Annotated in this window: 38 protein-coding genes (1 of these 38 running past the window's edge); 11 read left to right on the top strand and 27 right to left on the bottom strand. The window is 66.9% G+C overall.

The genetic code is table 11. The features are described 5' to 3' along the window. Positions 1-249 (top strand): DUF1344 domain-containing protein (locus ABIE08_RS16890; RefSeq protein ID WP_354552777.1); only part of this gene is annotated, 249 nt, incomplete at its 5' end. 156 nt (positions 250-405) lie between these two features. Next, positions 406-672, top strand: coding sequence for a hypothetical protein (locus ABIE08_RS16885; protein WP_354552775.1), 267 nt, complete (start codon positions 406-408; stop codon positions 670-672). Between the two features lie 251 nt (positions 673-923). Here ABIE08_RS16885 and ABIE08_RS16880 read toward each other — a convergent pair whose 3' ends face one another. Further along, the gene (locus ABIE08_RS16880) at positions 924-1,502 is read right to left on the bottom strand and encodes a histidine phosphatase family protein (protein ID WP_354552774.1); all 579 of its coding nucleotides are present in this window, start codon (positions 1,500-1,502) and stop codon (positions 924-926) included. 118 nt (positions 1,503-1,620) lie between these two features. Further along, positions 1,621-2,439: an enoyl-ACP reductase FabI gene (gene fabI, locus ABIE08_RS16875; protein WP_354552772.1), complete on the bottom strand. Its 819-nt coding sequence runs from the start codon at positions 2,437-2,439 to the stop codon at positions 1,621-1,623. A gap of 304 nt (positions 2,440-2,743) precedes the next feature. On the opposite strand from fabI, the gene ABIE08_RS16870 reads away from it, so the two are divergent. Together ABIE08_RS16870 and ABIE08_RS16865 are read left to right on the top strand one after the other, a co-directional pair. Beyond that, positions 2,744-4,483, top strand: a complete 1,740-nt coding sequence (locus ABIE08_RS16870) for a DUF3300 domain-containing protein (RefSeq protein ID WP_354552771.1) — start codon at positions 2,744-2,746, stop codon at positions 4,481-4,483. Between the two features lie 174 nt (positions 4,484-4,657). Further along, a complete protein-coding gene (locus ABIE08_RS16865) occupies positions 4,658-6,085 on the top strand; it encodes an FAD-binding oxidoreductase (RefSeq protein WP_354552769.1) in 1,428 nt (475 codons plus the stop codon). Between the two features lie 267 nt (positions 6,086-6,352). Here ABIE08_RS16865 and lpxK read toward each other — a convergent pair whose 3' ends face one another. From lpxK to ABIE08_RS16835, 6 genes are all read right to left on the bottom strand, one after another. Further along, positions 6,353-7,369, bottom strand: a complete 1,017-nt coding sequence (gene lpxK, locus ABIE08_RS16860; RefSeq protein ID WP_354552767.1) for a tetraacyldisaccharide 4'-kinase — start codon at positions 7,367-7,369, stop codon at positions 6,353-6,355. Continuing rightward, the gene (locus ABIE08_RS16855) at positions 7,366-8,685 is read right to left on the bottom strand and encodes a 3-deoxy-D-manno-octulosonic acid transferase (protein ID WP_354552765.1); all 1,320 of its coding nucleotides are present in this window, start codon (positions 8,683-8,685) and stop codon (positions 7,366-7,368) included. Before ABIE08_RS16855 ends, lpxK begins: the two co-directional genes overlap by 4 nt. Continuing rightward, entirely contained in the window at positions 8,678-9,418 is a 741-nt protein-coding gene (locus tag ABIE08_RS16850; protein WP_354552763.1) for a lysophospholipid acyltransferase family protein, read from the bottom strand. The genes ABIE08_RS16855 and ABIE08_RS16850 overlap by 8 nt, the downstream gene beginning before the upstream one ends. A gap of 82 nt (positions 9,419-9,500) precedes the next feature. After that, the gene (locus tag ABIE08_RS16845; RefSeq protein WP_266332886.1) at positions 9,501-9,737 is read right to left on the bottom strand and encodes a DUF4170 domain-containing protein; all 237 of its coding nucleotides are present in this window, start codon (positions 9,735-9,737) and stop codon (positions 9,501-9,503) included. Positions 9,738-9,775: 38 nt separating this feature from the next. Next, positions 9,776-10,609 carry a 3'(2'),5'-bisphosphate nucleotidase CysQ gene (locus ABIE08_RS16840; protein WP_354552761.1) on the bottom strand — a complete coding sequence of 278 codons (834 nt, stop codon included), beginning with the start codon at positions 10,607-10,609 and terminating at the stop codon, positions 9,776-9,778. Beyond that, positions 10,596-11,939 carry a TldD/PmbA family protein gene (locus ABIE08_RS16835; RefSeq protein WP_354552760.1) on the bottom strand — a complete coding sequence of 448 codons (1,344 nt, stop codon included), beginning with the start codon at positions 11,937-11,939 and terminating at the stop codon, positions 10,596-10,598. Before ABIE08_RS16835 ends, ABIE08_RS16840 begins: the two co-directional genes overlap by 14 nt. 257 nt (positions 11,940-12,196) lie before the next feature. Between ABIE08_RS16835 and ABIE08_RS16830 the strand changes: the two genes are divergently transcribed. Then, positions 12,197-14,026 carry a monovalent cation:proton antiporter-2 (CPA2) family protein gene (locus ABIE08_RS16830; RefSeq protein WP_354552758.1) on the top strand — a complete coding sequence of 610 codons (1,830 nt, stop codon included), beginning with the start codon at positions 12,197-12,199 and terminating at the stop codon, positions 14,024-14,026. 112 nt (positions 14,027-14,138) lie between these two features. On the opposite strand, the gene ABIE08_RS16825 is transcribed toward ABIE08_RS16830, so the two are convergent. The 4 genes from ABIE08_RS16825 to ABIE08_RS16810 form a co-directional block, all read right to left on the bottom strand. Further along, positions 14,139-15,446 carry a M16 family metallopeptidase gene (locus ABIE08_RS16825; protein WP_354552756.1) on the bottom strand — a complete coding sequence of 436 codons (1,308 nt, stop codon included), beginning with the start codon at positions 15,444-15,446 and terminating at the stop codon, positions 14,139-14,141. A gap of 19 nt (positions 15,447-15,465) precedes the next feature. Continuing rightward, the gene (locus tag ABIE08_RS16820) at positions 15,466-16,896 is read right to left on the bottom strand and encodes a M16 family metallopeptidase (RefSeq protein ID WP_354552754.1); all 1,431 of its coding nucleotides are present in this window, start codon (positions 16,894-16,896) and stop codon (positions 15,466-15,468) included. Positions 16,897-16,977: 81 nt separating this feature from the next. Then, positions 16,978-17,535, bottom strand: a complete 558-nt coding sequence (gene rsmD / locus ABIE08_RS16815) for a 16S rRNA (guanine(966)-N(2))-methyltransferase RsmD (RefSeq protein ID WP_354552841.1) — start codon at positions 17,533-17,535, stop codon at positions 16,978-16,980. Beyond that, a complete protein-coding gene (locus tag ABIE08_RS16810; protein WP_354552752.1) occupies positions 17,516-19,132 on the bottom strand; it encodes a pseudouridine synthase in 1,617 nt (538 codons plus the stop codon). Before ABIE08_RS16810 ends, rsmD begins: the two co-directional genes overlap by 20 nt. Before the next feature lie 104 nt (positions 19,133-19,236). Between ABIE08_RS16810 and ABIE08_RS16805 the strand changes: the two genes are divergently transcribed. Beyond that, complete coding sequence (locus tag ABIE08_RS16805; RefSeq protein WP_354552750.1) at positions 19,237-19,701, top strand: nucleoside deaminase; 465 nt, start codon at positions 19,237-19,239, stop codon at positions 19,699-19,701. 123 nt (positions 19,702-19,824) lie between these two features. Here the strand turns inward: ABIE08_RS16805 and ABIE08_RS16800 are convergent, their stop codons facing one another. Next, entirely contained in the window at positions 19,825-20,667 is an 843-nt protein-coding gene (locus ABIE08_RS16800; RefSeq protein WP_354552839.1) for an alpha/beta fold hydrolase, read from the bottom strand. 464 nt (positions 20,668-21,131) lie between these two features. Between ABIE08_RS16800 and ABIE08_RS16795 the strand changes: the two genes are divergently transcribed. Then, a complete protein-coding gene (locus ABIE08_RS16795) occupies positions 21,132-22,037 on the top strand; it encodes a hypothetical protein (protein WP_354552748.1) in 906 nt (301 codons plus the stop codon). A gap of 99 nt (positions 22,038-22,136) precedes the next feature. On the opposite strand, the gene groL is transcribed toward ABIE08_RS16795, so the two are convergent. The 9 genes from groL to ABIE08_RS16750 all read right to left on the bottom strand — a co-directional run bounded on the left by groL (position 22,137) and on the right by ABIE08_RS16750 (position 32,512). Further along, complete coding sequence (groL, locus tag ABIE08_RS16790) at positions 22,137-23,777, bottom strand: chaperonin GroEL (RefSeq protein WP_354552746.1); 1,641 nt, start codon at positions 23,775-23,777, stop codon at positions 22,137-22,139. Positions 23,778-23,843: 66 nt separating this feature from the next. Then, positions 23,844-24,152, bottom strand: a complete 309-nt coding sequence (gene groES, locus ABIE08_RS16785; protein ID WP_266333589.1) for a co-chaperone GroES — start codon at positions 24,150-24,152, stop codon at positions 23,844-23,846. 187 nt (positions 24,153-24,339) lie between these two features. Beyond that, positions 24,340-24,981: a lysophospholipid acyltransferase family protein gene (locus ABIE08_RS16780; RefSeq protein ID WP_354552744.1), complete on the bottom strand. Its 642-nt coding sequence runs from the start codon at positions 24,979-24,981 to the stop codon at positions 24,340-24,342. Between the two features lie 9 nt (positions 24,982-24,990). Beyond that, positions 24,991-25,968 (bottom strand): phosphatidate cytidylyltransferase, encoded by a 978-nt coding sequence (locus ABIE08_RS16775; protein ID WP_354552743.1) that lies wholly within the window; start codon positions 25,966-25,968, stop codon positions 24,991-24,993. Continuing rightward, on the bottom strand, positions 25,968-26,582 hold the full coding sequence (locus ABIE08_RS16770; RefSeq protein ID WP_354552741.1) for a CDP-alcohol phosphatidyltransferase family protein: 615 nt from the start codon (positions 26,580-26,582) through the stop codon (positions 25,968-25,970). The genes ABIE08_RS16775 and ABIE08_RS16770 overlap by 1 nt, the downstream gene beginning before the upstream one ends. Before the next feature lie 113 nt (positions 26,583-26,695). Beyond that, a complete protein-coding gene (locus ABIE08_RS16765; RefSeq protein ID WP_354552739.1) occupies positions 26,696-27,280 on the bottom strand; it encodes a hypothetical protein in 585 nt (194 codons plus the stop codon). A 123-nt stretch (positions 27,281-27,403) separates the two neighbouring features. Further along, positions 27,404-28,834, bottom strand: a complete 1,431-nt coding sequence (locus ABIE08_RS16760) for a sigma-54 dependent transcriptional regulator (protein ID WP_354552738.1) — start codon at positions 28,832-28,834, stop codon at positions 27,404-27,406. A 116-nt stretch (positions 28,835-28,950) separates the two neighbouring features. Continuing rightward, complete coding sequence (locus ABIE08_RS16755; RefSeq protein WP_354552736.1) at positions 28,951-30,717, bottom strand: tetratricopeptide repeat protein; 1,767 nt, start codon at positions 30,715-30,717, stop codon at positions 28,951-28,953. 10 nt (positions 30,718-30,727) lie between these two features. Next, positions 30,728-32,512: a hypothetical protein gene (locus ABIE08_RS16750; protein ID WP_354552734.1), complete on the bottom strand. Its 1,785-nt coding sequence runs from the start codon at positions 32,510-32,512 to the stop codon at positions 30,728-30,730. 478 nt (positions 32,513-32,990) lie between these two features. On the opposite strand from ABIE08_RS16750, the gene ABIE08_RS16745 reads away from it, so the two are divergent. The 3 genes from ABIE08_RS16745 (at position 32,991) to ABIE08_RS16735 (ending at position 35,747) form a co-directional block, all read left to right on the top strand. Continuing rightward, a complete protein-coding gene (locus tag ABIE08_RS16745; RefSeq protein ID WP_354552733.1) occupies positions 32,991-33,863 on the top strand; it encodes a TIGR01459 family HAD-type hydrolase in 873 nt (290 codons plus the stop codon). Positions 33,864-34,001: 138 nt separating this feature from the next. Beyond that, on the top strand, positions 34,002-35,039 hold the full coding sequence (locus ABIE08_RS16740; RefSeq protein ID WP_354552731.1) for a bifunctional riboflavin kinase/FAD synthetase: 1,038 nt from the start codon (positions 34,002-34,004) through the stop codon (positions 35,037-35,039). A gap of 105 nt (positions 35,040-35,144) precedes the next feature. Next, complete coding sequence (locus tag ABIE08_RS16735) at positions 35,145-35,747, top strand: hypothetical protein (protein ID WP_354552729.1); 603 nt, start codon at positions 35,145-35,147, stop codon at positions 35,745-35,747. A gap of 57 nt (positions 35,748-35,804) precedes the next feature. Here ABIE08_RS16735 and ABIE08_RS16730 read toward each other — a convergent pair whose 3' ends face one another. Then, positions 35,805-36,497, bottom strand: coding sequence for a L,D-transpeptidase (locus tag ABIE08_RS16730; RefSeq protein ID WP_354552728.1), 693 nt, complete (start codon positions 36,495-36,497; stop codon positions 35,805-35,807). Positions 36,498-36,753: 256 nt separating this feature from the next. On the opposite strand from ABIE08_RS16730, the gene ABIE08_RS16725 reads away from it, so the two are divergent. Continuing rightward, positions 36,754-37,404: a DNA-3-methyladenine glycosylase I gene (locus ABIE08_RS16725; RefSeq protein WP_354552726.1), complete on the top strand. Its 651-nt coding sequence runs from the start codon at positions 36,754-36,756 to the stop codon at positions 37,402-37,404. Here the strand turns inward: ABIE08_RS16725 and ABIE08_RS16720 are convergent. The 4 genes from ABIE08_RS16720 to hisS all read right to left on the bottom strand — a co-directional run. Next, a complete protein-coding gene (locus ABIE08_RS16720) occupies positions 37,401-37,559 on the bottom strand; it encodes a hypothetical protein (RefSeq protein WP_266333564.1) in 159 nt (52 codons plus the stop codon). The two genes, ABIE08_RS16725 and ABIE08_RS16720, sit on opposite strands and share 4 nt — an antisense overlap. 160 nt (positions 37,560-37,719) lie before the next feature. After that, the gene (hisG, locus tag ABIE08_RS16715) at positions 37,720-38,706 is read right to left on the bottom strand and encodes an ATP phosphoribosyltransferase (protein WP_354552725.1); all 987 of its coding nucleotides are present in this window, start codon (positions 38,704-38,706) and stop codon (positions 37,720-37,722) included. Continuing rightward, on the bottom strand, positions 38,703-39,815 hold the full coding sequence (locus tag ABIE08_RS16710) for an ATP phosphoribosyltransferase regulatory subunit (protein WP_354552723.1): 1,113 nt from the start codon (positions 39,813-39,815) through the stop codon (positions 38,703-38,705). The genes hisG and ABIE08_RS16710 overlap by 4 nt, the downstream gene beginning before the upstream one ends. Positions 39,816-39,820: 5 nt before the next feature. Continuing rightward, positions 39,821-41,135, bottom strand: the 3' portion of a protein-coding gene (hisS, locus tag ABIE08_RS16705; protein ID WP_354552721.1) for a histidine--tRNA ligase. The gene runs 176 nt beyond the window's last position; 1,315 of the gene's 1,491 nt are visible here — the last part of the coding sequence; its start codon lies off the right edge, out of view; the stop codon is at positions 39,821-39,823.

Here is a 41,135-nt window from a genome sequence, read left to right as displayed (position 1 = left end):
CTGATCCTCGCCGCTGCTTCCGTTGCCTTCCTCGCTTCGGGCGCCGCCGCCATGGCCGCCGAGCAGACCGAAGGCACGGTCACCAGCGTCAACGCTTCTGCCGGCACGCTCTCCCTGCAGAATGGCCAGACCTTCAACTTCGCCAATGGCACCCAGCTCTACGGCATCCTGCCCGGCCAGACCGTCGGCGTGACCCACGATGGCAGCCAGGGCCTCGGCGCCTTCAACCCGAAGCCCGCCAACGACTAATCGTCGGGTTCACGAGACCTGACGACCTCAAGATCAAACCGGCGTCCGGCACACCGGACACCGGTTTCTACTCCGCCTGCCCCCGGCAGGCGTCCGGGAATAGCCCTCCCCGAATGGGCTCGATTACGTCGAACACGGTTCGACCAGGATAACATCATGCGTAATTTCATCATGGCCGCTGCTTCCGTCGCGTTCCTCGCCTCGGGTGCAGCCGCGCTCGCTGCCGAACAGGCCGACGGCAGCATCTCCCAGGTCAACACGATCAAGAGCCCCCTGTCGTTGCAGACCGGCCAGCTGGCTCAGGACGGCAAGCCGTTGCTCCGCCTTCTTTCCGTCCAGCGGCTTGGCATCAGCGACAATGAAGCCGATGGCGTCGGCACTTACAATCCGACCCCCGTGCGCGATGAGAACGGCATTATCTGATCATCCCTGACCTTCATCGACCTGACTGACCTCCCAGAAACGACGTCCGGCACCCCTCCGGACGTCGTTTTCGTTTGTCGGAAGGCCGTACGCGCATAGGCGGCGCGACGGATGCGGCAACGCGCAGGCATGCCAAATCGCCTCGAGCCTGGACATCCAGAGCTCTGGTGCAATCGCCCGATGGCCGGGCGCTTGGATCGATGGATGGATATCGGGCCAGGATTGCCTGGCAGCCGGGACAGCCGCGGCGATCAGATCCAGCGGGTCTCGTGGCCGTCCCAGACGAGGACGCGATCCTGCGGGACGTCGAGATTGGGCGTCTGGTCGGTATCAAGGCCGAGCAGAAGGCCGCGCAGCACCCGGCAGACGCCGCCATGCGAGACGACGACCGTGTCTTTGGTGACGCTGGCGAGCCAGGTTCCGATCCGCACCGAAAGCATGGCATAGCTCTCGCCCTGCGGCGGCTGGAAACCCCATTTGTCGACGTCGCGCTCGGCCACCAGATCGGGCCAGCGCTGCATCAGTTCGGGGGCGGTATAGCCTTCCCAGCGGCCGAAGGTAATTTCCTTCAGGATCGGGTCGAGACGGTAGCCGGACGGGTCCAGCCCCATGGCGCTGCGGGCGATTTCCATGGTTTGGCGCGTGCGCTCCAGCGGGCTGGCGACGAAGTCGAAGCCCGCCGCTTCCGGCATTTGCTCGGCCAGTGCGCGGCCATTGCGCTGCGCCTGGCTGCGCCCGTGCGCATTCAGCGGAATGTCGCGCTGGCCCTGAAAGCGACCTTCGGCGTTCCAGTCGGTCTCGCCGTGCCGGATGAAAATAAGGGTCGGCACGGCGTGCTCCGAAACGCTCAGAAGTATTTTACCGTTTCAGCGAAATGGTAAAATACTTAACTCCTTGTTTGGCCGCGTTTTCTTCACGCGAACCGCGCACACTTCGCGCGAAAACGCTTTAGTCCTTGATGACGGAGATATCGGGCGCGTCGACGGCCTTCATGCCGACGACGTGGTAGCCCGAATCGACGTGGTGGACTTCGCCCGTGACGGCGCGCGAGAGATCCGACAGGAAATAGACGCCGGAATCACCGACCTCTTCCGTCGTCACCGTGCGGCGCAGCGGCGCGTTGTACTCGTTCCACTTCAGAATATAGCGGAAGTCGCCGATGCCGGAGGCGGCCAGCGTCTTGATCGGTCCGGCGGAAATCGCGTTGACGCGGATGTTCTTCGGTCCGAGGTCGACGGCCAGATACTGCACGCTCGCCTCGAGCGCGGCCTTGGCGACGCCCATGACGTTGTAATTCGGCATGACCTTCTCGGCGCCGTAATAGGTCAGCGTCAGGATCGAGCCGCCATCCGTCATCAGCTTCTCGGCGCGCTGGGTCACAGCGGTCAGCGAGTAGACCGAGATCAGCATGGTCTTGTTGAAATTGCCTTCGGTCGTGTCGACATAGCGACCGGTCAGCTCGTCCTTGTCGGAGAAGCCGATGGCGTGCACGAGGAAGTCGAGCTTGCCCCAGTGCTTTTCGACTTCCGCGAAGACCGCGTCGATCGAAGCGCTGTCGGTGACGTCGCAATGCCCGACGACGAGCGCGCCGAGTTCAGCCGCAAGCGGCTCCACGCGCTTCTTGAGCGCATCGCCCTGGTAGGTAAAAGCCAGCTCGGCACCGTGGTCGTGGGCGGCCTTGGCAATTCCCCAGGCGATCGACCGGTTGTTCGCGACGCCCAGCACGAGGCCGCGCTTACCCTTCATCAAACCGCCTGCTTCAATCATGCCTATTTTTCCCTCTTCGTACGTCTGGAGGCGTGCCTCCTATCGCACAGGGTCCCTTGCGCTTCAAGGCGAAGCAAGCCGTCCTGCATCACAGTCGATGTACACTTGTCGCGGAACGCGGGGAGGCGTTCGTTAGGAGCGGACAGAAACGGCGCAATCGCTGACCTGTAGGCTCCGGGTCCCACGGTCCGGCTCTCCATCCCAAACTTAGCCATCCAGCCGGCTAACCGGTCGTAAAGCTTCCGAAGAACGAGCTTCTGTGCCAGTTATTGAAGCGCATCCGACCGATAGGAGGGCCCCAGCAGTGGCGCCACGCTTGAAAGACAAGGTCTGGTTTGGAACGGGCAACTATTCCCGACTGGCAGTCGCCGCCGTATTCGGCTGGTCGACGACGATTTATCCGGTTCTCGCCGAGACGTTGACACCCCCCGTCAAGCTGGCGCAGAGCGACTCGACGCCGGCGCCGGCGGCTGAAAAGCCGGCCGCTCCCGAAGCACTGCAATCCGCCCCCGCCCTCCCCGACCAGGTGCCGGGCGCGGCGGAGGCCGCGGCGGCATCGACCGCCGACCAGGACGCCGATCTCTACACGGTGTCGGATCTGGAATTCCTGCTCGGCCCGATCGCGCTCTATCCCGATCCGCTGCTCGCGCTGGTACTTTCGGCCAGCACGCTGCCGGACCAGTTGCGCAAGGCCGACGATTGGCTGGCCGCCAATCCCAAGGCCGTCGCCGACGAGAACTATACCGAAGCCGAGAAGCTCGGCTTCGACGCGCCGGTCGTGGCGCTGATGCGCTTCCCCTCCGTGATCGAGATGCTGGTTGATCATGAAGACTGGACCGAGTCGCTCGGGTTCGCCTTCGACCGCCAGCCCCAGGACGTCGCCACCGTCATCCAGCTCCTGCGCGCGCAGGCGGAGAAGGTCGGCAATCTGAAGACGACGCCGCAGCAGGTCGTCACCGTCGAGCCGGCAACCTCGAGCGCGCCGCGCGTAATCTCGATCGCCCCGGCCCAGCCGGAGCGCATCTACGTCCCTGTCTACAATTCGGCCGATGTGTTCACCACCGCCGCTACCGGCGCGCTGGTCTTCGGCACGGCGATCCTGGTCGGCTCGGCCTGGAACAACCGCTGGGGCTGGAACAATCGCGGCTGGAACAATGTCTGGGTCACCCATCACTGGCATGGCACCCCCGGCTGGCGCCCCGGCCCGCCGCACCGGCCGCGCCCGCCCGGCGCCTGGCAGCCGGACCGGCCGAATCGCCCTGATCGGCCCAACCGTCCCGGTCGCCCCGACAATGGCCGCCCCGGCGATAACAACCGCCCCGGTCGTCCCGGCGACAACAACCGGCCCGGCCGTCCCGGCGACAACAATCGCCCCGGCCGTCCGGGTGACGACAATCGCCCCGGCCGTCCTGGAGACAACAATCGCCCCAACCGGCCCGGCGACAACAATCGTCCGAATCGGCCCGGTACCGAGAATGGCCGCCCGAATCGGCCCGGCACCGAGACCGGTCGCCCGAACCGTCCTGAGCGGCCCGGCACGGAAACGGGTCGTCCGAATCGGCCCAACGTTCGGCCGGAACGTCCCGGCGCCGAGACGGGACGGCCGAATCGGCCCGAGCGGCCTGCGAACTCGCGCCCGAATCGTCCCGAGACCGGACGCCCGGGTGCCGAGAACCGGCCCAACCGCCCGAACCGGCCCGAGGCGACCCGTCCGTCGCGTCCGGACAATGCCCGTCCGCAGCAGCGTCCGGGCCAGAATGCTCGTCCGCAGCAGCGGCCGAACCAGAACGCCCGTCCGCAGCAGCGGCCGAACCAGAACGCCCGTCCGCAACAGCGGCCAAACCAGAATGCCCGTCCGCAACAGCGGCCGAACCAGAACGCGCGTCCGCAGCAGCGGCCGAACCAGAATGCCCGGCCGCAGCAGCGGCCAAGGCAGAATGCAAGGCCGCAGCAGAATGCCCGGCCGAACAACCAGAACCGCAACCGGCAGCCGCAGAACCGCAACCGCAATTGCCGGCCCGGTCAGGACAACTGCCGCCGGTAGCCGCGCAGGATGAGGGTGGCGCGCGCAACCGCGCCACCCCCACGAAGGGTCAAGCCGTCCCCGCCGGCCTGCGACATGCAGGCCGGCGTTTTCTTTGGCCGAGCGCATGGCTTCCAACCGGCCCCGCGAGCCGGGTATCCTGCTTGTCGCCAAGCAAGGACCCAACCTGCCATCATGCTGAACCACCCGACGCCAGACCTTCTCGCCCGCTTCGCCGCCCTGGTCGGCCCGGGCGGCGCCCTCACCGACCCCGAAGCGACGCATCCCTACCGGATGGAATGGCGCGACAAATATCTGGGCGAGACGCCGCTGGTATTGCGCCCGCAGACGGTCGGCCAGGTTTCCGCCATCCTCGCGCTCGCCAACGAGACGCGCACCGCGATCGTGCCGCAGAGCGGCAATACCGGGCTGGTCGGCGGCCAGGTGCCCGATTCGAGCGGCACCGAGATCGTCCTCTCGCTCGACCGTATGACGCGGATCCGCGCCGTGGATGCCGAGGGCTATTCGCTGACGGCGGAAGCCGGCGCGATCCTCGCCGACGTGCAGAGCGCCGCCGAGGCGGCCGGGCGGCTGTTTCCGCTCTCGCTCGGCTCCGAGGGTTCGTGCCGGATCGGCGGCAACATCTCGACCAATGCCGGCGGCACCGCCGTGCTCGCCTATGGCAACATGCGCGACCTGGTGCTCGGCCTCGAAGTGGTGCTGGCGGATGGACGCATCTGGGAAGGGCTTGGCGCGCTGCGCAAGGACAATACCGGCTATGACCTGAAGCAGCTCTTCATCGGCGGCGAAGGCACGCTCGGCATCGTCACCGCCGCCGTGCTCAAGCTCTATCCGCGCCCCAAGGGCCAGGCCGTCGCCTTCGCGGCGCTTTCCGATCCCGCCGCGGCGCTGGCCCTGTTCAATCTGGCGCGAGACCGCGCCGGCCATGACCTGACCGGCTTCGAACTGATGCCGCGCATCGGCGTCGATTTCGTGCTGCGCCATATCCCCGGCTCGCGCGACCCGGTCGGCACGGTGGCCCCCTGGTATGCGCTGCTCGAGATCTCCTCCGGCCATTCGGACGAGGCGGCGCGCGGGGCGATCGAGGATATTCTCGGCACCGCCTTCGAGCAGGGCGTGGTCGCCGACGCGGCGATCGCCCAGTCGCTCGCCGACCGCGGCATGTTCTGGCGGATGCGGCATGGCATGTCGGAAGCGCAGAAGCCGGAGGGCGGCTCGATCAAGCATGACGTCTCGGTGCCGGTCGCCAGCGTCCCGGCCTTCCTGAGCGAGGCGATCGCTGCGATCGAGGCGTTCATTCCCGGCTGCCGGCCCGTGCCCTTCGGCCATCTCGGCGATGGCAACATCCACTTCAACATTTCCCAGCCGGTCGGCGCCGACAAGCGGGCGTTTCTCGATCGCTGGGACGAGGTCAACACGCTGATCCACGGCATCGTCGCGCGCTACCACGGCTCGATCTCGGCCGAACACGGCATCGGCCGCCTGAAGCGCGACCTGCTGCCGGCGGCCAAGGGCCCGGTGGCGATGGCGATGATGCACTCGATCAAGCAGGCGCTGGATCCGAACGGCATCCTCAACCCGGGCAAGATGCTGCGCAGCTAGCGCGGTTTGCCACTGACCGTCGCGCCGCCTCCCTTCTCAGCCTCTCGAGTCTCTAGTTCAGAACTGGACCATCATCCTGAGGTGCCCGGCAAAGCCGGGCCTCAAAGGAGGGTCCAGGAAGCGCCGGTTCGATCTCGAGGCCAGCAAGATGGAGGCCCGCTGGATCCTCCTTCGAGGCTTCGCTGGCGCGAAGCGCCTCAGGATGATGGCGGAGCGGGATTAAGAGAGAAGAAGCGGGCAGTCTGCGCGCCCGAGCGATGGCGTCTGCTACCGCGTAGCCACCCGGCGCACCGTCTCCGCGATCAGCGCCGCGATGCGGGCTTCGTTCTCGAAATGCATCCGCACCTGGAACACCCGCGTCCGTTCGCGCAGCCTGGCGAGGTCGCCTTCCTGGCGCGCGAGGCGGGCGTGATCCTTGCTCGTCGTGATCAGGTCGAGCGTCTCGGCATCGGCCCGGGCCAGCAGCTTGCGGGCGTCCTCGGCGGTATAGGCGTGATGATCGGGGAACGCCTTTACGTCGGCCAGCGGGACGCCGGCACGGTCCAGCGTGTTGAAGAACTTCTCCGGCCTGCCGATGCCGGCGAAGGCGAGGAAGGAGCGCGGTCCCCAGACCTGCATCGCGGCCGGTTCGAGCTTCGCCTTCAGGATGATCTTGCCGGCCCGCGCGGCGCGACGGACGATGCGATCGCCGGGCTTGCCGTCGCCGACGATCAGCACCGCATCGGTGCGGATCAGCTGCGTGCGCAGCGGCGCCCGCAACGGCCCGGCCGGAAACACGCGGCCATTGCCGATTCCCGTCGCGCCATCGACGACGATCAGAGACAGGTCCTTGCGCAGCGACGGGTTCTGGAAACCGTCATCCATGATGATCAGGTCGACGCCCGCCCGCTCGAGCAGCGGCAGCCCCGCCGGACGGTCCGGCGAGACGACGACCGGCCCGGCCTCAGCCAGCAGCAGCGCCTCGTCGCCGACGCGCGCCGCGTCATGCAGGTCCGGGTTGACCAGAAGCGGCTCGCGCGCCGAACCGCCATAGCCGCGCGTCAGGAAGCCGGGATTGAGACCCTGCGCCCGGGCAATGCGAGCCAGCGCCAGCGCCGTCGGCGTCTTGCCGGCGCCGCCGACGACATAATTGCCGACGCAGATGACGGGAACGGCGGCCGTCGCTTTCGGCTTGCGGCGCATCCGCCGGCCCGCCACCCAGCCATAGAGACCGGCCACGGGAGCCAGAAGCAGCGATGGCACCGACAGCCGCTGCAACGACCAGAAGCGCGGCGGGCGGATCATCGCGGCGAACCCTCGCGTTCTCGCAGCCGCGCGGTGATCGCCAGCGGCTCCAGATACGGCACGAGCGCCCGCATCGTCGCATCGAGCGCGCCGGTGAAGGGCGCCAGGGCCTCGGCCGCCTTGGTGGCGCGCCGCCGCATGGCGTTCGGGTCGGCGAAGAGGTCGTCGAGCACCCGGGCAAGCTGCTCGGAGCTCCGGATCACCTCGGCCCGACCGGTGCGGTCGAGGGCCGAATAGATCTCGGCAGCATTGTGCACATGCGGCCCGTGCAGGATGGCGACGTTGAGCTGCGCCGCCTCGATCGGGTTATGACCGCCGACCGGCACCAGCGTTCCACCGACAAAGGCGATCGGCGCCACGCGGTAGAATATGCCGAGTTCGCCCAGCGTATCGGCCAGGTAGATGTCGGTCTTGGGCGTGATCGGCTCGCCGGCGCTGCGCATCGCCACGTCGAGCCCCTTGGCGGCCAGCATGTCGCGGATCGCCGGGCCGCGCACCGGGTGGCGCGGCACGATGATGGTGAGGAGTTCCGCGCGGCGGTGGCGAAGCACGCGATGCGCCGCGGCGATTCCCTCCTCCTCGCCTTCATGCGTAGAAGCGGCGACAAAGACCGAGCGCCCCTCGACGGCGCGACGCACTTCCTCGACCAGCTCCGGAGCGGCATGCGGCGGCGGCACGTCGAACTTCAGATTGCCGGTGACGCGCACGTCCCGGACGCCGAGCGCCGCCAGCCGTTCGCCGTCCCCCTCGCTCTGGGCCAGCGCCATCGTCACCTTGTCGAACAGCCCGCCCTTGCCGGCCTCGATCTTGTGCCAGCGCTTGAAGGAGCGTTCGGACATGCGGGCATTGACGAAGATCTGCGGCACATTGCGGGCGACGAGCCGGGTCATCTTGGTCGGCCAGATCTCGGATTCGACCGAGATGGCGAGATCGGGCTTCCAGTGGTCGAGGAAGCGATTGACGATTGGCGTGATGTCGAGCGGCGAATATTGATGAAACGCGCCGCGCGGCAGGCGCTGCTCGGCGACCGCCGCGCTCGTCACGGTCACCGTGGTGAAGAGCACGTTCAGCCCTTCCTCAACGATGCGGCGGACCAGCGGCAGCACGGCATTGGTTTCGCCGACGCTGGCGGCGTGCACCCAGACCAGGGCGCCGGGCGGCCGTTTCAGCGTCGCGCGGCCATAGCGCTCCTGGCGGCGGGCCGGATCTTCCTTGCCTTTCGCCGTGCGATAGGCAAGCAGCAGCGGCACCAGCGGCAAAGCGGCATAACCAGCCAGTCGATAGGCGGTTAGGGCCACTCCGGCGCGCTCAGTCATTCTGCCTGCCGACGCGTTGGTAAGCCCGCTCCGTCACGCGGTTGAGCTCGTCCTCGAGCTCGACCCGCTTCTGCTCGACCAGCGCATCGTCCGCATCCGCCGGGACGTAGATCGGCACGCCGAAGACGCAGATGCCCTTGCTGAAGGGGAGATTGACCGTCGTGCGGTCCCAGTTCTTGATGACGAAATGCCGGCTGGTCGCCACCGCGACGGGCACGATCGGCCGTCCGGAGGCGCGCGCCAGTTTGATGATGCCGGGGCCGGCGCGGCGCGACCGCTGGTTGGAGAGATCGGCGGTCATCGCGACCGTCGCGCCCTGCGCCAGCGCCGCCTTCATTTCCAGGAAGCCGCGCAGGCCGCCCTTCTCGATGACGCGCGACGAGGAGCGCGCCGCCGAGGCGCGCACCGTGCCGAGGCCAAGGCTCTCGGCCGCGATCGCGTTGATCTCGCCGTCGCGGTGCTTCGAGATCATGACGCGGACGTCATGGCCCTCACGTCGAATGAACGGCACCATCAGGTGCTGGCCATGCCACATGGCGACGATGCCCGGCAGCAGGTGGCCGAAGAACTCGTAGGGCTCGCTCGGTTCGAATTCCAGCGTGCTGGTGCGTCGGACAAAGCGCAGATAGGCCGCCGCGCTCCGGCCGGCCAGTCGCGTGACCTGGTCCGACGTTCCAATCCTCTTGAGGAGGCTGGGGCGCTTGGCGCGCCTCTTGGCCTGAGAATCCGCCAAAATACGATCTGTCCCTTCCAGCCGCCGCAATCGCGGCGGTTTCATTTCCCGCCAGCAGCGCCGTGGGCGCAGAGGCGTCGGCTCAGCCCGCCGTTGCGTCGGGGTCGAGCAGCCTGTGCAGGTGCACGATGAAATAGCGCGTCTGGGCGCTGTCGACCGAACCCTGCGCCGCCTTCTTCCAGGCATCATAGGCGGTCTTGTAGTTGGGGTAGATGCCGACGATGTCGAGCTTCGACAGGTCGGAGAACTCCATCGTTCCGACCGAGCTCAACTCGCCGCCGAACACCAGATGCAGGAGTTGCTTGTCCGTTCCAGGCATAATGCCGCCGTCTCCTAGTCCTAACCGATAAGGCACGCTTAGAGCGCGCCGGGTCCCGAAGCCTCGTGCGCGGCCTCGGCTTCAGCGATGATGGCCATGGCCGCCGAAGCGAGCCCGGGCGTCGAGGCGATCAGGGCCGGATGACGCGGTATCACGTCATTGAAACGAAGCGGCGCGCCCTCGAGATCGCGCAGCGTTCCGCCTGCTTCCTGCACCAAAAGGTCCACTGCCGCAAGATCCCAATCATAGGCGCCGGGACGCGCCGTGGCGACGTCCACACGACCGCAGGCGACCAGCGCGAAGCGATAGGCGAGCGAGGGCGTGAAACGCCGCTCGCGCGGGTCCATGCCGTGCCCGGCCATGGCGCGCAAATGACGCGCCGGACCGGCGATCCGCGCGCCTTCCAGCGCCTGTCGGTCGCTGACGCGGATGGCCTCGCCATTGAGGCGAGCGCCGCCACCCGCCGTCGCCTCGAACAGTTCTTCGCGCGCCGGGACGAACAGCGCCGCCGCCACGGCCGCGCCCTCCTCGACCATCGCGACCGAGACGCACCAGTCGGGATTGCCGTCGATGAAGCCGCGCGTGCCGTCGATCGGGTCGACAACAAACAGGCGGCGCCGGTCGAGGCGGTCCGGCGTATCGGCGCTCTCCTCCGACAGCCAGCCATAGTCCGGCCGCGCCGTCGTCAGCGTCGCGTGCAGGGCATGGTTGGCGGCGAGATCGGCTTCGGTGACGGGCGAATTGGCGCCCTTGGTCCAGACCTTCGGGTCACGCTTGAAATAGCCGAGCGCAATCTGCCCGGCCTCGCGCGCCGCCGCGATCAGCAACGCCAGATCAGCGGCCCGGTCCGGCACGATGTCAGCGCCCGGCAATCATCATGCCCTCAATGGCGACGGTCGGCGAATTGAAGGCGTAGCGGTATTCGAGATCGTTGGCGACGATCAGGCGGCGGAACATGTCGCGCATGTTGCCGGCGATGGTGATCTCGCTGACCGCCTCGGCCAGCTGGCCGTTACGGATGCGGTAGCCGCCGGCGCCGCGGCTGTAATCGCCGGTGACGCCATTGGCGCCATGGCCGATCAGCTCGGTCACGTAAAGCCCCTCGCCGATGTCGGCGATCAACTCGGCCGGCGTCTTGTCGCCGGGCAGCAGCGTCAGGTTGGTGGCGCTCGGATGCGGGTTGCTGCCGCCGCCGACCGCGCGGCCATTGGTTTCGAGACCCAGTTCGCGCGCCGTGCCACTATCGAGGAACCAGCGCTGCAGCACGCCGTCGGTGACCAGATCGAACGCCTCGGCGGCGACGCCCTCGCCGTCGAACGGGCGCGAGGCAAGGCCGCGCACGCGCAGCGGGTCGTCGGTGATGCGGATGCCGGGCGCGAAGATCGCCTCGCCCAGCGCCTTCTGCAGGAAGCTGGTCTTGCGGGCGATGGCGCTGCCATTGACGGCGCCGGCGAGATGGCCGAGCAGGCTGACCGCGACGCGCGGATCATAGACGACCGTGGCGCTGCCGGTCGGCATCTGGGTCGGGTTCAGCCGGCGCACGGCGCGCTCGGCCGCGCGGCGGCCGATCTCGGCCGGATCCGGCAGATCGGAGGCATGGATCTTCGAAGCGCTGTCATAGTCGCGCTCCATGCCGGTGCCCTCGCCGGCGATGACAGTGGCGGAGACGCTGTGGCGCGAGCCCATATAGGCGCCGGTGAAGCCATGCGACGTCACCAGCACGGCGCCGGACAGCGACCAGCCGGCCGAGGTGCCGCCCGACTTGGCGATTCCGGGCACGGCGAGCGCAGCCTGTTCGGCCCGCGTCGCGCGATCGATCAGGTCCTCGACCGAAGGGGCGGAAGGATCGAGCAGATCGAGTTCGGGGAACGACTTTGCCAGGCGATCGGCCGGCGCGAGGCCCGCGAAGCGGTCTTCCGGCGCCACCTTCGCCATGGCGACGGCGCGAATCGCCAGCTCGTCGGCCGGCGAAAGGCCGTTGGTCGAAACGCTGGCGTGGCGGTTGCCGACGAACACGCGTAGCGCCAGTTCGTCGCCCTCCGAACGCCCCGTCTCCTCGACGGCGCCATTGCGGATATCGACGGAAAGGCCGATGCGCCGGAACGCGACGGCATCGGCGGCATCCGCGCCGGCCCGCTTCGCGGCCTCGACGAGCTTGGCGGCGGTTTCAACAAGGCGGGACTGGTCAGGCAGCGCGGTCATGGCTCTTCTCCGTTGCCCCTTTAGTAGGGATCGAAGGCGGTACCGACAACCCCGCCAGGATCGTGGCATCCATGCGGCGGACGGGCTCGCTTTTCGCAGGCGATTGCCCTAAGCCCCGTCACCATGGTTTCAAGAGGCGCGCGCTAGGCTGCAGCCTCCGGCGCCACACCTGCCCAATCGGTTCGCATGCCCGTCTCGCGCCTTGCGCGGATCGAACTCCCGTTCCATCGTGAAAGCCCCCAAAGCCGAGGCCCCTCATGTCGGTCGATACCCAAGGCACCGATCTCGTCCAGCTGGTGGCGCTGCTCGGCGCGGCCGTGATCGCGGTACCCATTTCCAAGCGGCTCGGCCTCGGCACGGTGCTCGGCTATCTCGCCGCCGGCCTGGTGATCGGCCCCTACGGGCTGAAACTGTTCACCGATCCGCAGTCGATCCTGCATGTCGCCGAGCTCGGCGTGGTGCTGTTCCTGTTCATCATCGGGCTGGAGATGCGGCCATCGCGGCTGTGGAGCCTGCGCGGCGAGATCTTCGGGCTCGGCCTGGCGCAGGTCGTCGCCTGCAGCGCGCTGCTCACGGGCCTCGGCATCGTCGCCGGCTTCCCGCCGGCCGTCGCCTTCATCGCCGGCATGGGCTTCGTGCTCTCCTCGACCGCCATCGTCATGCAGATCCTGGAAGAGCGCGGCGACACGGCGACGCCGGCCGGCCAGCGCGTCATCTCGATCCTGCTGCTGGAAGACCTCGCCATCGTGCCGATGCTGGCGATCGTCGCGCTGCTCGGCACGCATGGGTCGGACGGTGAGGCGCAGTCGCGCTGGATTTCCATCCTGATCGCCATTGCCTCGCTGGCGGCGCTGATCGCGGCCGGGCGCTGGCTGCTCAATCCGATGTTCCGCATCCTGGCCAATGTCCAGGCGCGCGAGGTGATGACGGCCGCGGCGCTGCTGGTCGTGCTGGGCGCGGCGCTCGCCATGCAGATCGGCGGCCTGTCGATGGCGATGGGCGCCTTCCTGGCCGGCGTGCTGCTGTCGGAATCGAGTTTCCGTCACCAGCTCGAGGCCGATATCGAGCCGTTCCGCGGCATTCTGCTCGGCCTGTTCTTCCTCAGCGTCGGCATGTCGCTCGATCTCGGCGTCATCGCCCGCCACTGGCAGATGATCGCGATCGGGGTCGTCGCCTACATGGCGCTGAAGGCCGTCGGCATCTATGTCGTGGCGCGCGTGCTCAAGGCCGACCATGCCGAGGCGATGGCGCGCGCCGCCATGCTGGCCCAGGGCGGCGAGTTCGCCTTCGTGCTCTATGCGGCAGCGACGGCCGGCGGCGTGTTCACCGGCGAGGTCAACGCCATGCTGACCGCCACCGTCATCATCTCGATGGCGCTGACGCCGCTGGCGGTGCTGTCGCTGAAATGGCTGCTGCCGCCGGCGACGCCAGAGCAGATCGAGGAGGATTTCGAGGGCGCGGGCGGGCGGGTGCTGATGATTGGCTTCGGACGCTTCGGCCAGATCTCGGCGCAGTTCCTGCTGGCCGAAGGCGTCGACGTGACGGCAATAGACTCGGACGCCGAGATGATCCGGGCGGCCTCGCGCTTCGGCTTCAAGGTCTATTTCGGCGACGGCACCCGCCTCGACGTGCTGCACGCCGCCGGCATCGAGCGGGCGCAGATCGTGGCGGTCTGCACGGACAAGCCGGAGGTGACGGACAAGATCGTCGAGCTGATCCAGTCGGAATTCCCCTTCGTGCAGCTCTATGTGCGCGCCTATGACCGCGGCCATACGCTGCGGCTGCTCAAGAAGGGCGTGACCTACCAGATGCGCGAGACGCTGGAATCGGCCTTCACCTTCGGCGCCTCGGCGCTGGAAGGCCTGGGCGTCGCGCCCGAGCGGATCGAATCGATCTCGGAAAGCCTGCGCAGCCGCGACGCCGCGCGCCTCGCGGCGCAGCAGGCCGGCGGCCTGCTCTCGGCCGGGCGCGACCTGTTCGTCACCAAGGCGTTCAAGCCGGAGCCCGAGCCGCTCACTGTGCCGAAGCGCGAGGCGAAGGCGCTCAACAAGGAAGCCGAATCGGCCACGGCCGAGCCGGTGGACTGAAGAGACCTCCGAAATGCAAAAAGGGCCGGGAATGTTTCCCGGCCCTTTTTTGTTTGTCGCGAATGGCGATTCACCTCTCCCTGAGGGAGAGGTGAAAAGTCCTGTCCTTCGCTCAGCTCTTGTCGTGCGGGCCGACGCGGACGATGAGGCTGGTGCCGTCGGTGAAGTACTTCTGCGAGGCCTGCTTGACCTCGTCGAGCGTCACCGCATCCACCATGTCGTTGCGCTTGTTGATGTAGTCGATCCCCAGATTGTCGAGCTGGATGGCCAGCAGCTGGCGGGCGATCTTGGACGAGGAGTCGAAGCGCAGCGCGTAGGAGCCGACCAGGAAGCTCTTCGCCTTGGCGAGTTCCTCCTCGGTCGGGCCGTCCTTGGCCATCCGGGCCATCTCGCTCTTGATCAGCCCCACCGTCTCGTCCACGCGGTCGGCGCGGGTGGCGGTGTTGCCGGAGATGGCGGCGGAGTGGCGGAACGGCAGCATCATGGTGCCGACAGAATAGGCCAGGCCACGGCGCTCGCGCACCTCTTCATACAGACGGGACGAGAAGGTGCCGCCGCCCAGAATGTGGTTGGCGACGAAGGCAGCCATGAAGTCCGGCGCGTCGCGACGCGGACCCGGGCCTCCAAAGGTGATCACCGTCTGCGGATTCGGCATGTCGACTTCCGCCGTGCCGCCCTTGGGGATCGTGTCGGGGATGTCGGTCAGCTTGCCCTTGGCCGGCAGCGGTCCGAACACCTTGTCCAGCATCGCGCCGACGCTCTTGGCGTCGATCGCGCCGACGACGGCGACGTTCAGATGATCGCGGGCGAAGATCCGCTCGCGGTAGTTCTTCAGATCGTCGGCCGAAATGGCGGCGATGCTCTCAACCGTCCCTTCCGGCGGCTGGGCATAGGGGTGGCCGGGATAGGCCGTGGCGCGGATCGTGGCGCTGGCGACCGATTCCGGATCCTTCTTGGACTCGTTGATGCTCACCTGGATCTGGGCGCGGATGCGCTCGATCGGCTCGGCATCGAAACGAGGCTTCTGCAGCGACAGGGCGAGCATAGAGAAGGCCTCGTCCTTGTTCTCCTCCAGCGTCTTCAACGTGCCGAAGAAGTCATCGCGGCCGGCGTCGAAGGAAAGCCCGATCGAGAGGTCGTTGAGCTTGGCCTGGAACGCCTTGCTGTCCAGGTCGCCGGCGCCCTCGTCGAGCAGGCCGGAGAGCATGTTGGCGAGGCCGGGCCGGTCGGCCGGGTCCTGCGAGGTGCCGCCGGAAAAGGCGAAGTTCACCGCGACGATCGGCACCGCATAGTCTTCCACGAGCCATGCCTCGATGCCGCCGGGGCTGACGACGCGCTGGATCTCGATCGCCTGGCTCGCCGGAGCCAGTATCACCAGCCCGATGAAAGCGAGGCCGAGCCGTGCCAGTAGGTTTGCCATCATATGTTTCCTCTGACGATCAGCTGCGGCCATCGGCCGGTGCTGGCAAAAGGGTGCCCGTGACCGAGCGGCGCTTGTCGAGATATTTCGCGGCGGCCTGCGAGACGTCGGAAAGCGTCACCGCGTCAATGCGACGGGCCCAATCCTGCACGTCCGAAAGCGACTGGCCTGACACCATGGCGGAGCCGAAGATCCGGGCGAGCGAGGACTGGCTGTCCTGGCTGTAGATCGTCGAGGCGCGGGTGCGCTTCTTGGCCAGCGCCAGCTCCTCGGCCGTGATGCCATGCTCGCGCACGTCGGCCAGCACCGCGTCGACCGCAGCGCTCAGCTTTTCGATCGAGACGTCGCCGCGCGGCGACGCATAGAAGCCGAGCCGGCCATAGTCGAGGCCATCGCCGGAGTAATAGGCGCCGGCGCCCGAGGCGATCGCCTGCTCGACCACCAGGCTGCGATAGAGCCGGCTGGTGGCGCCGCTGCCGATCACGTCGGCAAGGATGTCCAGCGCCTCGGCCTCGCCGGGCTTGCCCGAAACATAGGACGGGGCCAGGTAGACCTGGTTCCAGTAAGGCTGGCTCACCCGCTGGTCGCGCAGGACGAGCGAACGTTCGGTCAGGGGCTGGGGCTCGAGCGGGCGTTTGCGCGGCGCCGGCTCGGAACGACGCGGCAGCTTGCCATAGGTATCTTCGGCGAGCTTCTTCACTTCGTCGGCCGTCACGTCGCCGGCGACCACCAGGATCGCATTGTTCGGCGTGTAGTAGCGCTCATACTGGGCGACGGCGTCCTCGCGCGTCAGCCCCGCCATCTCATGCTCCCAGCCGATGATCGGGATGCCGTAGGGATGGTTCTGGAACAGCGCCGCGTTCATCGCCTCGCTAAGCTGGGCGGACGGGTTGTTATCCGTGCGCATGCGCCGCTCTTCCAGGATGACGTCGCGCTCGGGCAGCACGACCGGGTCGGTCAGCTGCAGGCCCTGCATGCGATCGGCCTCGAAGCCCATCACCATGCCGAGCTGTTCCTTGGCGACCGTCTGGAAATAGGCGGTCGAATCGGCCGTGGTGAAGGCGTTCTCGACGCCGCCCACCTCGGAGACCCGGGCCGAGAATTCGCCGGCGGGATGATTCTTGGTGCCCTTGAACATCAGATGTTCGAGGAAATGCGCAATGCCGGATTTCCCGGCCGGATCGTCGGCGGCGCCGATCTTGTACCAGACCATGTGGGTAACGATCGGGGCGCGGTGATCGGGGATCACCACGACTTCCATCCCATTGGCCAGCTTGAACGTGCTGGCATCCGGCGCGATGCGCGGGATCTGGCTCGTCTGGGATTGGGCCGGTGTCGCGGGCTTGTCTTCCGCGAGGGCTGGAGCTGCCATGCCGATCGTGACGGCGATGAACAGGGCGGCTGGTCCGCGCTTTAGCGCAGCCAGATTCGACTGGAGAATAGAGGCCATTGACCCTCGATTTGCTCGGCGTGCCACTTGAGGGTCAAGCTATGCGGCAGCTGTGGCTAGATTGCGACTTTAATGTCGCAATCAAACATTAAATTTCAGAAAGATAAGCTGACTGTCCCCAGCCTGGCGCGTCTCGATCCGTTCGAGGCCCGGAATCTCGGCGATCTGGGCCTTGGCTTCTTCTTCCAGCACGACGAGTGCGCCGGGGGCCAGCCAGCCGCCCTCGACAGCGGATTGCAGCGCCGCCTCGCCAAGGCCACGGCCATAGGGCGGGTCGGCGAAGACGAGCTGGAAGGGATCGACGGTGCCGGCCGGGCCGAGCTTGGTCGCGTCGCGACGCAGCAGCTTGGTCCGGCCCGTCAGGCCGAACGCCTCGATATTGTCGCGGATCAGGCCGCGCGCCTCGACGCCTTCCTCGACGAAGATGGCGTAGCGCGCGCCGCGCGAGATCGCCTCGAGCCCGAGCGCGCCGGTGCCGGCGAAGAGATCGAGCACGCGGGCATCGACCACGACGTCGTCATAGGCGTGCGCGAGCACGTTGAAGAGACTTTCGCGCAGTCTGTCGGCCGTCGGCCGGATCGTCTGCGTACGCGGGGCCGCAAGCGAGCGGCCCCGAAACTCACCGGCGACGATCCGCACGACCCGTACCACCCGACCTGCTGCCTGAACCACCCGAACCCGAAGGCTTGCCACCGCCGCCGCCAGAGGGCTTGCCGCCCCGGCCGCCGCGCGGCCTGTCGCCGTCCGGATTACGGCCCGTCACCGGGCGCTTGTCGAACGAGCGTCCCGGCTTGCCGCCGGCCTTCGCGCCGCCGCCCGTCTTGGGGGCGCCACCGGAACTGGGACGGCCACCGCTCTTGACCACGCCGCCGCGCGGACCGCGCGCCGGTCGGTCGCCATCGGGATTGCGGCCGGTGACCGGCCGCGCGTTGCGGAGGCTGCCCTCAAAACGGCGGCCATCCTGGAAATCGCGCTTGTCGCCACCCTCGGCGGCGGGCTCGCCACGGCCCCTGCCCCGGGCCGCACCGCGATGCGACGTCCGCTGCGGAGCCTCGCCCTCGGCACCGCGTTCGCCACGGCCACGCCGGCCCTCGCCACGCGGGGCACGGCCTTCGGCGGGACGCTCGTCCCGGCCACGGCGCGCTTCGCCACGCGCTGCACGACCCTCGGCGGGGCGCTCGTCGCGACCACGGCGGCCTTCGCCACGCGGGGCGCGGCCTTCGGCCGGGCGCTCGTCTCGGTTTCGGCGCGCTTCGGAGACGGGACGACCGCCACGACGCTCGCCGGTCTCGGCTTCCTCGACGCGGCGCGGATCGACGCGAACCGGGCGTTCGCTGGTCGGCTTGACCTGGGCGAGCGGCTTGATCGGGCCACGGCGGATGGTTCGGCCGCCGGACTTGCGATTGCTGCGGCGGGCGGCTTCCTCTTCCTCGCGCAGGGGCGCGTCGAAATCCGCGCCGGATTCCTGCGCCAGCTTTTCGCCAAGCTGGTCACGCAGGACGCGGCCCTTGATCTCGACGGCTTCGCCCTCCGGCAGGTCGCCGAGCTGGAACGGGCCGTAGGAGATGCGGATCAGGCGGTTCACGTCGAGGCCGATGCTCGAAAGCACCTTCTTCACTTCGCGGTTCTTGCCTTCGCGCAGACCGATCGTCGCCCAGATGTTGGAACCCTGGATGCGGTCGAGAATGCCCTCGATGGCGCCATACATCACGCCGTCGATCGACACGCCGTCCTTCAGCTTGTCGAGATCGGGCTGCAGGATGTCGCCCCAGGCGCGGACGCGGTAACGCCGCATCCAGCCGGTCGAGGGCAGTTCCAGCACGCGGGCGAGGCCACCATCATTGGTGAGGAGCAGCAGCCCCTCCGTGTTGATGTCGAGGCGGCCGATGGCGATGACGCGCGGCAGATGTTCCGGCAGCGCGTCGAACACGGTCGGGCGGCCCTCCGGATCATGCGCTGTCGTCACCAGGCCCTTCGGCTTGTGGTAGAGCCACAGCCGCGTGCGTTCCTTGGTGGGAAGCGGCTCGTCATCGACCGTGACGCGGTCGTGCGGGCCGACATTCACGGCCGGGCTGGTCAGGACGCGGCCATTGATGGCGACGCGTCCCTCTTCGATCAATCGTTCAGCGTCCCGGCGCGAGCAGAGTCCGGCGCGCGCCAATACCTTGGCGATGCGGTCGTGCTCGGCGTCGTCTTGCGCGGGGCTGTCCTTCGTGCGTTTCTGCGGCGGCTTCATCTATCCATCCTTGAAACGGTTCCTTAGAGCATTTTGCGGCCGGGTGGATACGGCTTCGTGCAAACAAAATGCGACAGGACGAAAATGGGTGGTCAATTCGAGCCATGCGAGCGGAAATGACGGGCGGCGCGCCCTCCTTCATGAGTCTGGCGCTGGCCGAGGCGCGCAAGGCGGCGGCGCGCGGCGAGGTGCCGATCGGCGCGGTGATCGTGCGCGACGGCGTGGTGCTGGCCGCCGACGGCAACCGCACGCTCGAGCTCAATGACCCGACCGCGCATGCCGAAACGCTGGCGATCCGCACCGCCTGCGCCACGCTGCAATCGCAGCGGCTGCCGGAGTGCGATCTCTATGTGACGCTGGAGCCCTGCCCGATGTGCGCGGCGGCGATCTCGTTCGCCCGCATCCGCCGGCTCTATTATGCCGCGCCCGATCCGAAGGGCGGCGCGGTCGAGAGCGGCGTGCGCTTCTACAGCCAGCCGACCTGCCACCACGCGCCGGACGTCTATGGCGGCATCGCCGAAAGCGAATCGGCCGATATGCTGCGGCAGTTCTTCAAGGACCGCCGCTAAGGGCAGCGCTGCACCCGGCCGGCATCGCGGACCCGAGTGCCGAGACGCCGGCCCTGGTCTCCACGGCAAGCAAAGAAAAGAAGGGCGAATCGCTCCGCCCTCCTCGATCGCGTCGGTTCCGGTTCAGGCCTTCACGAAGGCAAGCAGGTCCGGATTGATCACGTCGGCATGGGTGGTCAGCATGCCATGCGGGAAGCCCTTGTAGATCTTGAGCGTGGCGTTCTTCAGCAGCTTGGCCTGAAGCAGCGCGGCGTCCTCATAGGGCACGATCTGGTCGTCATCGCCCTGGGTGACCAGCGTCGGCACGGTGATCGCCTTCAGATCCTCGGTCTGGTCGGTCTCCGAGAAGGCCTTGATGCCTTCATACTGGGCGAGCGCGCCGCCCATCATGCCCTGGCGCCACCAATTGTCGATGATGCCCTGCGAAACCTTCGCGTCCGGACGGTTGAAGCCGTAGAACGGGCCCGAGGCGACGTCGCGGTAGAACTGGGCGCGATTGCCGGCCAACGCCTTGCGGAAGCCGTCGAACACTTCGATCGGCGTGCCGCGGGGGTTGCTGGCGGTCTTGAGCATCAGCGGGGGAACCGAACTCACCAGCACGGCCTTGGCGACGCGGCCCTGGGGCTGGCCGTAGCGGGCGACATAGCGCGCCACTTCGCCACCGCCGGTCGAGTGACCGATATGGACGGCATTGCGCAGATCGAGATGCTCGACCACGGCCGAGGCGTCGGCGGCGTACTGGTCCATCGTGTTGTTGGTATCGACCTGCGAGGAGCGGCCATGGCCCCGGCGGTCATGGGCGACGACGCGGTAGCCATTCGCCAGGAAGAACAGCATCTGGGCGTCCCAGTCATCGGCCGAGAGCGGCCAGCCGTGATGGAACACGATCGGCTGGGCGTCCTTGCTGCCCCAGTCCTTGAAATAGATTTCCGTGCCGTCCTTGGTCTTGATGAAGCCGCTGCTCATGGGAGTCTCTCCTTGGGAACCGGGGTTGAAGGCTGCAGTGCGGGCAAGCGCGCCCTTGGGAAGAATGGTCGCCGCGGCCAGGAAGGCCGTTCCGGCGAAAACCTCGCGCCGGGTGAGGCGAAGGTGCGGGTGATCGGCGGGCGGGGTCATCGGCATCCCCTCTCGGGAGCGGGCGACCGGCGGGTCGCTTCCTGTCGATGCGCCGGGGCGAAGGCCCGATGGCGTGGCGGGGATGTCGTCGTGCTCATGGCCCTTTGTCTCCGATGCGGTGAACTCGCATGGACAAGCTAGGCGATGGCCGGGTGACGCAGAATCCTACACTCGGTTCAGGGCGTCATACCTTGGTATGTGCGAGCCGGATCGAGCAGGGGCGGCATCCGGAGGCCAGGTGCAGCTTACGTTACGGATAGCGACCTCCCCTATTTCCTGACAGTACGGGAGGCATAGGGGGGCGAGCCGTCTAGATGCGGAGGGAAACCGTGCTCGCCAAGGAACTCAGCGTCCGCCTGACCAGCTGGATGCCCAACAACTATTCCGAAGCCAGGAACCATGATCACGAACTGGAGTGGTATCTCTGGTTCGAGGGTCGGGAAGCCTTTCGGCTGTTCGACAAGGGCCCCAGCGACCTCATCCCGGCCCATGGCTATTTCGGCGACCAGATCCAGCCGATGATCTACCCGCGCGTCGTCAACAACCGCTTCAAAGTGCGGCTGGTGGCGATCGAGCGCGACGGGCCGCAATGGCTGGACCCCGACGACCGCGCCAAGGACGATCTGTGGATCGACCTCGACCAGGTCGGCCCCTATTCGACCTGGACCATCGTCGCAAAGGGCTCCGATACCGACCTCAACGTCCAGGTCTCGTTCGACATCGTCTCGCTCGACTATGTCAACGCCCCGGAAATCCCCGCCCCGGGCAAGCCCAGCATCGAAGATACGACGAACTTTCCGTTCCCCTGGGGCGGCGAGATCAAGGTCTTCGAGCATGATCTGGGGCTGGGAAGGCAAGCGCGGCTCGATCTGGCCGACAGCCGGCGTGTGTCGCGGCGCGATCTCTGGACGATCGTTCCCGGCAATCCGGGCATGCTCAAGCAATCCACCCAGGACATCTATCGCTTCGGCGTCGCCGATATCGGCATTGCCAACGACACGATGAGCAGCCTGTATCTGCCGAAGCCGGCCAAGGGCCGCTATTCGATCACGGTCTACGACCATGATTTCAGCGACCCGCGCTTTGCCCAGGGCGCCAAGCGCACGCTCAGTTCGCCGGGGCTCTACAAGCTGTCCGATTTCGGTCTCGGCGACCGTGTCTCCTCGGTCGAGGTGGCCCACACCTACCCGAAGACCAATCCGCCCAGGTCGCCAAACTGAGGCTGGGACGACGAGACAAATTCACCCCCGAAAGGCCCCGAAACGAAAAAGGGCGCGGCCTGCGCCGCGCCCTTCCGTATTTCCGAGAGGTAGGACTTCTTAGAAGTCCATGCCGCCCATGCCGCCGCCCGGAGGCATTGCGGGCATGCCCGAGTCCTTCTTGGGCTTGTCGGCGATCAGCGCCTCGGTCGTGACGATCAGCGAGGACACGGAAGCCGCATCCTGCAGAGCGGTACGGACGACCTTGGTCGGATCGATGATGCCGGCAGCGACCAGATCGACATAGGTCTCGCTCTGGGCGTCGAAGCCGAACGAGTCGCCCTTGCCTTCGAGAACCTTCGACACGACGATCGAACCCTCGACGCCGGAATTCTCGGCGATCTGACGGATCGGAGCCTCAAGCGCGCGCAGCACGATCTTGATGCCTGCCATGATGTCCGGATTCTCGGACTTCAGCTTCTCGACAGCCTTCTTGGCGCGCAGCAGAGCCGTGCCGCCGCCCGGGACGATGCCTTCTTCGACAGCGGCGCGGGTTGCGTTCAGCGCGTCGTCGACGCGGTCCTTGCGCTCCTTGACTTCGACTTCCGTCGCGCCGCCGACGCGGATGACCGCGACGCCGCCTGCGAGCTTGGCGAGACGCTCCTGGAGCTTCTCCTTGTCGTAGTCCGAGGTCGTCTCTTCGATCTGAGCCTTGATCTGGTTGACGCGGGCTTCGATCTCTTTCTTCTTGCCGTTGCCGTCAACGATGGTCGTGTTCTCCTTGGAGATCGTGACCTTCTTGGCGCGGCCGAGCTGAGCGAGCGTGACGTTCTCGAGCTTGATGCCGAGATCTTCCGAGATCACCTGGCCAGCCGTCAGGACAGCGATGTCCTCGAGCATGGCCTTGCGGCGATCGCCGAAGCCCGGAGCCTTGACGGCTGCGACCTTGAGGCCGCCACGGAGCTTGTTGACGACGAGCGTGGCCAGGGCCTCGCCTTCGACGTCTTCCGAGATGATCAGCAGCGGCTTGCCCGACTGGACGACAGCTTCCAGTACCGGAAGGATCGCCTGCAGGTTGCCGAGCTTCTTCTCGTGCAGAAGGATGTAGGGGTCGTCGAGCTCAGCCACCATCTTCTCAGCGTTGGTGACGAAGTACGGCGACAGGTAGCCGCGGTCGAACTGCATGCCTTCGACGACTTCGAGCTCGGTCTCGGCGGTCTTGGCTTCCTCGACGGTGATGACACCCTCGTTGCCGACCTTCTGCATCGCCGAAGCGATCATCTGGCCGATTTCCTTCTCGCCATTGGCGGAGATGGTGCCGACCTGAGCGACTTCCTCGGACGTCTTGATCTTCTTCGAGCGGGCGACGAGATCCTTGACGGCTTCGGTCACGGCCATGTCGATGCCGCGCTTCAGATCCATCGGGTTCATGCCGGCGGCGACGAACTTGGCGCCTTCCTTGACGATCGCCTGAGCGAGAACCGTCGCGGTGGTGGTGCCGTCGCCGGCCTTGTCGTTGGTCTTGGAAGCGACTTCACGAACGAGCTGCGCACCGAGATTCTCGAAACGATCCTCGAGCTCGATCTCCTTGGCGACGGAAACGCCGTCCTTGGTGATGCGGGGAGCGCCGAACGACTTCTCGATGACGACGTTACGACCCTTGGGGCCGAGCGTGACCTTGACAGCGTTGGCGAGGATGTCGACGCCGCGCAGCATCTTTTCGCGCGCGTCGGCGGAGAACTTTACTTCTTTAGCAGCCATTGAATGAGCTCCTTGGAGGTTGTGGCAGACAAACGTAATTCGCGTCTGGGGCGGACCCCGCGCGGCTTACTTGCCCTTGCCGGCCTTGCCTTCGATAACGCCGAGGATGTCCGACTCCTTCATGATCAGGAGCTCTTCACCGTCGATCTTGACTTCCGTGCCCGACCACTTGCCGAACAGGATGCGGTCGCCGGCCTTGACGTCGAGAGCGACCAGCTTGCCAGCCTCGTCACGAGCGCCGGGGCCAACAGCGACGACTTCGCCTTCCTGCGGCTTTTCCTTGACGGTGTCGGGGATGATGATGCCGCCGGCAGTCTTCTCTTCCGACGCTACGCGGCGGACGACGACGCGGTCGTGCAGAGGACGGAATGCCATGTTTGTTCTCTCCTCGCGTGCAGGGCGATCCGGACCGGACCACCCGCTAATGTGGGTTGCTAGCACTCACCGATGGGGAGTGCTAGCAGGCAGCACGGATCTAGGCGGCGGGGGGCAGATTGTCAAGGAGACGGTCTCGAGGCCGGTCTCACTTTTTTGGGCGATGACCGATCGGACGATGCCGAACTCAGGCCCATTCGGAGCTGGGCGTCTCGCTGCCGAGCGTATCGACGGCCATCTCCAGGCGCTGGACGAAGCCCTCGCCGGCGCCCGTCATCGGATGGCCGATCACCACATCGCAGAAGAATGGGACAGGAAGATGAACGCCCTTCGGCAGCACCTTGCCGAAGCCGCGCAGGAACACCGGCAGCACCGGAACGTGAGGGCGACGGCGGGCAATGTGGGCGACGCCGCGCTTGAAGGCCTGGCGCATTTCCGGTTCGCCGCGCGATCCCTCGGGGAAGAAGATCAGGATATCGCCGGCGTCGAGCGCGGCCAGCGCATCGGCCAGCGGATCCGCGCCGCCCCGGCCGCTGCTGCGCTCGATCGGCAGGATTCCGATCAGGTCGACGGCGAACCATTTGAGCAGCCGGTTCTTCAAAAAATAATCCGCCGCCGCCACGGCCCGCACCCGGCGCAGCTTCCGGAGCGGGAAAAGCGACATCAGCGCCAGCGTGTCGAGATGGCTGTTGTGATTGGCCGCGATGATCACCGGCCCATCCTTGGGAAGCCGTTCGCGATGACGCACGGAAAGGCCGATCGCCACCAGAAGGAACGGCCGCACCAGAAGCGCGAAAAACAGCAGTCGCAGAATGTCGCGGGCGGTCATCGAGGATGCTCAAAAATAGAAGTAGCGGACGGCGTGGAAGAAGATCGGCGCGGTGAAGACCAGGCTGTCGATGCGATCGAGGATGCCGCCATGGCCAGGCAGCATGGTGCCGGTGTCCTTGATGCCGAGGTCGCGCTTCACCGCCGACATGACGATGTCGCCGAAGAAGCCGGCGGTGGCCAGCAATCCGCCGATGACGGCCGCCTGCCAGGCGCCGATCGGCGTCAGGATCGGCGCCAGCGCGGCGGAGAGCAGGATCGTCGCCACCAGGCCGCCGAGAAAGCCGCCGATCGTCTTGTTGGGCGAGACCCGCGGCGTGATCTTGCGCCGGCCGATCAGCTTGCCGGAGACGAACTGGGCGACATCGTTGAACTCGGTCGCGATCAGCAGGAAGACCAGCAGCCCCGCCCCCATGCCGAGCGGCGCATCGGGCGGCGGCACGGCGAGCAGATAGGCGGCGTGGCTGACGGCGAAGACCGAGGTCATCAACCCCCAATGCAGGGTGCCCGCCGCCTTGAGGAAGCCCTGCGTCTCGCCACGCAGCACCATGGCGGCCGGCAGGATCAGGAACATGTAGACGGGGATGAAGATGACGAACATGCCGTACCAGCCGATCCCGACCCAGTAGTACTGGACCGGCACGGCGAGATAGGCGACCAGCAGCACGACGCGGTCGGCCTTCCGGGTCGGGATGATCGTCAGATATTCCTTGAGCGCCAGATAGCTGACGAAGGCCAGCAGCACGATCATCGCCGTGCGGCCCAGCGCCAGCGCGACGACCAGCAGCGTGACCATCGCCCACCAGCTGCCGATTCGGGCCTTCAGCTCCCGCCGCTTTTCATTGGCCTTTTCGTCCTCCGCCGGCGGAGCGGCGCGCATCCACACCAGCAGGGTCGCCGCGAGCAGGCCGAGAACGACCAGCACCAGCGTGATGACGATCTGTGCCGGCAAGCCGAACAGAACGAATTGGAAAGCGATATCCGACATCAGGCCTCCGCCCGCAGCGCGTGGCGGGCGCGGTTGAAGCAGGTCCAGATGGCGAGGAAGGCGAGGAGCAGCATGATGCCGTCCAGCCACCAGCCCGCCGGGACGCCGATCGCGATCAGGAAGGCTGCCAGGCCCACCACCGCGGCGCGATCCGATTTGCCCATCGGCCCGTCATAGCGGCGGCCGGCGCCGAGCGCCTGGACCAGCACGCCGACGAATTCGGTCAGGATCGCCGCGATGACGAAAAGGACGATCGGGAAGGCGTGCGCGCCATAGGGCGCCAGCGCCGGCACCAGCGCCAGATAGAGCGCCGCGTCCGACACGACGTCGCCGACCTCGTTCAGGATGGCGCCGAGCTGGCTCTTCTGGTCATGCTCGCGGGCGATCATGCCGTCTATGGCGTTGAGCGCCATCCGCACGAACAGGAGCAGCGGCAGGAGCAGCAGGCTGGCGCGGTCGCCGGCAAGCCACCACAGGGCGACGGCCGTGGCGACGCTGGCGAGCATCGCGGCGATCGTCACCTGGTTGGCCGTGACGCCCCGGGCGACAAGCCCGCGCGTCAGCGGGCGCAGCAGCGCCTGAAAGCGCGGCTTCAGATCATAGACAGAGGTCATTCAGCGCGTCGCAAAGCAGGAGAAGTCGGAGGACACCCGTCCAGCGTTCCGCCATCCTGCGCCCGGCCGGACCGACTGGGCTATGATAGCTGTCACAGGCCTGGACCGGCAGCTCAGCCGGAGATCGAGAACGGCAGTTCGACGGGCGCGGAGCGGCCGGTTGCGGCGTCGGTCACGGTCAGCACCAGCACGTAGTCGCCCGCCTTCAAGGCCGGCAGTTGGACGCCGACGGTGATCTGGAACTCGCGGTTGCGATTGCGGCTGATCTTCTCGAACAGCGCCGGAGCCGACGACTTGGTCAGGATCTGGCCGCTGGCGTTGCGGATCTCGATCTCGGACGAGAGGGCGATCTTGTAGCCGTCCGCGACCTCGGCCCAGCCGAAGCCCTGCGGCTCCAAATAGATTTGGATCGGGCTGGACGCGCCGAAGCGATTGCCGTCATGCGGGACGTAGTCGCCAAAGCCCTTGGCGTCGTCGACGAAGCGGGCGTTCTTCAGCGTGAGCGGCGCATTCTTCCAGAACGCGTCGACAGCGCCATCCAGCGCGGCCTGGGCCTCGGCGGTCTTGCCGGCCTGGAGCAGGGTTTCCGCTTCTCCGGCCTTGTCGGCAACTTCACCGGCGCCTGCGACGCCCGACACAGCGAAAAGCAAAGCGCCCGCCACTGCAATCCCGGAAGCCCGGGATGCCCAGTCCTTCATGTCTTTCCCCTCGTCTCGGGCGCGGCAAGCGCCCGTACAGCCCCATTTCGCGCGAACATGCCGTTCCGCCGCGTCCTGCGCAAGGGCCTCCACAAAGGAGGATTAATTCAGCGCCGCAACGGCTTATGCGGTCCGGCGCTCCAGCCAGGCCTGGCGCTTGCGATAAATCGTCGAAGGACTGATCTCGAGCGCCGCCGCCGCGCGGGCGATATTGCCGCCATGCGCCTCGACCGCGCACTCGATGATCGATCGCTCCTGCTCCCAGAACGGGGCCACAACCCCAGGCGCGGCGCGGGTTTCTACGCCGGCGAACTCGCCCGACGCCGCCGTGGCGCCCCGGCGGATCGTCGGCGGCAGCATGGCCAGCGTGACCTCGCTGCCCTGGTGCAGCACCACCATGCGGCGGATCGCGTTCTGCAGTTCGCGGACATTGCCCGGCCAGGGATGGCGCATCAGCATGGCCGCCGCCTCGGGATCGAAGCCGCGGAAGCCGCGCGATTCCTCGGCCGCATAGCGCGAGAGAAAGGCCGAGGCGAGCGGCAGGATGTCCTCGGGCCGTTCCCGCAGGGCGGGAAGCTGGATCGGCAGGACGTGCAGACGGTAGAAGAGATCCTCGCGGAAACGCCCTGCCGCGATCTCGACAAAGGGATCGCGGTGTGTGGCGCAGACGATGCGGACGTCGACCCGCCGCGTCGCCACGTCGCCGACGCGCTGGACGGTGCCGCTCTGGATGAAGCGCAGCAGCTTCGCCTGCAGGCCGAGATCCATCTCGCCGATCTCGTCGAGGAACAGCGTGCCGCCATCGGCGAGCTCGGCGGCGCCAAGCCGCGTCTCGGTCGCGCCGGTGAAGGCGCCCCGGACATGGCCGAAGATCTCGCTCTCCATCAGGTCTTTGGGGATCGCGCTGCAATTGATAGCGATGAAGGGCTTGTCGCCCCGGCCCGAGCGGGTGTGGATCGCCTCGGCGCAGAGCTCCTTGCCGGTGCCGCTTTCGCCGGTGACGAAGACCGGCGCGCGCGACGGCGCGATCCGGCTGATCTGGTCGTAGACCGTCGTCATCGCGGCGGAACGGCCGATGAAGCCTTCGAAATCCTCGCGCGCCATGCCGGCCGTGGCCGGCTTCGGCCGCGCGGCTTCGGGAGCCCGGGTCTCCAGCGGCTTGGTGGTCGACCATTGCGCGATCGCCGCGTCGAGCCGGTCGAGCAGCGCCGCCGCGCCAAACGGCTTGGGCAGGAAATCGATGGCGCCCGCGCGCATGGCGGCGACGGCGGCATGCACCGAGCCGCGCGCGCTCATCGCGATGACGGAGGAATCATTGGCGGCGAAGCTGCCGAGCTGGTCGACCCCGCCGACGGTTTCGAGATCGGCCACCACGATCGAATGCGGATGGCTGACGAGGCGTTCGATCGCCTCGGCCTTGGTCGCGAAAGCAACCGTCGAAAAACGCAGCCCCGCCTCGGACGCCAGATGCGCGGAAACGGTGCGCCGCTGCACCGGATCGGCATCCACGATCAGAACCTGAACGAGCTCTTGCGAGCCGCCAACGAAACCCATGCCTGGAAGACCCCTCTTCCGCCGCGAAACATTTTCCGCGACAGACCAACCTTCTCAGAACAGGGTAAACAAAACGTTCCGAAACATCCGCCAATCGCGTGAAACGACAGGCGATTTCAGCTTTGCAGCCCGGCCTGCCGGGCGGCGGCGACCAGCTTGTCCACCAGTTCCGGGTTCGGCAGCACGCGGTTCAGCACCGCCGCCGGGTCGGCCGCCATGGCCGGGTAGCGGGCGCGCATGCGGGCGGCAGCCGCGTCGCGGGCATCGGAATTGCTGGCCGCGATGATCTCCAGGAGCGCCGCCAGCGGGTGATCGGGCAGGTCGACGCGCCCCATCAGCTTGCGCAGCGTCTCGGTCTTGCCGCCCTGGAAGGCCGCCAGCGCCAAATAGAGATCGTACCAGGGCGGGTAAGCCGTGTTGCTGCTCGCGGCCTCCTCGATCAGCCGCTGACCGAGCTGGTAGCGGCCGGCGACGATCAGCACCTGGCCCTGCGAGGCGCGGATGTCGGTATCGAGCGGATTGAGCAGCATGGCGCGGTTGCCGGCCTCGATGGCGCGCTGGATCTGGCCGGTGGAATAATAGGTGAACTGCAGCGCCTGCATCGCCCGCGCACTGGTCGGCGCGAGTTGCACGGCCAGGGCGGACGCCTTCACGGCGCGGTCGATGGCATCCGCGTGAAGCTTGGGATCCGTCGCCACTGCGCCTTCGGAGAGATAGAGCAGGCTCAGCTGCGCGTAGGAAAGCGCATAGGCCGGGAAGCGATGCGTCAGTTCCTCCAGGCAGGCCTTCACGTCGGCATGCGACTTCGGCGTGTAGCTTTGCCAGAAGTTGAACGAGCGGATCACGCAAGGAAACCCGTCATCGGGAAGATCGCTGCGGGTCAGCCGATCGGACAGGACCACCCCGTAGGGCTGGGCGATGGCGGTGGCGATCGCGCCCGTCAATTCGTTGATGGTCGCGGAGGGGCGGATCGGATTGCGCGGCAGGGTCATTTGCGACGACCAGATCACACGGCCCGTGGCGCGGTTCGTCAGCATGGTCGAAACGGAAATGCCGGCCACGCCGGACGACAGCCGGCCGCTCACCTGGTAATCGGCGTCGCCATCCATGCGGGTGACCACCGTGACCTCGTCGAAACGCGACATGGCGGTGGCCAGCATCACCGAAAACTGGCTGCCGGAGACGCCGAGCGACGTCTCGTCCGTGACGGCGAAGGGGGCGACGAAGATCCTTGGCGCCTGAGGCTTGGTGGCAGGAAGCCTCGCGCTAACCGTCGTTTCGTTCTCGGCCGCGTCGGCAATGCTCGCCTGGGCCCTGCCCAGATCCGCAAGCAGGCGCGATCCGCCGGACATCCCGAAGGCCAGGAGCACCGCCCCGACCAGGAGCGCTGCGGAAAGACGAAAGCTCCAGGATTGCCCTGCGACCGGCAGCGGCGCAGGTGGAGCCGTCAGCGCCTCGTCTTCCAAGGGCGCGGCTTCTGCGTCCTCCGAAGGCTCGGCTTGGCGGTCCTCCACGGCGACGCGTTCAAAGCGGGGCACGTAGCTGCCGCGCGGAACGGTGATCCGAAGCCGGGCGTCGGCGCCCTCGGCAAGATAATAGGCGTCGAGCGCCTTGCGCAGCCGTCCGGCCTCGACCCGGACGATCGGATCCGAGGCGGGATCGAACGTTTCCGGCCGGCCGAGCGCTTCGGTCGCGATCGAATAGGCCTTGATGCGATCCGCCTCTCCCGCGAGCGCCTTCTCGACGACGTAGCAGAGGAAGGCGCTCAGCTGTCGCGAGGCGACGAACGAGGCGCAGGCCTGGATGTCGGCAAGGGCGGCCCTGATTTCGTCCGGTTCAATATCGGCACCGGTTGGCCCGACCCGGGAATCCTGTTCGGTCATGTTGCTACCATCAGGTGCCGACGCCGGCTTTATGCAGTGCGTCCTGGAGGCGGCGAGTAAAGGGCGAAGGCGGAAACTGTCGGCTGAGCGCGGTTGGCATGTCGGTCGCAAAGAGAGGCATCAATTCATAGAGCACCTGCACGGCGGCGTCCCGTGCATCGATCTGACCGGCGGCATCATAGGCCAAAATGCGCGCGATCGCACCGTAGGGAAGCAGCGACACATCCGCCATGACGGCGCCGGACATCGACTCGGTATGCATCGGCTTGCCAAGCCGCGCCAGAAACTCCAGCGAATCGTAGAAGGAAACGTGGGCGGGATCGAGCAGTCGCGCCGCTGCCGCTTGCTGCAGGGCCTGGTCGGGATAATCCGAGGCGATGAGCGCCAGCACATATTGCAGCCGCGACAGCGGATCGTGCGGATTGGAAGAAATGGCACGGAGGCCGACGGTGCGCGCGGCCTCCAGATCGCCCTTGGCGAAGGCGACCGTCGCGACCGCCGTCATGGCGCGAACGTTGGCGGGCTCGAGCTGCAACGCCTGGCGCGCCAGTTCGTCGGCCTCCTTCAGCGCCTCCCGCGCGGCGGCCGCATCGGGATTGAGCCGGAAATTCTCCATCAGCAAAAGCGCCCGCGACGCCCGCGCATTGGCGAAATTGGGATAGCGCTCGATCAGCTCGGCCAGACAGGTGTCGAACCGGCTCCACGCCTCGCCATCGAGCCGGTGCTTCTGCAACTGGGCCTCGATCAGGCAATCATAGCCGCTCAATTCGCCAGCCAGCCCGTCATCGCTGCGCGCCACGAACTGGGCGATGGCGCCGAATTGCGGCGCGATGGCCGTCGTCGCCACGGCCAGCAGACGGTCGATGCCCTGGCGCGACATCAGCTCGGAAAGGGGCATGTCGATCGAGGCGCTCCACAGCACCTCGGCGGTTCCCGTCGAAAGCAGCCGCATCGCGACGGTGCTCTTCCGGTCCGAAACCAAAATCTCGCCTTCCAGGCGGAAATCCGCCGCCTGCCCGCGATCGGAGAGTACGCGCAGTTCCGGGAAGCGGGCGAGCGCTACGGTGAGGCCGGAGACCAACTCCTCGCTGCGGTCCGCGATTTCGCCCCCAGCCGGCGCGGAGAACGGCATGACCTCGATGCTGGGCAAATAGGGGCTGGTCGCCGGCGGTGCCACCGCTGAACTGGATGCGATCCGGGTGGGAGCTGTGGCGGTGCGATTGACGGGCTGCGTATCCGCCATGCGCTGCTGCAATAAAACGAAGGTGCCGAAGAGCGCGATGGCAATCGCCGCCAGGATGGCGCCGATGACAATCGCGTTGATCCCCGGCCCGCGCGATGCCGGTTCCGGCGGCGGATTGGGGAACGCGGGAGGCGGCTGCGGCATCGCCGCGGCGTCCGGCAGGGGTGACGGCAACGGCGGCAGGCGCTCGAAGCGCGGCACATAGGAGCCGCGCTCGACGACGATGCGGACCGGGCCGTCGGCGCCGCTGCGCTCATAGTAGGACGCCAGTGTCCGGCGCAGCCGGTTGGCCTCGACGCGCACGATCGGGTCGCGCTGCGAATCGTAGCCTTCCGGCCGGCCCAGCACCACGGTGCCGATGGTCTGGCCCTTCAGCGTGTGCTCGTTGCCCGCGAGGCGGGCTTCGACGATGTAGGTGAGAAAGGCGCAGAGCTGGGGCGAGGCGACGAACTCGGCGCTCTTCAGGATCTTTTGCAGAGCAGCACGGGCCTGGTCCGCGTCAACCTCATCGAGGTTGAATGCAGACCCTGAGTCGGGCGGCATGTAATTCACGACCCTTCCCTATCTCCTGCACAAGTTGACGTCGCCCCTGTCGGTCCGACAGGACAATACCGGCCGGCCGCCCGAGGCCGGTCATCTTGCGCCGCTCCGGGCGCCCAAGCACAGCTTTGTTCCCCTGGAACAATTGGAGGGGGAAAAAGGCAAAGAACTGTGCCGGCACATCCGATAGCTCACCCGACTGGGTAACATGGACTTGGTGCGCGCCGAACGGAGAAAACGAAAATTCCCCATGTTTGGGCGGAGTTGACGTTACGCAACCCCACCGCTTTTTCTTGTCGAGATCAAGGCCGGATGGTGCAAATCGACGTTTGAAACAATACTAGCGACACACCGGCCACAGATAGTGCGCGTCCATTGCCCCTGCAAACCGCCGCCGCGGACCGCCGATCGGCACCAAATTCATGCGCCGCCCGCTCAATCCGGCAGGCGCGAGCTTGACCCTTGCGAGCGGAAGCAATACGCCCCGCTTATGACCAATACGACCTCGCCCATCGCTGTCTCCGGCCTGTCGGAGCTCGCCGCCCAGTATCGTGCCGTCCTCTGCGACGTCTGGGGTGTCATCCACAATGGCGTGCGGTCGTTCGCGCCCGCCTGCGACGCGCTCGCGCGCTATCGCGCGCAAGGCGGCACCGTCGTGCTGATCACCAATGCGCCGCGCACCAGCCATTTCATCGTCGAGCAGATGGGGACGCTGGGCGTCAGCCCGGATTGCTATGACGCGATCGTCACTTCCGGCGACGTCACCCGCGCCCTCCTGCTGGAGCGCGGATCCGCCAAGACGTTCCATGTCGGCAGCGAGCGCGAGAAGACGCTCTATGAAGGCCTCGACCTGCAGTTCGTCGGCGAGGGCGACGCGGACCTCATCTCCTGCACCGGCCTGTTCGACGACACCGTCGAGACGCCGGACGACTACGCCGAGCGCCTGGCCGCCTGGCACCGGCGTGGCCTGCCGATGATCTGCGCCAATCCGGACATCGTCGTCGAACGCGGCGACCGCTTCGTGTGGTGCGCCGGTTCGCTCGCCGAGCGTTACAAGGCGATCGGCGGCACCAGCTACGTCGCCGGCAAGCCCAATGCGCCGATCTACGAGGCAGCCTTGAAGAAGGCCGAGGCGATCCGCGGCGGCCCGATCGCTCGGGACACGGTCATCGCGATCGGCGATGGCGCGCCGACCGACCTGCGCGGCGCCTGCGACCAGAATCTCGACGTGCTGTTCGTCACCGGCGGCATCCATTCGGCCAGCTTCGGCCCGACGGAGGCCCCGGAAGCCGCGGCCGTCCACCGCTTCCTCGCCGAAAAGGATCTCGGCGCCCGGGCTTTCGTTCCGCACCTCACCTGGTAATCGGACGTTGGGCGCCGCGCCTGCCGGCGCCCTCGAGCCTCACTCCGCAGAAAGTCGCGGCTTGACCCTGTTCGAGCGAGAGGCCAATTTCCGGCCGCAGCCGCCCTCGCCCCACCGGCCGGCTCAACTGGAGCCATCATGACGAGCGCCAACGCGCCCCTGCCGCCCGCCCGGATCTTCCCGCTGGATGCCCTTCCCACGGAATATCGGCGCGGCGCCATCGCCATCGGCAATTTCGACGGCATGCATCGCGGCCACCAGGCGCTGCTCGAAGCCGCGCGCAGCGAGGCGGACGCCCATAGCATCCCCGCTCTGCTGCTGACCTTCGAGCCACATCCGCGCAGCGTCTTTCGACCCGACGCGCCGCTGTTTCGCCTGACCCCGGTCGAAGCGAAGGCCCGAATCGCGGCCGCATTCGGACTGGACGGCATCGTCGTCGTCAATTTCGACCCGGAATTCGCGAAGACCACTGCGACCGATTTCGTCGACGCCATCCTGGTGCGGCAGCTCGGCATTTCGGCTGCCATCATCGGCCACGATTTTCATTTCGGCCACGACCGGCAGGGTTCGCCCGCCTTCCTGGCGCATGCGGGCGTGCGTCGCGGCTTCACCCTGTCGGTGCTGGGCGCGGTGATCGACGAGCATGGCGACGCCTTCTCCTCGAGCCGGGTGCGCCGCTGCCTCGAACAGGGATCGATCGCGGCGGCCAATACCGAACTCGGCTATCGCTGGTTCGTCACCGGCACGGTACAGCATGGCGACAAGCGCGGCCGCGAGCTCGGCTACCCCACGGCGAATGTGCGGCTTCCTGCCGATTGCGGCCTGGCGCTCGGCATCTATGCCGTGACCCTCACCCGCGCCGACGGCAGCGTGCACCACGCGGTCGCCAGCTATGGCCGCCGGCCGACCTTCGACAATGGCGCGGTGCTGCTGGAAGTGCATGTGTTCGATTTCAACGACCAGCTCTACGACGAGAGCGTCATCGTCACCTTCCACGCCTTTCTGCGCTCGGAGGCGCGCTTCGACAGCATCGAAGCGCTGATCGAGCAGATGGACCGGGATTCGCTGAATGCGCGCCGCGTTCTCGCCGCTGCGGGCCCCGGAACGGCGCTGGATCAGCGGCTCGCCACCATCGCGCCGCCACCGCTTGTTGCCCCGGCAGGCTCGATCCGATAAAAGGGCGCGCAAGACCGTGCCGGAATTTTGCCTGCTTTTCTGCGTTTAACAACGGCACAGGCTAAGGTGTGCCGATTCGAGCGCGCCCAGGAGTGACCGATCGACATGCCCGCTTCGACTGTTCAGCGTTATCTGGTTCTCCCCGCGGGAGCCCTCGTACTGGCCGCCCTCGCGGGCTGCTCCGGCACGACCTACGGCACAGGCGTATCGCCCGAGACGCAAACGCTGACGGACGTCATGAGCATCGCCAGCCTCGGCAGCGACGACAAGCCGCCGATCGACTACAAGCCGCGCGGCGGCATCGTCGTTCCGCCGTCCAAGTCCCTCCCCCCGCCGGGACAGACGGTCGCGGCCGTCGACGATCCCAACTGGCCGAAGGATCAGGACGTCGCCCGCCGCAAGAAGCGCGAGAACGACGCCGTCGCCCCGAACAGCGAAGGCGCGCCCAATCTGCGCCTCGCGCCGGGCGAGACCAGCTTCAGCCGCCGTGACGCGGAATATTCCGAGGCCCGCAAGGCCGAGGGCAAGAAGGCCTGGAATGACCTGCACGCCGGCAAGTCCGGCTCGGTCAATGCCGATGGCACGCCGAAGCGCAAGTACCTGACCGAGCCGCCCGTCGCCTATCGCGCCGCCGACCCGAACGCGCCGATGACCGAGCCCGAGAAGACGAAGAAGAAGTTCGACGTCACCAAGCTCTGGCCCTTCTAGGCCGGACGCACGCGCGACATACAAAGGGGGCCGAGGCCCCCTTTTTCATGCCTGGCTCTAGCGGACGACGACCCGCGTGCCAACGCCGACCCGCTCGTAGAGATCCTCGACATCCTCGTTGCGCATGCGGATGCAGCCCGACGATACCGCCTTGCCGATCGACCAGGGCTCGTTCGAGCCATGGATGCGATAGAGCGACGAGCCGAGATAGAGGGCGCGCGAGCCCAGCGGATTGTCGAGCCCGCCTTCCATGCGCACCGGCAGGCCGGGGCGCCTGGCGCGCATCTCGGCCGGCGGCGTCCAACTCGGCCATTCCGCCTTGCGCGTGATGGTATGGGCGCCGGCCCATTCGAAACCGGGCTTGCCGACACCGACGCCATAGCGCCGCGCCGTTCCGTCATCCTCAATGAGGTAGAGATAGCGCGACTCAGTATCGATCACGATGGTCCCCGGCCGCTCCGATCCGTCATATTCGACGATGGCCGGCAGGAAGGCCGGATCGAACTGGCGCGACTTGCGAGCGGTGGGACGTTCGGAACGCGGCATCAGGCCGACCGTCTCTGTCGCCCCGCGCGAGCGGCGGGGCGCGCTATAGGTCGGCCGCTCCATCCACCAGGCCTGCCCCTCCTCCGGATACATCACCGGCGGACGCGGACTGTAGCGGTCATAGGCCTGAACTGAATCGGGGAGTGCGGCCAGCCCCAGCAGGGCGAGGCCGGCGAGGACGGTTCTTTGCAACGGACTACGCATGGACGCCTCGAATGGAATGGCTCGGGGGGTAGGCTGACGGGTCGATCGTTTCCAGCCTCGCGGCCGGTCCTGCTCCCGACGGTAGATAAAGCAGGCAAAGGAAAGGTGAAGCGGTCGGACGGTCAAGCGGGATGGTGAACGGAAGGCTAACGGGGCATTAACAACCCAGACGCGTTTTCGTTGCCAGAACGGCCCTTGCCCTCGCGCCTCGGACAGTCGTAGAAGCAGGGAACAAAAGACGAACTTCGAGAGTCCCATGTCCCTCCCCGATGGTATCCTTGCCGGCGAAGACGGCGTTTCCCGCTGCTGGTGGTCAAACGGCACCGCCGAGTACCAGGTCTATCACGACAAGGAATGGGGAAGACCGGTCACGGACGACCGTCGCCTGTTCGAGAAGCTCTGCCTCGAAGGCTTCCAGTCGGGCCTGTCCTGGCTGACGATCCTGCGCAAGCGCGAGACGTTCCGGCAGGCTTTCGCCAATTTCGAACCGGAGAAAGTGGCGCAATTCGGCGACGAGGACATCGCCCGGCTGCTTGCCGATACCGGCATCGTGCGCCATCGCGGCAAGATCGTCTCTACGATCAACAATGCCCGGCGCGCGCTGGAACTGATCAAAAGCGAAGGCTCGATCGCAGCCTATGTGTGGAGTTTCGAGCCGCCGGCGAGCGAACGGCCGGATGCGTTCGACAAGGCAAGCCTCACGGCCAACAGCACGTCACCGACTTCGGTGCGGCTGTCGAAGGATCTCAAGCGACGCGGCTGGAGCTTTGTCGGCCCAACCACCGTCTACGCCTTCATGCAGGCGATGGGGCTGGTCAACGACCACGTCGAGGGCTGTCACTGTCGCGCCGAGGCGACGCGCCTGCGCTATGAACTCAAGCTGCCAGGCAAGGCCTCGGCGTCTTAGTAGCCGCCGTAGGAACGACGACCGCGACGGTCGAGGTCGCGCTGGATCATCTCGAGGTCGATCAGATCGCCAGCCTGGGCGAGCTGTGCGGCTTCGGGGTCGAAATTCACGTATTCCGACCAGCTGCGGCGGAACTTCTTCAAGGACTTGAACATCTGCGTGTCTCCCGTTGGTGGGTGATAACGCAAAGGTAAGCTGTTACTCCCGCATTGCAAACGCCCATGTTGCAACGCAGCAATGCAGTTCCTGCATGACAATTTACAGCGTGTCCGCCGTCACCGCGCCTTTCCGGCGCGGTGAAAACGCGAATTCGGACTAGCCCCGCGCGCGTCCGTCGATGCGGCCCAGCAGGTGTTCGGCCAGCGGACTGGTGGCGGAAAACACCGTGTCGAGCCTGGAAACGGCCACCGTGCGGGCGCCGGCGCCGGTGCGGAGCCATTCAGCGCAGGCATAGACCTTGGCGGCCGGGCAGTGCAGCAACAGGTGCCCCGATGGCATGCCAAACGGCGTCGTCGCGCCGAAACGATCGGCGGCGACCTTGGCAGCCCCTTCCGGATCCGCGACGTCGGCCCGGATCTCGCGCAATGAGCGTCCGGCCGATTCCGCCTCGATGCGGTCGATGATGGTGCGCAGGGCGCCGCGCGCCGCGCCGCTCCAGGTGGCGGAGAGGCTGGCGACCAGATGCGCCTCGGACTGCAGGATGACGCCGTCGCCCACGATCTTGAGCGCGTTGGCCGCGAGCGTGGAGCCCGTCGACGTGATGTCGACGATCAGGTCCGCAGCGCCCGAAGCCGGTGCGCCCTCGGTCGCGCCGAGGCTCTCGACGATCCGATAATCGGCAATCCCGTGATGGGTGAAGAAGCGCCGGGTCAGGTTGACGTATTTGGTGGCGACCGTCAGCCAGCGGCTGTGGCGCGAGCGGAAATCGGCTGCGACATCGTCGAGATCCGCCATGCAGCGGACATCGATCCAGGCCTCCGGCACGGCGACGACGACGTCGGCATGGCCGAAGCCGAGCGGCAGCACCAGGTCCAGGCGCTGGGCGAAATCGGAGACTTCCTCCTCAACCAGGTCCCGCCCGGTGATGCCCAGATGCACGGAGCCGGCGGCCAGTTCGCGCGTGATTTCGGAGGCCGAGAGAAAGGCGACCTCGACGTCGGGCAGGCCGCCGATGCGACCGCGATAGGAGCGCTCGCTGCCCTGCTGCACGACCGGCAGGCCGGCGCGGGCAAAGAAGGCGTTGGCGTTTTCCTGCAGCCGCCCCTTGGAGGGCACGGCGAGGACGAGCGGGGCGTCGGTCATGCCGTTTCTCCCTTGACGCGATCGAGCCAGAGGGCAAAGCCGACGGCGGGCACGGTGGACTTGGCGCCGAGCAGCGGCATCAACCGGTCATAGCGGCCGCCGCCGACGACCTGCTGGCCGGCCGGAAGCGCCTGGTCGTAGATCTCGAAGACGAAGCCGGAATAATAGTCGAGACGACGGCCGAAATCGGCGGCGAAGTCGAGCCGTTCCAGGTCGATGCCCCGCCGCGCCAATCCTTCGGCTCGTTTCTCGAAGCCCTCGACCGACGCGTCGATGCCCAGCTTCTCGTCGCGGGCGAGCGACTTCAGATCGTCGAGAACCAAGGATGGCTTGCCGACAATGCCGAGGAAACGGCCCAGCACCGCCTGCGCGCGCTCGTCGAGCCCGCCGCCGGCGGCCAGCGCCGATTGCTCCAGGAACCGGTCGGCGATCTCGCCGGCGGAACGGCCGCCCACGGCGCGGATACCGGCGATCGACAGCAGGTCCTCGACGATGCGGTGCGCCGCCTCGTGATCCGTGCCGTCGATGGCAGCCAGAAATCCGGCATGCGCCGGCGTCTCGGCCGAACGCCCGGTGGAGAGACGGGCGATCGTCGCGTCGAGACGGGCGCGGTCGCCGAAGGCGCGCGACAGGCGGCGCTTCCAGACGGCCGCGATGCCCAGTTGCTCGATCACGGCGGAAAACAGCGCCGAGTCGCCGATACGCACGATCGGCTCGTCGAGGCCGTAAATGCGGACGGCATCGAGGGCCAGCGCCAGCACGTCGGCGTCGGCGGTGATGCGATCGGTCCGGCCGAGCGATTCGACGCCGGCCTGCAGGAATTCGCCATTCGCCCCACCCGGGCGCTGGCGGAAGACGGGGCCGAGATAGGCGTAATCAGCCGTGCGATGAGCGTCGCCGGACGCAATGTGCTGCAGGCAGACCGGAATGGTGAATTCCGGCCGCAGGCACTGCTCGCGCCCATCGGCGCTGGTCGTCAGATAGAGACGGCGGCGCAGATCCTCGCCGGCGACGTCGAGAAAGACGTTCGCCTCCGAGACGATCGGCGGCTCAACGAAGCGGTAGCCTGCCTCGGAAAGAAGAACGCGAAGTCGGGTCGTCTCGACCATGTCCATTACCCCGCTTGCCGCGCCAGGATCTCGCGCACGGCGGCGACCAGATCCGTTTCCGGCACTTCGACCTGCGCCGGACGGGCTTCCCGCCAGACGGCGTTGTCGGTGATCTCGGCCGACATCTGCTTGCCGAGCGCCAGATCCTTGACCTGGATGACGCCCTTGGCCTTCTCGTCACCGCCCTGGATGACGACGCAGGGCGCATTGCGTTTGTCGGCGTATTTGAGCTGCGCCTTCGGCCCGGAACCGCCGAGATAGAGCTCGGCACGGATGCCGGCGTTGCGCAGTTCCGTGACCATCTTCTGGTATTCGCCGATGCGGTCGCGATCGAAGATCGTCACCACGACCGGACCGATCTCGGCCTCCGCCGAAACCTTGCCGAGCGCGGTCAGCGCCGCCATCAGGCGCGAGACGCCGATCGAAAAGCCGGTTGCCGGAATGGATTCGCTACGGAAGCGCCCCACCAAGCCGTCATAACGGCCACCGCCGCCGACCGAGCCAAAGCGGGCGGGTTCGCCCTTCTCGTTGACCGTCTCGAACAGCAGTTCGGCCTCAAAGACCGGGCCGGTGTAATATTCAAGGCCGCGCACGACCGAGGGATCGATCTTGATGCGATCGGAATAGCCGGCCGCTGTGGTGATGACCGAGATCTGGTCGAGTTCGTTCAGGCCTTCGACGCCGGAGGGGCCCAGTCCGATGTTCTGGCGGATGCTCTCAACGGTGGCCTCGTTGCCGACGCTCGATTGCGCGGCGACATATTTCATCACCGTCGCGACGCCGGCTTCATCCAAGCCCGCGCCCTTGGTGAAATCGCCGCTCTCATCCTTGCGGCCTGCGCCGAGGAGCAGTTGGACGCCTTCCGGGCCGAACTTGTCGAGCTTGTCGATGGCGCGGAGCACCGTCAGCCGCTTGCCGGCATTTTCGGGCCCCGCCAGGCCGATCGACTCCATGACGCCGTCGAGAACCTTGCGGTTGTTGACGCGAATGACGTAGTCGCCGCGGCTGATGCCGAGCGCCTCGATCGTGTCGGCCATCATCATGCACATTTCGGCATCGGCGGCGGGCGACGCGGAGCCGACCGTATCGGCGTCGAACTGCATGAACTGGCGGAAACGGCCGGGACCCGGCTTCTCGTTGCGGAAAACCCAGCCATTGCGATAGCTGCGATAGGGCTTCGGCAACTGGTCGTAATTCTCGGCGACATAGCGGGCGAGCGGCGCGGTCAGGTCATAGCGCAGGCTCAGCCACTGCTCGTCATCATCCTGGAACGAGAACACGCCCTCATTGGGACGGTCCTGGTCGGGCAGGAACTTGCCG

Origin of the sequence: Kaistia defluvii, assembly GCF_040548815.1 — a bacterium.
Lineage (GTDB): Bacteria > Pseudomonadota > Alphaproteobacteria > Rhizobiales > Kaistiaceae > Kaistia > Kaistia defluvii_A.
The sequence above is the reverse complement of the archived record's forward strand: the minus strand, read 5'-3'. Positions and strand labels throughout refer to the sequence as shown.

Bases quoted from the DNA above. Each gene is read 5' to 3' on its own strand.
- ABIE08_RS16835 (WP_354552760.1), bottom strand. From the start codon at position 11,939: ATGACCGCGCTGCCTGACCAGTCCCGCCTTGTTGAAACCGCCGCCAAG.
- ABIE08_RS16725 (WP_354552726.1), top strand. From the start codon at position 36,754: ATGTCCCTCCCCGATGGTATCCTTGCCGGCGAAGACGGCGTTTCCCGC.
- ABIE08_RS16760 (WP_354552738.1), bottom strand. From the start codon at position 28,834: ATGGGTTTCGTTGGCGGCTCGCAAGAGCTCGTTCAGGTTCTGATCGTG.
- lpxK (WP_354552767.1), bottom strand. From the start codon at position 7,369: ATGATCCGCCCGCCGCGCTTCTGGTCGTTGCAGCGGCTGTCGGTGCCA.
- ABIE08_RS16810 (WP_354552752.1), bottom strand. From the start codon at position 19,132: ATGAAGCCGCCGCAGAAACGCACGAAGGACAGCCCCGCGCAAGACGAC.
- groL (WP_354552746.1), bottom strand. From the start codon at position 23,777: ATGGCTGCTAAAGAAGTAAAGTTCTCCGCCGACGCGCGCGAAAAGATG.
- hisG (WP_354552725.1), bottom strand. From the start codon at position 38,706: ATGACCGACGCCCCGCTCGTCCTCGCCGTGCCCTCCAAGGGGCGGCTG.
- ABIE08_RS16720 (WP_266333564.1), bottom strand. From the start codon at position 37,559: ATGTTCAAGTCCTTGAAGAAGTTCCGCCGCAGCTGGTCGGAATACGTG.
- ABIE08_RS16745 (WP_354552733.1), top strand. From the start codon at position 32,991: ATGACCAATACGACCTCGCCCATCGCTGTCTCCGGCCTGTCGGAGCTC.
- fabI (WP_354552772.1), bottom strand. From the start codon at position 2,439: ATGATTGAAGCAGGCGGTTTGATGAAGGGTAAGCGCGGCCTCGTGCTG.
- ABIE08_RS16775 (WP_354552743.1), bottom strand. From the start codon at position 25,968: ATGTCGGATATCGCTTTCCAATTCGTTCTGTTCGGCTTGCCGGCACAG.
- ABIE08_RS16735 (WP_354552729.1), top strand. From the start codon at position 35,145: ATGCCCGCTTCGACTGTTCAGCGTTATCTGGTTCTCCCCGCGGGAGCC.
- ABIE08_RS16830 (WP_354552758.1), top strand. From the start codon at position 12,197: ATGTCGGTCGATACCCAAGGCACCGATCTCGTCCAGCTGGTGGCGCTG.
- ABIE08_RS16820 (WP_354552754.1), bottom strand. From the start codon at position 16,896: ATGGCCTCTATTCTCCAGTCGAATCTGGCTGCGCTAAAGCGCGGACCA.
- ABIE08_RS16740 (WP_354552731.1), top strand. From the start codon at position 34,002: ATGACGAGCGCCAACGCGCCCCTGCCGCCCGCCCGGATCTTCCCGCTG.
- ABIE08_RS16780 (WP_354552744.1), bottom strand. From the start codon at position 24,981: ATGACCGCCCGCGACATTCTGCGACTGCTGTTTTTCGCGCTTCTGGTG.
- ABIE08_RS16865 (WP_354552769.1), top strand. From the start codon at position 4,658: ATGCTGAACCACCCGACGCCAGACCTTCTCGCCCGCTTCGCCGCCCTG.
- ABIE08_RS16805 (WP_354552750.1), top strand. From the start codon at position 19,237: ATGCGAGCGGAAATGACGGGCGGCGCGCCCTCCTTCATGAGTCTGGCG.
- ABIE08_RS16765 (WP_354552739.1), bottom strand. From the start codon at position 27,280: ATGAAGGACTGGGCATCCCGGGCTTCCGGGATTGCAGTGGCGGGCGCT.
- ABIE08_RS16710 (WP_354552723.1), bottom strand. From the start codon at position 39,815: ATGGTCGAGACGACCCGACTTCGCGTTCTTCTTTCCGAGGCAGGCTAC.
- ABIE08_RS16770 (WP_354552741.1), bottom strand. From the start codon at position 26,582: ATGACCTCTGTCTATGATCTGAAGCCGCGCTTTCAGGCGCTGCTGCGC.
- ABIE08_RS16800 (WP_354552839.1), bottom strand. From the start codon at position 20,667: ATGAGCAGCGGCTTCATCAAGACCAAGGACGGCACGGAAATCTATTTC.
- ABIE08_RS16885 (WP_354552775.1), top strand. From the start codon at position 406: ATGCGTAATTTCATCATGGCCGCTGCTTCCGTCGCGTTCCTCGCCTCG.
- ABIE08_RS16730 (WP_354552728.1), bottom strand. From the start codon at position 36,497: ATGCGTAGTCCGTTGCAAAGAACCGTCCTCGCCGGCCTCGCCCTGCTG.
- ABIE08_RS16795 (WP_354552748.1), top strand. From the start codon at position 21,132: ATGCGGAGGGAAACCGTGCTCGCCAAGGAACTCAGCGTCCGCCTGACC.
- ABIE08_RS16845 (WP_266332886.1), bottom strand. From the start codon at position 9,737: ATGCCTGGAACGGACAAGCAACTCCTGCATCTGGTGTTCGGCGGCGAG.
- ABIE08_RS16825 (WP_354552756.1), bottom strand. From the start codon at position 15,446: ATGGCAAACCTACTGGCACGGCTCGGCCTCGCTTTCATCGGGCTGGTG.
- ABIE08_RS16855 (WP_354552765.1), bottom strand. From the start codon at position 8,685: ATGACTGAGCGCGCCGGAGTGGCCCTAACCGCCTATCGACTGGCTGGT.
- groES (WP_266333589.1), bottom strand. From the start codon at position 24,152: ATGGCATTCCGTCCTCTGCACGACCGCGTCGTCGTCCGCCGCGTAGCG.
- ABIE08_RS16755 (WP_354552736.1), bottom strand. From the start codon at position 30,717: ATGACCGAACAGGATTCCCGGGTCGGGCCAACCGGTGCCGATATTGAA.